The sequence below is a fragment of the Paenibacillus sp. Lou8.1 genome (assembly GCF_024213565.1).
Lineage (GTDB): Bacteria > Bacillota > Bacilli > Paenibacillales > Paenibacillaceae > Paenibacillus > Paenibacillus polymyxa_B.
Genome location: NZ_JANAVN010000017.1, coordinates 1 through 57,671, shown reverse-complemented (window position 1 = coordinate 57,671; position 57,671 = coordinate 1). Strand labels below are relative to the sequence as shown.

Annotated in this window: 41 protein-coding genes, 5 pseudogenes and 1 riboswitch (1 of these 47 running past the window's edge); of the genes and pseudogenes, 10 read left to right on the top strand and 36 right to left on the bottom strand. The window is 43.4% G+C overall.

Features of this window, described 5'->3' with window-relative positions; translation table 11 throughout:
- The 4 genes and pseudogenes from NLX78_RS22015 to NLX78_RS22000 all read right to left on the bottom strand — a co-directional run.
- A protein-coding gene (locus tag NLX78_RS22015; protein ID WP_069291968.1) for a hypothetical protein crosses the window boundary here: on the bottom strand, positions 1-157 show its 5' end (the start). Its footprint begins 485 nt before the window's first position; the window shows 157 of its 642 coding nt (coding positions 1-157); it begins with the start codon at positions 155-157; its stop codon lies off the left edge, out of view.
- Between the two features lie 373 nt (positions 158-530).
- Positions 531-1,448, bottom strand: coding sequence for a prenyltransferase/squalene oxidase repeat-containing protein (locus tag NLX78_RS22010; protein ID WP_254351503.1), 918 nt, complete (start codon positions 1,446-1,448; stop codon positions 531-533).
- Between the two features lie 555 nt (positions 1,449-2,003).
- Positions 2,004-2,825 carry a DUF2785 domain-containing protein gene (locus tag NLX78_RS22005; RefSeq protein WP_235309809.1) on the bottom strand — a complete coding sequence of 274 codons (822 nt, stop codon included), beginning with the start codon at positions 2,823-2,825 and terminating at the stop codon, positions 2,004-2,006.
- Between the two features lie 121 nt (positions 2,826-2,946).
- Positions 2,947-3,317: pseudogene (locus NLX78_RS22000) on the bottom strand (winged helix-turn-helix transcriptional regulator).
- Positions 3,318-3,558: 241 nt separating this feature from the next.
- Between NLX78_RS22000 and NLX78_RS21995 the strand changes: the two are divergent.
- Positions 3,559-3,860 (top strand): annotated as a pseudogene (locus NLX78_RS21995) (NAD(P)H-dependent oxidoreductase).
- Between the two features lie 190 nt (positions 3,861-4,050).
- On the opposite strand, the gene NLX78_RS21990 reads toward NLX78_RS21995, so the two are convergent.
- The 12 genes from NLX78_RS21990 to NLX78_RS21930 all read right to left on the bottom strand — a co-directional run bounded on the left by NLX78_RS21990 (position 4,051) and on the right by NLX78_RS21930 (position 18,079).
- Positions 4,051-4,479, bottom strand: coding sequence for a hypothetical protein (locus NLX78_RS21990; RefSeq protein WP_254351502.1), 429 nt, complete (start codon positions 4,477-4,479; stop codon positions 4,051-4,053).
- A 207-nt stretch (positions 4,480-4,686) separates the two neighbouring features.
- Positions 4,687-8,115, bottom strand: a complete 3,429-nt coding sequence (locus tag NLX78_RS21985) for a GH32 C-terminal domain-containing protein (RefSeq protein WP_254351501.1) — start codon at positions 8,113-8,115, stop codon at positions 4,687-4,689.
- Between the two features lie 131 nt (positions 8,116-8,246).
- Positions 8,247-8,426 carry a hypothetical protein gene (locus tag NLX78_RS21980; RefSeq protein WP_250262070.1) on the bottom strand — a complete coding sequence of 60 codons (180 nt, stop codon included), beginning with the start codon at positions 8,424-8,426 and terminating at the stop codon, positions 8,247-8,249.
- The gene (locus NLX78_RS21975) at positions 8,344-8,544 is read right to left on the bottom strand and encodes a hypothetical protein (RefSeq protein ID WP_237166418.1); all 201 of its coding nucleotides are present in this window, start codon (positions 8,542-8,544) and stop codon (positions 8,344-8,346) included. The genes NLX78_RS21980 and NLX78_RS21975 overlap by 83 nt, the downstream gene beginning before the upstream one ends.
- 126 nt (positions 8,545-8,670) lie before the next feature.
- Positions 8,671-8,781, bottom strand: a complete 111-nt coding sequence (locus NLX78_RS21970; RefSeq protein WP_254351536.1) for a hypothetical protein — start codon at positions 8,779-8,781, stop codon at positions 8,671-8,673.
- Positions 8,782-8,803: 22 nt separating this feature from the next.
- Entirely contained in the window at positions 8,804-8,872 is a 69-nt protein-coding gene (locus NLX78_RS21965; RefSeq protein WP_250262072.1) for a hypothetical protein, read from the bottom strand.
- Between the two features lie 915 nt (positions 8,873-9,787).
- The gene (locus tag NLX78_RS21960) at positions 9,788-11,269 is read right to left on the bottom strand and encodes a glycoside hydrolase family 32 protein (protein WP_254351500.1); all 1,482 of its coding nucleotides are present in this window, start codon (positions 11,267-11,269) and stop codon (positions 9,788-9,790) included.
- Between the two features lie 11 nt (positions 11,270-11,280).
- Positions 11,281-12,516, bottom strand: a complete 1,236-nt coding sequence (locus NLX78_RS21955) for an MFS transporter (protein WP_254351499.1) — start codon at positions 12,514-12,516, stop codon at positions 11,281-11,283.
- Between the two features lie 199 nt (positions 12,517-12,715).
- A complete protein-coding gene (locus NLX78_RS21950; RefSeq protein WP_061828412.1) occupies positions 12,716-13,699 on the bottom strand; it encodes a LacI family DNA-binding transcriptional regulator in 984 nt (327 codons plus the stop codon).
- Between the two features lie 967 nt (positions 13,700-14,666).
- A complete protein-coding gene (locus NLX78_RS21940; RefSeq protein WP_254351498.1) occupies positions 14,667-15,503 on the bottom strand; it encodes an aldo/keto reductase in 837 nt (278 codons plus the stop codon).
- Positions 15,504-15,594: 91 nt separating this feature from the next.
- Positions 15,595-16,824 (bottom strand): multidrug effflux MFS transporter, encoded by a 1,230-nt coding sequence (locus tag NLX78_RS21935; protein WP_254351497.1) that lies wholly within the window; start codon positions 16,822-16,824, stop codon positions 15,595-15,597.
- Positions 16,825-17,029: 205 nt separating this feature from the next.
- Entirely contained in the window at positions 17,030-18,079 is a 1,050-nt protein-coding gene (locus NLX78_RS21930) for an NAD(P)-dependent alcohol dehydrogenase (RefSeq protein ID WP_069291960.1), read from the bottom strand.
- A gap of 304 nt (positions 18,080-18,383) precedes the next feature.
- On the opposite strand from NLX78_RS21930, the gene NLX78_RS21925 reads away from it, so the two are divergent.
- A complete protein-coding gene (locus NLX78_RS21925; protein WP_165179876.1) occupies positions 18,384-18,929 on the top strand; it encodes a TetR/AcrR family transcriptional regulator in 546 nt (181 codons plus the stop codon).
- A gap of 283 nt (positions 18,930-19,212) precedes the next feature.
- Here the strand turns inward: NLX78_RS21925 and NLX78_RS21920 are convergent.
- The 9 genes and pseudogenes from NLX78_RS21920 to NLX78_RS21880 form a co-directional block, all read right to left on the bottom strand.
- Positions 19,213-19,641, bottom strand: a pseudogene (locus NLX78_RS21920) (alpha-amylase family glycosyl hydrolase); the annotation flags it as partial.
- A 65-nt stretch (positions 19,642-19,706) separates the two neighbouring features.
- Positions 19,707-20,600, bottom strand: coding sequence for a carbohydrate ABC transporter permease (locus NLX78_RS21915; protein ID WP_250268367.1), 894 nt, complete (start codon positions 20,598-20,600; stop codon positions 19,707-19,709).
- A 13-nt stretch (positions 20,601-20,613) separates the two neighbouring features.
- Entirely contained in the window at positions 20,614-21,528 is a 915-nt protein-coding gene (locus tag NLX78_RS21910; RefSeq protein WP_254351496.1) for an ABC transporter permease, read from the bottom strand.
- Between the two features lie 62 nt (positions 21,529-21,590).
- Positions 21,591-23,327: a type 2 periplasmic-binding domain-containing protein gene (locus tag NLX78_RS21905; RefSeq protein ID WP_367988603.1), complete on the bottom strand. Its 1,737-nt coding sequence runs from the start codon at positions 23,325-23,327 to the stop codon at positions 21,591-21,593.
- A gap of 324 nt (positions 23,328-23,651) precedes the next feature.
- Positions 23,652-25,310 carry an extracellular solute-binding protein gene (locus NLX78_RS21900; RefSeq protein ID WP_254351494.1) on the bottom strand — a complete coding sequence of 553 codons (1,659 nt, stop codon included), beginning with the start codon at positions 25,308-25,310 and terminating at the stop codon, positions 23,652-23,654.
- A gap of 48 nt (positions 25,311-25,358) precedes the next feature.
- Positions 25,359-26,765, bottom strand: coding sequence for a response regulator transcription factor (locus NLX78_RS21895; protein ID WP_250268361.1), 1,407 nt, complete (start codon positions 26,763-26,765; stop codon positions 25,359-25,361).
- A 2-nt stretch (positions 26,766-26,767) separates the two neighbouring features.
- Complete coding sequence (locus NLX78_RS21890; RefSeq protein WP_254351493.1) at positions 26,768-28,474, bottom strand: sensor histidine kinase; 1,707 nt, start codon at positions 28,472-28,474, stop codon at positions 26,768-26,770.
- Positions 28,475-29,085: 611 nt separating this feature from the next.
- Positions 29,086-29,292: a hypothetical protein gene (locus NLX78_RS21885; protein ID WP_254351492.1), complete on the bottom strand. Its 207-nt coding sequence runs from the start codon at positions 29,290-29,292 to the stop codon at positions 29,086-29,088.
- Positions 29,293-30,304: 1,012 nt separating this feature from the next.
- Positions 30,305-30,496, bottom strand: coding sequence for a hypothetical protein (locus NLX78_RS21880; RefSeq protein WP_254351491.1), 192 nt, complete (start codon positions 30,494-30,496; stop codon positions 30,305-30,307).
- 736 nt (positions 30,497-31,232) lie between these two features.
- Between NLX78_RS21880 and NLX78_RS21875 the strand changes: the two genes are divergently transcribed.
- The 3 genes from NLX78_RS21875 to NLX78_RS21865 all read left to right on the top strand — a co-directional run bounded on the left by NLX78_RS21875 (position 31,233) and on the right by NLX78_RS21865 (position 35,959).
- Entirely contained in the window at positions 31,233-34,082 is a 2,850-nt protein-coding gene (locus NLX78_RS21875) for an alpha-amylase family glycosyl hydrolase (RefSeq protein ID WP_254351490.1), read from the top strand.
- Between the two features lie 176 nt (positions 34,083-34,258).
- A complete protein-coding gene (locus NLX78_RS21870) occupies positions 34,259-34,633 on the top strand; it encodes a Ger(x)C family spore germination C-terminal domain-containing protein (protein ID WP_302057470.1) in 375 nt (124 codons plus the stop codon).
- A 324-nt stretch (positions 34,634-34,957) separates the two neighbouring features.
- Positions 34,958-35,959, top strand: a complete 1,002-nt coding sequence (locus NLX78_RS21865) for a GerAB/ArcD/ProY family transporter (RefSeq protein WP_254351488.1) — start codon at positions 34,958-34,960, stop codon at positions 35,957-35,959.
- A 95-nt stretch (positions 35,960-36,054) separates the two neighbouring features.
- On the opposite strand, the gene NLX78_RS26785 is transcribed toward NLX78_RS21865, so the two are convergent.
- From NLX78_RS26785 to NLX78_RS21835, 6 genes and pseudogenes are all read right to left on the bottom strand, one after another.
- A complete protein-coding gene (locus tag NLX78_RS26785) occupies positions 36,055-36,168 on the bottom strand; it encodes an IS3 family transposase (RefSeq protein ID WP_148504410.1) in 114 nt (37 codons plus the stop codon).
- Between the two features lie 188 nt (positions 36,169-36,356).
- Positions 36,357-36,515 carry a hypothetical protein gene (locus NLX78_RS21855; protein ID WP_254351487.1) on the bottom strand — a complete coding sequence of 53 codons (159 nt, stop codon included), beginning with the start codon at positions 36,513-36,515 and terminating at the stop codon, positions 36,357-36,359.
- Between the two features lie 127 nt (positions 36,516-36,642).
- Positions 36,643-37,608, bottom strand: a pseudogene (locus NLX78_RS21850) (glycosyl hydrolase); the annotation flags it as partial.
- A gap of 1,316 nt (positions 37,609-38,924) precedes the next feature.
- On the bottom strand, positions 38,925-39,392 hold the full coding sequence (locus NLX78_RS21845; protein ID WP_069291945.1) for a nitrogen regulation protein NR(II): 468 nt from the start codon (positions 39,390-39,392) through the stop codon (positions 38,925-38,927).
- A 1-nt stretch (position 39,393) separates the two neighbouring features.
- Positions 39,394-40,233, bottom strand: coding sequence for an alpha/beta fold hydrolase (locus NLX78_RS21840; RefSeq protein WP_250268353.1), 840 nt, complete (start codon positions 40,231-40,233; stop codon positions 39,394-39,396).
- Positions 40,234-40,809: 576 nt separating this feature from the next.
- Positions 40,810-41,904 carry an L-dopachrome tautomerase-related protein gene (locus tag NLX78_RS21835; RefSeq protein WP_254351535.1) on the bottom strand — a complete coding sequence of 365 codons (1,095 nt, stop codon included), beginning with the start codon at positions 41,902-41,904 and terminating at the stop codon, positions 40,810-40,812.
- A gap of 179 nt (positions 41,905-42,083) precedes the next feature.
- On the opposite strand from NLX78_RS21835, the pseudogene NLX78_RS26915 reads away from it, so the two are divergent.
- The 3 genes and pseudogenes from NLX78_RS26915 to NLX78_RS21810 all read left to right on the top strand — a co-directional run.
- Positions 42,084-42,991 (top strand): annotated as a pseudogene (locus tag NLX78_RS26915) (IS110 family RNA-guided transposase); the annotation flags it as partial.
- Between the two features lie 38 nt (positions 42,992-43,029).
- Positions 43,030-43,392 carry a hypothetical protein gene (locus NLX78_RS21815; RefSeq protein ID WP_254351484.1) on the top strand — a complete coding sequence of 121 codons (363 nt, stop codon included), beginning with the start codon at positions 43,030-43,032 and terminating at the stop codon, positions 43,390-43,392.
- 124 nt (positions 43,393-43,516) lie between these two features.
- On the top strand, positions 43,517-44,212 hold the full coding sequence (locus NLX78_RS21810; RefSeq protein WP_254351483.1) for a helix-turn-helix domain-containing protein: 696 nt from the start codon (positions 43,517-43,519) through the stop codon (positions 44,210-44,212).
- A gap of 101 nt (positions 44,213-44,313) precedes the next feature.
- Here NLX78_RS21810 and NLX78_RS21805 read toward each other — a convergent pair whose 3' ends face one another.
- From NLX78_RS21805 to NLX78_RS21790, 4 genes are all read right to left on the bottom strand, one after another.
- Positions 44,314-44,628, bottom strand: coding sequence for a DMT family transporter (locus NLX78_RS21805; protein ID WP_254351482.1), 315 nt, complete (start codon positions 44,626-44,628; stop codon positions 44,314-44,316).
- A gap of 3 nt (positions 44,629-44,631) precedes the next feature.
- Positions 44,632-44,973, bottom strand: a complete 342-nt coding sequence (locus tag NLX78_RS21800) for a DMT family transporter (protein WP_053325459.1) — start codon at positions 44,971-44,973, stop codon at positions 44,632-44,634.
- Positions 44,974-45,067: 94 nt separating this feature from the next.
- Positions 45,068-45,166: riboswitch (guanidine-I (ykkC/yxkD leader) on the bottom strand.
- A gap of 83 nt (positions 45,167-45,249) precedes the next feature.
- On the bottom strand, positions 45,250-45,768 hold the full coding sequence (gene paiA / locus NLX78_RS21795) for a spermidine/spermine N(1)-acetyltransferase (RefSeq protein WP_061828429.1): 519 nt from the start codon (positions 45,766-45,768) through the stop codon (positions 45,250-45,252).
- 25 nt (positions 45,769-45,793) lie between these two features.
- Entirely contained in the window at positions 45,794-46,246 is a 453-nt protein-coding gene (locus tag NLX78_RS21790; RefSeq protein WP_061828430.1) for a MarR family winged helix-turn-helix transcriptional regulator, read from the bottom strand.
- Positions 46,247-46,360: 114 nt separating this feature from the next.
- Here NLX78_RS21790 and NLX78_RS21785 point away from each other — a divergent pair, with 114 nt between their 5' ends.
- Together NLX78_RS21785 and NLX78_RS21780 are read left to right on the top strand one after the other, a co-directional pair.
- On the top strand, positions 46,361-47,005 hold the full coding sequence (locus tag NLX78_RS21785) for a YczE/YyaS/YitT family protein (protein ID WP_254351481.1): 645 nt from the start codon (positions 46,361-46,363) through the stop codon (positions 47,003-47,005).
- Between the two features lie 209 nt (positions 47,006-47,214).
- Complete coding sequence (locus tag NLX78_RS21780) at positions 47,215-48,129, top strand: dihydrodipicolinate synthase family protein (RefSeq protein ID WP_069291940.1); 915 nt, start codon at positions 47,215-47,217, stop codon at positions 48,127-48,129.
- 761 nt (positions 48,130-48,890) lie between these two features.
- Here the strand turns inward: NLX78_RS21780 and NLX78_RS21775 are convergent.
- On the bottom strand, positions 48,891-57,671 hold an 8,781-nt coding region (locus NLX78_RS21775; protein ID WP_483311689.1), incomplete at its 5' end, for an amino acid adenylation domain-containing protein.

Sequence of the window (57,671 nt, the reverse complement as noted above, 5' to 3'; positions counted from 1 at the left end):
TGAATGGTCTGTACTTCATCACGTTATCTTCCAGTGTTTGAAATCCTAACTCTTTAACAAATTTCTTTGTCATTGTGGACTTCCCTGCACAACAACCACCATTTAACCAATATACATGCTTTAATTGTTCCTTCAAATATTCATCATTTATTTTCATTGTAATCCTCCTCAATTTTTTAATATTGAGGGAGGTGACGGATTCTTATTGGTTTTCTGTAACTGTAAAACCACATAGTAAATCCCCCTTTCATAATCTTAATCAATCGTATTCGACATATTTTAGTTAATTCCTTCCTTCTCGTTATCCTGCCCGTTAGCGTAACAAGGCTGCCATTCAATCCACGGCAGCCTCATGGTTTAGTTTATTGAGTTGCCTCAACAAAGACCTCTTCTTTTGCTTCCCGTTTTGCGGTTTCAATCAGTGTTTAGACAATCTTTTACATATGTGAAATTTGCAACTTTCCCCTCTAAGCCTTTCCTCATCCTGGTCACTTCCTCTTCCATCATGAGCTCCCTTCTAAAGGAAGTCTTTATGCATAGGTATACTCCGGTCCCAATCGTTCGATAACTCGATCCAACTGTCTGGTTAGATAAGGCGAAACGTCACCAATGCCAGCCACTGCTTCTAACAAGGGAAAGGGTTGCCCACTCCACGGGCCTCGTGGATCAAAGACTTGTCTACCGATTCGCAATCCTCCTATTTCCTTGAAGATGTTCAATCGTTCCAATCCTTCAATAAGCAGCCCGACCGGCAGCGTTTTGTTCCTACGTCGGGACCATTCTGCCAAGAAGGACATGCCGCGTAATATATCATATTCAAAAAACCTCGGAAAGCAAGGCTTCAGCCATTCCATATCGATGACGCTTCTATTTTGTTTAGAACATACAAGACGATGCTCAATTAAATAACGTGCGCCTTCATCTAAGAAAACGACTTCCTGTTCAGTAAATTCACGGTCTGTATGCCATAAGATAGCTTCAAGCGGAGGAAGTGTTGAAACAATAGAGCTCTTTTTAGAATGAGTATAAGCTTCAGGGTCGCAGTTCAGCCCGCCATCAGGTAACTGATGCTTTAAGAGCCATTCGCGAATCCAAGGCAGTTCCTTGTCCAAATCACAGCCATACGCCATTAGAATCATATAGTATACGGCAAGTTCACAATGGCAGCAATCCATCTTCATCTTATCACTTTCACTTGTTGGATGGTCATCGGCGGATATGATGAAGGTCGGCCAGACCTGAGTTTCGAGTAAATATTTTGCTCCGACAATAGCAGACTCGGGAATTAGTTTCACCTCTCCCATTTCATAAAGAGCAGCCATATGCCACCAAGCTCCATCCCATTTTCGACGGCTGCACTCGCCGTGAGTCATCCCCAAATGGGGAGTAGATTCAAGGAACTGTATAGATTCTTCGATTGCTAAACGAATATTTCGATTTGTTTCCATCTGGGTATCTCCTTTTTGATTACCTCTACTTCATGCTTCAGTTAAGCAACGCTCACCTCGTATACCCTTCCACTCTTAAAAAATTCGATATGTTATTAACCCATCCTGTCCGTTAGCTCAACAGGCAGCCGATATTACGGCAACCTATTCTTATGATACCATCGTGTTGCGTTAATTATCTTAATCTCTAGATTTGTTACAAATCAAATTCATGAGATTAGTAAAATACTGTTTAATATGTTTTTTCGGAATTAAGATTACTTGTTGAACTAAACTGCCCGTTAGCTTAATGTAAAACGGAGCAGCTGCTGACAGCAAACTGCTCCGTTTAAATTTAAAATAATGCGTCCCAATCGTCTAATAATTGCCGCATATAAAAAATGAGTTCTTCGATGACAGAATAACTTCACGTCTTGAACAATGGAGATTTATCTGAACCACCAATCGAATCAACTGTGAAAAATATGGAGATGAAGTGTCCTCTGGGGGCTACTGTTTTTACTGAACTTGAAGTGAGACGAACAAGTGAGGGGGCGTTCCCCACTTTATTCTTAACTAGGAATAGTATACTTGTTCTACTTTATATAATGTATGCTCGATAGTTGGACAAAGTTCGGCATCTACTTTGTGAAATTTAACTCGAAAGTACAAACTTTTCAAGAAGTTCTTTATATTATTTTTTTGCTTAAAGGCATGAAGAAATTCTGGATTTTTCTCCACGTCACCAAAACTTTGGATCCATTTCTCTACATAGGTCTGACTAAGTATTTTTCTATTTAAAACACTAATTACGGATTTCACCATTCTTTCATCTTCCCCATCGGAGTAAACTCGATCTGATATGGTCATCTTTTCATAAACCAAATCGAGTATGGTTAAGAGGTCTTTTTTGTCCAGTTCGGAACATTGGGCCAGATCGTCCAAAGCATCTGCTGCATGAGCTATGGCATGAGCCCATCCTTTTTCTTCATCATACCCACGGTAATCTCGCTCCTTATGTATATTACAAAATACTTTCTCTTTGATCTGATGAATATGCTCACTTGAGAGAAATGGTGACTCCCTGTGCCTCATAAGGAGAAGCGGTATAACTAGCATAGAGAAAGATCTAGTGAAGACAGAGTCTGTATTTATTTCATCAAGCCTGAAAAGCAAATGGTTTTTATCCAAAACAACGGGTAGGAGTTGTTCCAATTCGTTTACAGTTAGAGCATTACCAGGAATCCAATTGGATAAGGTTGTATAAATTAGCTCATCACGTAATTGGGCATCTAAAGAACCGATGTTATTCATCATCTCTTGTATCAATTGGAATGTATCGGAAGGTGCTTGGTAGTCATTTGCTTTTATCAATATCAACTTTTCTTTTAGATTCATTTTACACACTCCTACTATATTGCTATTCATTTTAATCATCTCTATTTTAGTAACATTCCAAGCTAGTTCATGTATAACTGAACATCATACTTTTGAGCACCTTTGTTTACTTTGTACAGACCTAAAACTCTTCCAAAACCTTGGATTTGTCGCCATGAACCTTTTCCAGGTGATCCTCTCCCCAATAGCATAAATGGTCTAGCGCGGGCTTTAATCCCCAGCCGTAGGAAGTTAGCTCATACTGCACTTTGGGTGGGATCTCTTTATAAACCTTTCGTGCAACAATCTCATTCTTTTCCAGGCCTCTTAGTTGAGTGGTCAGCACTTTTTGCGTAATGCCGGGGATTAACCGGCGAAGCTCAGACGTCCGTTTCTGTCCTGTCATCAAATGATAGATGATTAAAGGCTTCCATTTCCCCCCATTACTTCTAATGCCGCCTCCACTCCAACTTTATACTTCTTTTGAACGCTATTTTCCCTCTTTTCAGTCATCTCTTATTCCTCCGTTAAAAGGCTGTGTTTTTCCTACATAACATTCATTCACTTCAGTCCATTATTCAGGTAAGTTTCTAGGGCATCTATCTAGGGCACTTCCATGTTCCTAAGGGACCTGTATCATCCTATAGAATTTGAAAGTACGTACTTCCAGATTATTTTAGTACTGTTATAATAGCATCAGCCATTGATCATGGCTACAAGTTAGCTGTTGAGAAAGGTAGTGAAGAATACAAGTATGAGAGTATTAAGCGTTGTTTCGCACCCGATAAAAATTCCCTGACCTCTAAGGTTGCCGATCGTTTCGTACAAGGTCTTGCCGAGGCTGGCCACGATTACGAGATATTGGATTTACATGGGATTGGCTTTGACCCTGTTTTAAAGGGAGTAGATGAACCTGACTGGTCAGCTGCGGAACAGTCCTTTACCCCTGAAAAGGTTGAATTTTTATACGAGACTTTAGACTCCAATCCCAAGCACTATGAGATGCTGCTTAACCAAGCTCATCATTTAGGGTTGAATTATGCCAAGGAACAGTAGCCTTAAGTTAAGTCTGAACTCTATGGAGTCTGTCCAAGGAAATGCGATAAAATAATAATACGAAATTGCACCTTATTTGAGCAGAGAATTTCAAATTTATTTTGAGCTTATTTTGTCAGAACGCCCGGAGCGCCCGCAACGTTTTGGGCGTCCTTCTTCCTTTTGTTCGAACGGAAATGTAGGTATTGCGCTAATCCTCATCCGGATGTTCGAGCAGCCTCAGCTTTGGCATGTGCATCTCTGGAATATACTTCAGGGATTCCTGACGAATGATATCCACATCACCGGAGTCTACCAAGCTCCCCGTCAGGGCAATAGTCTCCGGGTTCATTATTGCAATCAAGCTGGTTACGGCACGACCAGACAAAGAATGAAAAGTTGCCCGATCATGCAACTGGCGGTACAGCTCATCATGAGACATGCCAAATGGTAAAAAGGCAATCTCTCCCGTAAAGCAAGTAATACCTCTGTGGATATGTCCGCCCACCATCATGCCTGCTCCTGAGAAACAAACTTCAATAAATGTCGCAACCGCAACTGACTTTTCTTCATCATATCCCTGCTTCTGATAGAACCCATACACGGTCAGATTCATGTTGTTATCCACAATGACTTCCATCTCATGCTTTTCACGGCGGAATATTAGATTGTCTCTCCTGCCAGGATGGCAACCGTATAAGTCAGAGAATGACTCTTCACTTCAGCCTTGATGATGATGCAGGCAACATAAGAAAAGTTCTCATTGAAGCTGCACTTGCATCCTGCAGGACAACGGGCTCCCCATTGACAAGGTTCACTGTATAAATCGATTTCTGTGCTGCGGCATTTACAAGGCTGACATGATGATGTTTGCAGGTTCATCGTTGCTCACATTGACGTTTTGATAAGATGCGTAGCCGCCAAATACATGAAGTCCAAAGTGGCCTTCTGCAAAAGTACCATCCATTACATCTATGACTTTTTGTCTATCCACATAAACTACAATATGCGGTCCATTCGCTTCTATTTTCACCTTATAAGTTTGACATGGCTGAATGAAAGTCGGTACTTTCGCAAGAACCTGCCGTTCTTCAAATCCTCCATTAATTTTATAGAACAGACGGATCGCCTTCATGTTAGGGTCTAGATTCAGATAGTAACCACTGCGCCCATCCTCGCTAGCCCTGAACAAAATAGAACCTGCTCCTCCTGTTTCACCAAGCATCATGTCTGCTTCATACGTAAAATTCCCAGCCTTCTCTTTAGCGATATAATTCGCATCGCTGAAATAATTACCACGAATCCCATTCTCGCTAACTAACCATGAAGCAGCAGACAGATCTTTGGTCCATCCACTCAGGTTTGTCCGGAACTCACCACCTGTGACTTTAACGAGCACACTAGCGGATGCTTTACCATTCGGAGTAGATACGGTGATCGTGGACTCCCCTTCTTTTTTCGCCTCAATAACCGCCTGTGAATTGTCTACCACGTCTAAGGCTATTACTTCTTTATTGCTGGACTCCCACTTAAGCGGTTGAACGCCAAAACCTGGTCTGTACTCGACCATTGCCTGCAGTGTGTCCGATTCCCCTATACCCAGTTCCCGAACCCTCGTATCCATCTTTATCTGAGCTTTTGAATTAATGTCCTCATTCCAGACGGATTGAAGTTGATGCACTTTCAAGGAAACAACGTTCACATTCCCGCCTTTCACGTAAAAACTCATCGCTCTACTGGCTGGATTCGGAAATATAACATCTGAAAAGACGACTTTGCCGCCGTTACCAAAGGCTTCAACGGAAGACTCATCCACAAGAATACGCATCTTGACCCGATTATTCTCCATTTGCATCGGCGCTTCATGCTTTTTATTGAAAAGGCTGGAAAAGTCCGTTACTCCAGATGCAGTTCGGTCCACAAACATTTTACTCTCGCTTGCGGTATAACCCACAACCGTCTTCTGATTTGCACCCTCACGAAGGTTAAAGCCGAACTCGGTCACTGTGCTGGCTTCAGGGATTTCAATTTCAGCTTCAATTTCGTAAGCACCTGAAATAATGCCTTTTAGCAGGTTCCCGGAAGAAGGACTCACCCCTTTGTTAGAAGCAGAGTACAATGGTTTACGCAATGATTCCAATTCTTTAATTGGACTTTGTGCCATCCGAATTCCATCTTCGGTCGTTACCAATGATACTTCTCTCGGAATGGTTAGTTCACCTTTCCAATTCGTCGTTGGGAAAGCGAACGGATAGTCCCAATTCGTCATCCACGCCATCATCACTCTGCGATGATCAGGCATGTTAGCAAAAGACATCGAAGCGTAAAATTCTTTACCAAAATCTGTTCTTAGCACCTTACCCGCCGGATTATCATTCACGAATTTACCATCAGCTGTTAAATGACCAATAAAATACTCGGCATCTGATCCACCAGTTTTTGGATTCGCTCCCGTACTGATCATCATAACCCACTTCTTCTGTGACGTTCCGTCTACCGGAAGCTGGAACAAATCAGGGCATTCCCATACACCTCCGCGGACGTAATCCCCGTATCCCCAATTATCTGTCAATGTCCAGTCAAGTAAATTCGTTGACGTATAGAAACGAATATTATCTCCTCCGGACACAACCATAACCCATCGGTTATTCTCGTCATCATAGATCACTTTCGGATCGCGGAAATCCCAAACCCCAGGGTCTTCTCCGCTCTTACCTGGGTTCTCGATCACGATCGGGCGGTCCTTCGAATATTCCCAAGTGCGACCTTGGTCCTTGCTGTATGCCAGACCTATACGCTGGTTCCCATTCGGGCCATCCGGATTATAGGAAGTATAATATGCAATAAGGCCCTTGCCTCCTGAATCCCCGAATAAACCGGATGCATTCGTCATATCCGCAACAGCCGATCCAGACCAGACATGTCCGTGATCATTCCACGGAAGTGCAATCGGAAGCTGCTTCCAGTTCAGCAAATCTTTACTGACAGCATGCGCCCATGTGCCTCCATCCTGATGGAAGAGATGATATTCCCCTTCGAAGTAGACAAGTCCATTCGGATCACTTGCTGAACCACGTATTGGCGTGTAGTGATACTGAGGACGATATATTTCGTTATAATATTGGCTCGATTCCGTCACATAAGTATCCTGGAAGTAAGCCGTCCCCTGTTTGACGACGATTCCGATATTTCCATTCGTGTAGGTTGAATCTTTCACGTCAATCGCGGCCGTAGTGTATCCGTCCAGGAAGACCTGAATTCGATTTCCCTTTGCCTTGATCTCCACATGATGTTTGGCTCCCATCTGACTCGGATAAGTACGCAGTGAACTTGCAATTACTGTTCCTTTCGTATTCGTCAAACTTACACGGACCTGATCTCCTTCCTTCGTAAGAGTAGCTTCATATCCATCAGCTCCATCGGCGGAGGAACGAAATGCGAGAGCCGCAACAGAATCAGGAAGAAGGGTAATATTCCCTTCATACACAATATCAGCCGCCTGTTTGTTATAGATTTGCTGTGCCTTGCTCTCATGTGCTATCGTCCCTCTTTTGCCGCTGATATCAGGCTGCCATTTTCCCTTACTTGCAACCACTGTACCCAAATTACCTTTCAGATCGCTCACCACGATGTTCGAAAACAAGGCGGATCCATCCCATACATGAAGTCCCAGCTTTCCGCTTCGATACGTAATGTCCTGAACATCAATCAAAGGTTTATATTGATTGCCCCAATATACTTTTAGCGAGGAACCCACTGCCTTCACTTTGAGATGATAGATCTGCCCCGCTTCAACAGAAACTTTACGCTCCTCCTTTAATTTCCCATCTCCATTCCTTGCATCCCTTAACCGAATCAGACCTGTACCCGGAATGATTTGGAGTTTGTACGAGCTAAAGCCATCCTCATTAGAACGGAACAACAACGTTGCGACTGCCTTCGTATCCCTGATCATGACATCAGCTTCATAGATAAAATCATCGGACACCGTCTCGGAGATGGCCGTTACATTTTCTTTAGGCTGCGAAGTCAGCAAGATTCCTTCTGAAGTATACTCTAATAACCCTTTCCCTTTCACTTGCCAGCCTGTCAAATTGGTGTTTGATTTGGTTGCGTTTTCAAAAATAGAAAGCTCCTCCTTTGCCTGTTTACTTGCTTCCTGATCAGCGAACACAGCCCAACCCGTAGCCGGATTAGATGTAAAAACGCCCATTGAAGTCAGAGCTAACCCCGTTGCCATCAGAAGACATATTGCGAATTTAGATTTATCTTTCATTCCTTACCCTCTTTTCTAATGGAATTGAAAGTAGCGGTCAGCAACTCGAGCTTAACTGGACGAGTCCTGGCAGCACAATATAATCAACAATGTGATCCAGTATGACACTAGAGCTGACATAGCCGTTCAGGTTATGTAGCACAGCCTTTCGAATCAACGGGAACAGCTCTTAGCTGACTTAATTCACTTATGGGTGTTTGGATTAAGCAAATTCCCTCCGAATACGTCCTAAGCTGTATCTCTCGGGGGATTGACATGTGACCACGCCATTCTTCTGAAGGAAGAGTGGAAGCATAACGCCAATTGTTCATCCAGCCGACCCAAATCTTTCGTACGTCCTCGTTCGGAATGCCATCCCAGGTCACGGCCGCCTGCCGGTGGTTCTGAATCGTTTGGATTCACACCATTTCTATCCCCGACACTTAGCATCAGAATCCACTTAGTGATATTGGGATCTTCATCCACGTGGATTTTAAATACCTCAGGACATTCAAAAATATCTCTCGATGGATACCCGGAATATCAGAGATGAAATCGCTTGCAAAAAACCATGCCTTAAGATTGGAATACGTATAAAAATTTTACATGGTCTCTTACGGCAAGAACCATTACCCACATTGACGATTCGTCATACCAAAACACCTTCGGATCACGAAAGTCTAGCATTTTCGTTGGGAACAAAACAGGATTACCTTGCCTGTGTATCATAAGGGGTATGTTGGTAGAACAGGTGGTACTCTCCTTCATGGTAACCCATGCCGTTGGGATCATTCATCTAATTTTCCTTCGGCTAATAGTGTAATTGGGACTGTATTTATTTTTATAAAAAATATTCACTGGTTCCTTTTCTGCTACTCATCTCACCAGATAAATGTATTTCTTTAATGTTACTCACCCTCCTTTTAGGTTATTTAGGATCTTAATAGAAGTGATTCAACTAGCTTGGCAACTAAATTGGAATGCGTGCAAATAACTGCTTAGTGTACCTGAAAAATGTATTTCTTATGAACCAAAATAATCCAATAGTGTGCATTTGTCAATCTTTTTTTACTTCATTTCACATATTTTTAGATAAATGAGCTTGTTTATTTTACATTTGCACAAAAATATATTAAATCACTCGAAAACGGAAACTTTTATTTAATTTTATCTAATCGTCCTTCTTTATTTTGTAAACTAAATGTATCTACAAATGTTCACAAGTTCTTGTTCTTTCCGGCAAAGGAACCAAGCTTTTGGTCTGACCGCGGCAGCTGCAACACGTCCGATGCTCCTGCAGACGGTGAGATTTCTTTCCTATCTGGAACCCTCCCTTAAACCAAGCCTAGGTTGCAACCAGGAACGAAAAAAGGACGCTCATTAATCCATGAACGCCCTTGCTTCAGAACTCACAACTTTATTTGACACCTTAGTCACCCTATTTTGATAAATGGTGACTAAGATGCTCATGTTTATTTTATTATTCACCTCTGATTTTTACAATTTTATGCTTCTTCATTCAAGACTAAATATCCACTCATTTGCCTTGAAAAAATATTAATTCTATCGCCTTAAAAAAACGACACTACATATTTTCTGCAGTGTCGTCTTTAATCCGATTATCTTAAGTAATTTAGCGAGATAAAATCTTACTTTTCTTTTACATAATATGAACTGCAATCTTTTCATCGAGTTATTCAGCTTGCCATATATCTTTCAATTTCCAATAGGTCAATTCATTTACTAGTGCCTCTCCACCCTCCGTTATGATTTCTATGCCTAGCAATTTCTCACTCGGATAGATGCGACTTGTCATCGTAGCTTGTCCTTCATTCGCAAACATTTCAATGGATGAGCGATCCAGATATACATGCAATGTCAGCTGCCCCCCAGCATTGAAGGCTGTTTGACGTACTCCATCTGTCTTCTTACCTGATTTAGAACAATTAAGCATAAGTTTCTGCTCCGGAATAGAATATGTGATAACTGTTTCTTCTAGACCTGTTCCACGAAACTTCAAGCCTACCATGTCTGCACTTGACTTCGTGAGGTCGAACACTACCTTAAGTTCAAGCAGGTCGGCTTCAACTTCCTTAAAGTAACTTCCAGAAATGGCGCCATATTGACACAAAATATGTTCACTTTGACGAAGCAACTTCATTTCTTCTACTGGATTCATCAGTACTTTATTATTGTCACCCAACGTAACTAAACGCGGGATCGTCATTGCTCCACACCAGCTGTCTGCTTTCGTCGGCATATCCGATTCCCACATATCCATCCAACCAATCGCAATGCGGCGACCTTGATCATCTAGAAAAGTTTGAACCGCATAGAAGTCATGACCATTATCCAACTCGATGAACTCTCCATGCTTATATTCATTACTATCATAATTATAATCGCCAACATAATATCCCGTCTGGAACAAGTTATTGTACTTATCTCCCTGCGCATCAATACCTTGTGGGGAGAACATAAATATATGCTTACCGTTCAGTTCAAAGAAATCAGGGCACTCCCACATGAAGCCCATATTCTTATCTCCCTGCAGAAGCACACCATGATAGGTCCAAGTTCTAAGGTCAGGAGATGTATATAGAATAACACGCGGCAGATCTTCTTTCGTGCTGTTACCTAGGATCATGTACCATGTATCCTCATGCTTCCATACCTTCGGATCACGGAAATGCTGGGAGCTATCTATCGGAGGTTCAGCGATTACGGGATTCTGCCTTAGTTTTGTAAAATGAATACCATCTGTGCTTACTGCCACATTTTGATTTTGGAAAAAGATATTGTTTGGTTGATCAATATAGTGATGGCCAGTATAGATCAATGTCAGTTCGCCGTTATTATCTACTGCGCTTCCTGAGAAGCAGCCATCAAGATCACACGCATCTCCAGGTGCTAATGCAATCGGACAATGCTCCCAATGTACAAGGTCTTTACTCTTCACGTGACCCCAATGCATTGGACCCCAGTTCTCATCATAAGGATGATGCTGATAGAAGGCGTGATATTCACCTTTAAATTGAATTAATCCATTTGGGTCGTTAATCCAGTTTGCTGGTGCCATAATATGATAACCTAATCGGTACCGCTTGTTCATTTTCGCTTCTGCCTGTTTCAATGCTTCCTCAGCTTGCTTCGTATTGTTATTATATGTGTTCATCTGTCTTCCTCCTATGCTGTTTCAAAAAGCTTGTTAGGCTTGGGATTCAGCTTTTTCTGTTCTTTCTTTAAGGTAAAGATTGAGATTGTTGTAAAGGCAAATACGAAAACACCCATAATCACGTACGTATTTGCAAAGCCTCTAATGTCATAAGACATACCCGCGATTGGCGAGAAGATCGAAGCTCCTACCTGACTCATAAACTGGTATCCCACCAGATATAGGATCGAAGACAGACGCGTATCGAAATTAGCAGCCAAGTACTTAAATACGGAGATCAGCATGATTGGCAGTTCCAATGCGTGAATCAATTTCATAGCTGAGATACCATAAGGTCCAATAACTAAGCCTGAACCCATGATCCGGAACGCCATCAAGAACCCTGCCAATATCAGACCCTTTTTTGCTCCAATTTTGTTGACAATGAAAGGCGCTAAGAACATCATGCCTGCTTCCAAGAATACTTGTAGGGAATTTAAGTAACCGTAAACTTGATTGCCTAAAGCAACCGTTGAGAACGTCGATGAAAAGTAATTCGGGAACTGCTGGTCATACACATTGTAAACACAGGTAACACCAAGAACATATAAAATGAAGAACCATAAATGCTTATTTGCAAACAAACGGACGATTTGCTTAAAGTTAACAGATTCTGCTCGCTCCATCTCGGAATCTGTCATTTCAACTTTAATTGTCATCATAATGATAAACAGAATGACAGCAGATACGGATCCAATCCAGAAGTTAATGTTAGGGTTGATATTGAAGAGCTGACCAGCGAAAAATGTTGCTGCTGCCCAACCTAGCGAGCCCCACATACGAGATTTTCCGTATTCAAAGCCATATTTTCGGCTGACTTTCTCGACATAAGATTCGATGGCTCCGATTCCTGCCAAAAAAGAAATACCCAAGTATAATCCACCTACAATGGCGCCGAGAAATACATTGTATTGAAGTAACGGCCCATAGATATAGATATAGAAAGGACCAACAAATAAGAGTAAAGAACTGATTAGAAATAAAATATGCTTCTTCAATCCAATTTTATCTGATATATAGCCATAAAGCGGTTGCATACATAGCGCAAAGATAGCGTTTACAGTAAAGATAACACCTGTTTCAGCACCATTCAGACTGATTTCTTGCCCTAGCCAGATGGAGAACAATGAGTAACTTGCTGACCAAGTAAAGAAGAAAAAGAAGAAATAGGCACTTAGTTTCCAGTACAAGCTCTTTGACTTTCTCATATCGAACGCTCCTCTAAGTTAAACATTTAATGTAAATGAAAGCACTTCCGTATTTACAGATCGATTATATGTCAACCGCTTTCATATGTCAACCGCTTGACATATTTCTAAAAGGAAAAGAGCTCTCCTCTTTGATTTCAATTACTCTAATAAGGATAGCTCCACCTTATATCACAATGCTGAAACTATGGAAATTGTATTAAGCTGTACTAGCTTCAATAAGTTTCACTGGTAGATAGGTTTCTCGCGGGACATCACTGAATCCACCTTCAATTTCTTTAATAAGTAACTCTATGGAAGATCTCGCGATCTCCTGTATTGGTTGCTGAATTGTCGTTAATTCTGGGAGAAGATTGCGGGTTGTTTCTGTTCCGTCATATCCAATTACGCGAATATCTTCAGGAACACGTTTTCCTCTACTTCTTGCTTTAGCAATAAAAGACGCAGCCACCAAGTCATTACTCGCAAACAATCCATCTACTTCAGGATGTTCATCGAGCAAGCGTTTAATCGGTTCATCGTGATTCTGTTGGTGGAAGGGATCATGTACTTCATAGGTAATTGCCTTTCGACCATACTGCTCCATCACATCTTCATATGCTTTTCTTCTCAAGCTTGCCGGTGTTTCCAATTCAACAGGGCCATTGATGTGTAAGATATGCTTGCACCCCTTTTCAATAAGCAGTTCTGACGCCAGTTTTCCACCCAAATAATTATCCGATCCTACAACTGGGATTGAATCGGATAGAAAATGATCGATCGCAATGACGGCAATATTCTTCTGTTCGTAATTTACGATACCTCGGTTGTGTGTACCAACGATAATACCGTCAACTTGATTTCGCATAAGCATATCCACATAAGATTCTTCTTTATCCAGCTGATTCAAACTGTTACAAAGCAACAGCTTATAGCCTAATGACGCAGAAATATTCTCTATATGAAAAGTCAGCTCTCCGAAAAATGGGTTGCTTGTAGTTGGAATGATTAATCCAATTAGATTTGTTCGTTTACTAAATAATGACCGAGCCACATCATTTGGTAAATAATTCAGTTCCTGCATCGCTTTATGAACTTGATCCTTCGTTTCTTGACTGATATAGCCACGATTATTAAGTACGCGAGAAACCGTAGTCGGTGAAACTCCAGCTAATTGTGCAACATCGTTAAGTTTTGGTTTCATTGATTCAACCTGCCTTCTCTCCATGCCAAGTCTCCAATTATTCTATTATTTTAACATGGTTAAACGTGAAAAAACATCTGACCCTACGAGCCCTTTTCATTCAAATCTGTAATATCATCCATATACAGTGGTATTTGTTTTGTAGGTTGCTACTGCCTCCTTGAACCATGGATATTCGCGGCTTGAATGATTGATAACAAGGTCCATGACATCTTACTCCCTTTCGGTCCGCTTCTTCCATCAAGGTGCGAAAATCATTTAGACTCCCACACAGCGGGTATACCTGATAGTAATCAGTTACATCATATTTATGGTAACTTGGAGACGGATTAGGGGCATAAGCCAGAGGCAGTTGACCTCCAAATCCACCCCGAATGGAGTTTGCCATCGTTTAATTAATCAAGTTTTTGTGTAATTCCTTTTAAATCACTGTGTCCGTCTTGTGAACATACTTGGTTGAATTATTATTCTTGTGGAATATGGATAAATGTATCCATTTAAGTGTATACATCCCGAGATTTTTGTCATTTTATATGGACTAATATATGAACGTACCATAATGGAATGAATCTCATGTGTGATTTCGTAGAAGAAGATGGGGCTGTGTTACCGCTTTTGGACGGCATGCTTTACATGTAGAAACTGGTAGTATACAACAAAGAAGGCGCCAATCTAGCGACGCCTCTGCAGAATCTATAAGCTATTTAAATCAGTAGGTCTTAAGGTTTTTTTGAAAGTAAAACGCACAATTTAATTGATAATATGTGCTTGAGAATAGATTTAATATGTCCTAGTAATTAACTTATCGTGTTAAATACAGTTCTTCCATTTAATTTTTCACATACTTCTCTGCCATTATAACCGTTAATCAGTTCTATATGCATATGATTATACGTGGAATTGAATCGATATGTGGGAAGAATTTGGGTTAATTGTTACGTAAACATAGTATTGTTGTCATGAAATTTCATGTTGCTGAGGGTTCCACGTTTTCAGGATCGTGAAGAGATAAGATTAAGCTCTCTTTGGAATCCAACGTAGCAATCCTCTCCATATCTTCCCTACTCAATTCAAAGTTAAAGATATTGAAGCTTTCGATAATTCTTTCTTTATGAACAGACTTCGGAATCGCAAAAATTCCTCTTTGTATCAACCAACGTAAATCAACTTGAGCCACGGATTTATGATGTTTCTCAGCCATTGATGCCAATACTTCAATTTTGAAAATGTTATTTTTTCCTTCAGCAAATGGTCCCCAGGACTCAATCTGTACATGGTGATCCTTCATAAATTGAGCATTTTCTACTTGTTGTGTAAATACATGCGTTCCAACTTGGTTTACAGTAGGAACGATTTCAAGATCAACGATTAGGTCCATCAGGCGATCATTTAGGAAGTTACTTACGCCGATTGCCCTGATCTTACCCTCATGATATAATTCCTCCATCGCACGCCATGAACCATGGATATCGCCAAACGGCATATGAATGAAATACAGATCCAAATAATCCAGTTGCAGTTTTTTCAGTGATGTTTCGAATGCTTTCCTCGCACTCTTGTAACCTGTATCCTGAATCCAAAGCTTTGTTGTAACGAGTATTTCCTCTCTGGACACGCCACTCTGCTTGATGGCACGACCGACTGCTTTTTCATTGCTATACACAGCAGCGGTATCAATCAATCGGTAACCTTCCATTAGGGCATTATAAACCGATTCTTCGCAAACATTTTTATCATCAATTTGATAAACCCCAAATCCGAGTATCGGCATCTCGACACCATTGTTTAGTGTAACATTTTGCATGTTAGATCCTCCTACTTTTTAACCTCAATACCCAAGATAAAAAGAAGCTCCGATAATGTCGGGGCCTCCTCTTAAAGTTGCTAGCGACTGCTTAATTATTGGATTCAAAGCAATTTTTGCCGCCGGATAATTTTTTTATCCCTTTAACCAGAATGATATAGGTAATTATAGATAATAAACTGGTAGAAAAAATAATAATTCCAAAAGGTATGTCAGAATTTTCGCCTGCAATTCCCACAAGCGGAGACGTAACGGCACCTAACGCGAATTGTAAGGTGCCGAGCACGGCAGAAGCGCTCCCTGCAATATGCCCTTGCGACTCCATTGCTAATGTAAAAGAGATGGGTCCAATGATCCCAATGGATAAGGCGAATAAGAAGATCGAAATAAACATAGCTGATAATGCTCCATGTACTAGTACTATAAATAAGACCGCAGCGGAAGATATAAAAGACAGTATTAATCCGATCAAAAATAGTCGACTTTCCGTTACCCGGCCTGCAAGCAGCTTGACGAATTGAGATCCCAAGATAATAGCAAGGCCATTCAACGCAAACAGGATCGAAAACAGTTGCGGCGACACGCCGTATATGTTTTGATAAATAAATGGGGTACCTGCAACATAGGCAAAAACACCTGCGAACAATATGCCATTGACGAGAGCATATCCCATAAAATACCTCTTTTGGAACAAGCTGTTATAATTTTTCATCAACGAACGGAGACTGCTTGGAGCACGTTGCTGTACTGGTAAGCTTTCCTTTAACCCCCATATGGTTATCCCAGTTAATCCTATACCTAGCACCCCTAAAAATATAAATACACCTAACCAAGAGCTGTATGACATGACCGTACTTCCGGCCGTAGGGGAAATTAACGGAGCGACATTGCTTATCATCGTTAGCAACGATATAAACTTAGTCATTTCAATCCCACTAAACCGATCTCGAACAATAGCGCGCGAAATAACGAGTCCGGCGGACGCAGCAACCCCTTGAATAAATCTTAAAAACATAAACCATTCTATGCTTGGTGCAAAAGCGCATCCAATCGAGGAAAGGATAAATAATATCATGGAAATCAACAAAGGCCGGCGTCTTCCATAAATGTCGCTTAACGGCCCCATTATCAACTGTCCTAACCCTAATCCTAACAGGCTAGTGGTTAAACTCGCTTGAACGGCAGTTGCACTTGTTCCAAAAAAAACAGCGATTTGCGGAAGTGATGCAAGATACATATCGACAGTAAACGGCCCCAGCGCCGAGAATGTGGCCAATATTAGAGCAAAACCGAGAGAATTTTTTTGGGTCTTATATTTCATTCCTTTAACTCCTATGATTGATTAAATGCACATTCTTTAAGCCAACGCATTTGCTTTAGGTTTTGTCGTTTTATTACCCTGTGACAGTATACCCCTCCGATATACAAAGGGTCTTAGATAAATTTCGGAGATATGTCTTTTCCTTATCCAACTCAAGGGCACACCACCCGGCGTGCCCTTGATATTTTTTTGCTGCAATGAATCCCTATTCGTTCTCCATCGTGCTGATGTCGATGACAAATCGATACCGGACATCCGAAGCAAGTACGCGTTCCCATGCCTCATCAATCTGATTAGCGGAGATAACCTCGATCTCAGGCGTAATGTGGTGTTCAGCGCAGAAATCAAGCATTTCCTGTGTTTCCCGAATACCGCCGATTGCTGATCCAGCAAACGAACGACGATGCGGGATAAGAGAGAATACTTGAACAGGCAATGCCTCCGGCGGCGCACCGACATTAACCAAGGTACCGTCCACTGCCAGCAGTGATAGGTAGGCATTCAAATCAATTTTCGCGCTCACCGTATTCACGATGAGATCAAACGTGCCGGCCAGCTTCTTAAATGTCTCCGCATCGCTGGTGGCATAATAATGGTCCGCTCCTAGTTTCAAACCATCTTCTTTTTTCTTCAAGGTTTGAGATAAAACCGTTACTTCTGCTTCCATAGCATGAGCGAGCTTCACAGCCATGTGTCCGAGTCCGCCAAGTCCAACAACTGCTACCTTCTTGCCGGAAGCAGCACCCCAATGGCGCAGCGGAGAGTACGTTGTGATCCCAGCACATAAAAGCGGAGCGGCGACATCAAGATCAATGCCGTCAGGAATTCGAACCACGAAATCTTCCGTTACGACGATGTGGGTGGAATAACCCCCTTGTGTATATTGTCCATATCTGTCGATAGCTGCGTAGGTACCCGTATGTCCATTAAGACAATATTGCTCCTCTCCTCTACGGCAACTCTCGCACTCTCGACAGGAATCAACCATGCAGCCAACTCCTACTCGGTCACCAACAGTATACTTTGTGACTTCCGAGCCAACCTGGGCGACAACACCGGCGATCTCATGTCCTGGAACGATAGGATATTGGACTGGCCCCCAATCCCCACGAGCGGTATGGATGTCAGAGTGGCAAATACCCGCATACTTGATCTCAATGAGAACATCATGCTGCTTAAGATCTCTGCGCTCAATTGTAGTTAGTATGAACGGACCTTCCGGACCGAACACAGCACGTGCATTAGCATTAATCATATATAACCTCCAGTGAATACAATTTTATCTGTTAGTCCTTTTTTAGAAATTAGTAATGATTATTCACATTTTTTTATTAACTACCAAGTGAACATGCCTCCTTTCTAAATTTAAGTTCTCCTTTTAGGTAATATTAGTGAACCACAAAGAGCGGATAAACAAAACTTGTTGTTTTATCAACTAACGTCTATTATTATTAAAAAGAAGCCTAAGTTCAATGGTTAAAAAAGCGCAATTTGTTGAAATAACAACAACATCACGAAAAGTGTTCATTATTTTGAGTTGGTCAGGGGGAAAAGACTAAATGATAAAAGTAGATCGGAGAATTCTAAAAACGCAAGAATCCTTGAAAAAAGCCGTTATTGAACTGATGGCTGTAAAAAACTTCGATGACATTACCATTCAAGACATTGCAGACCAGGCAAACGTAAACCGTGGTACGATTTATCTTCATTATCAGGACAAATATGATTTGTTGGATAAACTGATCGAATCACACATGAATGAATTAGGCGAAATGGATGAATGGGCATGTAAGCTGGATTGGAGCAATGGACTTGTACCTTTTTTTGAGTATTTTGAGAAAAATTATTTATTTTTTTCGACTATGTTAGCCAGTAAAGGAGCCCCCTCTTTTAGAACTCGTCTTCTTGATTATGTTATGGGAGGATTCAGAGGTGAGATTGATAGAGAAAGTGGAAGAAATGTGGATTTAAATGAAGACGTTATGTTGCAATATGCTGGTACCGCTTATGTAGGGGTAATAGAATGGTGGATTAGAAATGAAATGCCGTATCCGCCACAAATCATGGCTGAACAAGTTGGAGCCTTATTGGAGAGAAGTCTATAGAGGGTTAAATAATAGGTTTAAATAGAGTCTATACTGATTGAAGATAACTGCCCGTTAGTTTATCAAAAATGGAGCAGCTACCAACCGGCAAACTGCTCCATGCTATTTTCAACTAACGTTTCTCGTTTGTTCAATGATATATCAGTAATCACTTCGCCAACTCCCTTAAATTATCCATTTATACCATAATGAACAAGATTTTCGTAGCTCAAGCCTTGTTAATCTAATATGTTCAAATTGAAATACCATTGAAAACTCACTGCCGTCCGGGTTGCTATACAATTTGGTTTACAGAAAAAAGATGTAAATAATATTGTCCTATCTCGGGTACCCATTCCCAAGCTGAACCACCCATATGGAACCCAAGTCGTTTGGTGGCATTTCTCCAATGCCATCTCTCCAGACATAATAGTCATGGTACGGATTTTCTTTACTTTTTTTGCTTCTTGAAACCAGGGATGCTCATCATATCATCCAAAGATCCGAACATCGGATCGATATCCCGATAGTCCGAAATATCATAACCAAAATCATCCTGAGGGGATTTACAAACTGGTGATAGCCAAATTGCTCCGACACCGAGTTGCTGCAAATAGTCTAGACGGGAAACAATTCCTTTCAAATCGCCGATTCCATCACCATTACTATCTTGAAAACTACGTGGATATATCTGGTATACAACGATTTCTTTCCACCAATTTTTATTTTTCATTGTTCATTACAACCCTTCCAATACACGAATAGGTGTTTTTATCTCAATCAAGTCACAGCATACAATTACTCTTTTACCGATCCTACAACAATTCCAGTCACAAAATATTTTTGAAGCAGCGGATAAATCAGCAGCAGCGGGATGACAGCGACTACGATTTTGGCCGCATTTAGATTTTTGTTTGAAATTTCAGTCAGGTTGCTGAGTTGTGCTGAGTTGGTGCCGGATTGAAGAAGTTCCGCAATATCCACGTTAAGAGACTGAATATAAGTCATTAGCGGATAATTGCTGACTTGGGTCATATAGATCAAACCGCTGAAGAAATCATTCCACGTTCCCACGATACTGAATAGTGCTACCGTCGCCAGCGCAGGGATGGACACGGGAACATACACTTTGAACAGGACCTGGAGCGGATTCGCCCCATCGATGAATGCTGCTTCTTCTAGCGCCTTAGGTACAGCAGAGAAGAAGTTCATGACAAGGATGACACTAAATATAGGGACAGCTCCCGGTAGAACAAGCGACCAAATTGTATTAAGCATATCGAGGTTTTTAATCAGTAGATAACTCGGGATCATCCCGCCGCTGAACAGCATGGCAAAAATCATGACATTCATATAAATGTTTCTGCCCCTAAATTCCCTTTTCGACTTGGAGAGCGGGTATGCCATTAAAATAATAAGAATCATGTTGAGAAGAAGTGTGAGCACAACACGTAGAACAGAAATGCCAAAGGAACGCCAGAACTGAGCATCATCAATAATTTTCGTATACGCTGCTGTTGTAAAATTGACCGGTACGAGACCTACAGCATTAGCTGACACGGCCTCGCTGCTGCTAAATGAAATCGCAACGATATTCCATAACGGAAGAAGGCAGATCAATGCCAGCAATATGACGATGGCATTGATGACAAACCGGCTAATTCGATCTTTTAGGCTTACAGAATATGACATGGGCTGTGCCTCCTTAGAATATTTTTCGGTCGGTGTATTTTTTGGCCAAATGGTTGGCGAACAATAGCAAAACAATACCGATCACTGACTTGAACAGGCCAACAGCCGTACCGAAGCTATACTGTCGCCCAACGAGCCCAATCCGATATACATAAGTATCTAGAATATCTCCCGACTCATAGACAACCGGATTATACAGATTATAAATTTGATCGAAGCCGGCACTCAAAATATTGGTCAGACTCATCACTCCCATGAGCAGGATAATAGGCAGCATACCTGGCAACGTAATATGCCATACTTTTCTCCACCAGCTGGCTCCATCCATTCCTGCCGCTTCGTACAGACCCGGATCAATCGAAGTAATTGCAGCCAAATAGACGATGGAACTGTAACCGAACTCCTTCCACACGTCTGTCCCAATAATCAGCGGCTGGAACCAGGTGTTGCTGCCGAGAAAATTAATATTCTCCAGACCGAAGAAAGCCAAAATTTGATTCACAATTCCATCCAAACTGAACATGTTAACAACCACGGACGCTAGAACTACCCAGGATAGAAAGTGTGGCAGATAAACAATTGTCTGAACGGATTTTTTAACGAATTTGATGCGAATCTCATTTAACAAAATGGAAAAAATGATAGCCATCATGGTTCCCAATAGAATCTTGGCAATGGCAATCACCAACGTATTACTAAAAACCTGTGCGATGTCCGGCAGCTTAAACATATAAATAAAATGCTTCAGCCCTACAAATTCGGAGCCAAACATCCCCTTGGCTGGTATATAATCCTGAAACGCCGTAATGACACCGACCATCGGAACATAGCTGAATACCAGCAAAAATAAAATTCCCGGAAGCATCATCAGATGATACATGGCACCCGTGCCCAACCGACCTTTTGCTTTATCATTTCCCTGTTTCATGGATGGACCCCTTTCCTGAAGAAAGGCTGCGTATCGCAGCCCTTCTAGCAGTTCATGATTATTTATTTATTGGATGCGGCCTCGTCTTCAATTTCCTGAATTACCTGGTCACCGCCTTGTTTCTTCCAATTGCTAACGAAAGTATCGAAGTAATCCAGAGATTCTGCACCAGTCACGATTTTGATGAAAGATTCCTGCTCCATCTTGGTCAGATTAGCCCATGTCTGTTTCATGCTTGGTGTAGTTCCAGAGAAAGCGGGTGTCATCCAAACGAATTTGTTTTCCTGTGTCAGTTTGTCGATGAGTCCCACTCCGTTGATACGCGAGTGATATTTCGACCAGGCTGTTACGTTATCCGTATCCATATCGCTCAAGTAGGTTTGGATACTTTCAATATTGTTCTTTGATTCGGTTGTCCGGACCTGATCCAGACTAATCTCCCCTTTAATCCCGCGAACAACGTCAGAGTAATCATCCAGCAGCGAGGTAGCCGAGTTGACTTCAATATTAAAAGGTCTGGTAGAACCGTCTACGCCGTTCTCTTGATACTTGGCGGCTTCTGGCATAGATGTTTTCACATTTTTATCATTTGCCAGTTTATCGTAGAAAAGGTTTACTATTTTAACGGCGAGTTCCGGGTGTTCATATCCTTTTCTCACAACGATAAACTGATTGGCTGGATTGGCGTGTGCCACGTGTACCTTTCCGTCTGCATCCTCCAAAGTGTAAGCCGTGAATTTCGCATTCTTATCCATCTGCTTCACGCTGCTCAGACCCCAGTCGGGAATATGCCATGGTCCAAAAGCAATACCGCTTTGGCCGTTGGTGTACAGTGCCGTAATATCATCAAATGTGCGTGTTCCAAATTGCGGGTCGATGATGCCTCTCTTGAACCAATCTGCCATGACGCCTAACATCTGCTTGGTTTCCTTTGTTGTCGAGCCATAAACAATGCTGCCATCCTTTCCCTTCATCCAGTATTGAGGGAATGCACCCTTGGTGGAGGCAACTCCCAGCATGGTATAGGCGGAACCATTATAGTCACTTGTATTCAGGGTGTTCACAAAGGGAATACCTACCGGTTTCCCGGATTGGCCAGGATCTCTTTTCAGGAATTCCTCGGCCGTTTTCTCCACATCATCCAGCTTGATGGCCCCGTCTCCGTCTGCGTCAAGTTGGATTCCCAGTAAATCCAGCCAATCCTGACGAACCCAGACCATGGTTGGCGCGGAATCTAGGGAAGTAGCCGGAAGTCCCATTAAACGTCCATCTATCGTCGCATTATCTAATGCACGGCCCTCATAAGATTCGTAAATGTTCTTGATGTTATCTGTGGCATACTGTTTGTAAATTTCCGTCATATCTTCAATCAGATCATTATCAACCAGTTCTTTGAGTTCATCCTTGGAATCGACACGCATCATGTCAGGCAGTTCCCCAGAGGCGATGGCGAGAGAAACCTGACGGCTGTAATCTTCTCCGTTGGCTTCAAATTGGTCTTTAATCTGAGCGTTAAACGTTTCTTTGACCAGCCGAGTATACGCGTTGTTCTCATACGTATCTCCAGCCGGCAGTTTCGGGTTGGCTGTAGTCACACGACCCATCGTTACGGTTATTTCGTCTTTATAGGCACTGAATGGGTCTCCCGGTGTTGCCTCATACTTGCCCGCTTCCTCCGCAGTAGGAGGGTTGAAGGAACCCCCACAGGCTACAAGGGTTGAAATCATCAGGGCAGACATCGACAGCACGGCCAGACGTCTCGTCAACATGTTTCTTTTTATGAACCATTTAGTTCTCATCACATTCGATTCCCCTTCGTTCTGAATATTTCTCTATCGTTGTTGTTTACGCTTTCATTATAAGACTCGGAGAAGACAAATCGAGATAGGGATTGAACGTCTGTTTGGATAGAGAAATGTATACGGTTTCATTCGGGATCATGAAGCCATAGTCGCCTTGTAAGCATTTATCCTACCTACCGACATACATTTGTCTATCCTTACTTACTAATCAAAGTGAAGAACAAAAAAACCGGCAGCTCCTGAAACAGGAATCTGTCGGCTTGATTAATGGATTTATAAAAGTGTCGTGTAGAATTTATCGTATCACATTCATGATGGTCTTCAGCGATGATTATGGGCTACGGTCACCTCCACAGTCACTTGATCGCCCCCTTGTTCCTTCCATTCCTCGACAAATTGATCAAATGAATCGATTGGTTCAGCGCCTAAAATAATTTTCAAAAATGTATCATGTTCCAGTTTCGATAGTTCACCCCAAGCCTTCTCCATCGTTGGAGTTCGTATATAGGTAAGGCTTCGAACTTTATGGATGTTTGGATCGAAGAAATTTCTTCCGCCTACAAGAAGCGAATAACTCCGCATAAAGCTGTCGCTGTGTTTATTCCAATAGGAAATACCATGTTGATCATAAGGCTTCAATTTGGTTTGTTTTATCGTCGAAACCAAGTTTTCCAGTAATTTGTATTCAGACTTGCCCTTGAAATCGGCGGGTGTTTTGGTTCCCATCAGAATATCCTGCACGGCCTTCGATTCATATCGTGCCTCATCTGCCGGAGCAAAGAAATTGCGGCTCAGCATAAAACGCGTACCGTACTTGAACTCATCACGAAGGTACAGATTGTTAATTTTAATGATCGCTTCGGGATGAGCATATCCTTTTCGTACCACCAAGAATGAACTTGACGGATTATCCACCTTCACATGGTATGCTCCGTTTGCATCCAGCGGGAGTGCGTATGCTTGCCAGTTCGCCTTCGGCTCGTTCTGCCAAGCGCTCGGAAGGGGCCAGTACCCAGCATAGAAACCTTGAAAGAACATCCCCGCCTGACCGTTAATGACTGTTTCCTCCGCTTCTTTGCGGATGCCCATTTCTGGATCGAGAAGGCCTTTGGCGTACATTTCACGCAGCTTGACCAAGGCGTCCTTCGTTTCCGGTAGAACCGAACCGTATACAGGTTTTCCATCTTTGCTCAGCCAATATCCCGGGAAAGATCCATATGCTGCGAAGATCGGCGTTAGATCAAAAGCAAAAGCACTGTTGTTGAAATCGTTATACAGTCCAGTGCTTGAAGCAAGGCCAATCGTATCCCGCTTACTGTTTCCATCCGGGTCATTCTCCACAAAGGCCTTGGCGATAGCTTCCAGGTCATCGGCCGTTTTCGGCGGCTTCAGTCCAAGACGATCCAGCCAATCCTGTCGAATCCAGAGCATGCTGAAGTCTTCCGCTGTCACAGAAGGAACAGCCATCATCTTGCCATCGAAGGTCACTTGTTCCATAGCCAATCCGTTTGTGCTATCGATGATTTTTTTTATTTCCGGTGATACGCTGCTATTGTATGCCTCGGTTAGATCTTCAATTTCTCCAGCCTTGATCATCTCGTTCAGCTGCACCTGATTTACAATCATGGTATCCGGCAGATCATTGCTGGCGATAGCCAGATCGATTTTCTGACCCAGATTTTCCTTCGACACCTGCCATAATACCTGGACATCAATGTTGAGGTTTTGTTTAATCATCGTTTTCCACATATTCTTCTCAAGTGTTTCTCCTCCGGATAGATCCGCGCCTGTTGGGTCTACCACATATCCCAGCCGGATGGAAACGGGATGTTCATATTTCCCCAATGGATCGGCAGTAGCAGTGTCCGAGATTGTTTTCGTTGATCCCATTGGTGATTCCCGGAAGTATGGGCTGCTGAAATATACTGTCCCTGTAATTAAGCTGACGACAAGAACACACGCAGCCATCTTCTTAATCATCGCTTTCCCTTCTTTCGCCCGGATTATTGACTCATCTGGGAGAATACGCTATTTATCCCCTCTGCCGAGCTGTCGATATTCGCTTGGCAGCAGACCTGTCAATTCGCGAAAAATTCGGCTGAAATATTTTTCATCCGTATAACCCACTCGCTCCGCAATCCAGAAAATCGTGTTGGTTGTATTCAATAAATACTCTTTAGACTTCTCTATTCGTATAAATCGGGAGTACTCATTAAAGGTTTTCCCCATCAAATCCTTGAAGCATTGACTGAAATAGCTTCGGCTGATGTTCAGTTGTTGGGACAGACCTGAAGCTGTAAAAGCTTGGTCCAAATCATTTTGCATGATCATAATCGCTTTTTTCACGGCGTCTACAATTTCTTGTGAATACGAAGTCTGTTCATCTGCCTTACGAATGCCCACAGAGGTCTGCTTGATCCAATCTTCTACCTCGTACCAGGATTGAAAAGAATGGATCATTGAGATTCTACCCAGCGTGGTCTGAGCAAAAAGGTGATTCCATTCCATAACTATAGAGTATAGCAAACCCATCAGCTGGCCTTTATGCAGTCTTAGTGATTTGAACTGTTCAATCAGTTGGTTGTAGTAACTGTCGTTGTGGGTCCATGGTGATAGGAACCAACTTTGTTTAATACGATCCATGTCTTCATCCTGCGGTTCTATTGGAAATGAGTCCTCCACATTCATCGAAACGGAAATGACAGGATCACAAGGATTGTATGCATAGAATAAGGACGTTTCTGTATAGTTCATAATCCAGTTTTGGATTTGCGACCATGTTCGCTCTTGTACATCGGACAGAACCAGCAAGGCGCCTTGGGGAACTTGATCCAGGTATTCCTTCAGTTTACGGAACAGCTGATCCTCTACGTCCATGGGTGCCGTCCACATCCAACTGTTCCGTTCAACCTCCCAACGGATCTCATCTACATTGGATGTCAGTTCAATCGGCCAGTTCTGTCCTGACTTGCGATCCAGTGAAACAAGTGCATACACATGGCGATAAAGGACATTGGTCTCACTTAGCAGCGGCAGCTTTCGTCTTGTATTCGCCAGCTCGTCAATCCGGGTATGTATTCGATGCAGCACGTGTTCGAATTGCTCTTTCTCGAGCTGAACTTTGGCTATATAATCGATGGCTCCCAGCCTAAGCGCTTCCTGGATATAATCGAAATCTTGATGCAGTGTTAATACGACAATATGTAGTTCTGGATAGAGCTGCCTGGCAGCTCGCATCAGTTCAATACCTGACATTACCGGCATCGCGAGATCCGTCAACATCAGATCGACCGGTTGGGATTTCAGAAAATCCAGTGCTTTCAACCCGTTACTTGCTTCTCCTACAACCTCCATATTGAACTCGTTCCACGGCATCGCGGAGCTTATTCCTTTTCGTACCAATTTATCGTCATCCACAATCAACACCTTAATCATCCTCAGACATCTTCTCCTTTGATAGGAAGTATGAGCAGTATACTTGTCCCTGTACCCAATTCACTTTCGATCACCAGTTGTGCTTGATCTCCGTACTGTGCCCTCAACATGCGGTGGACATAATTGAGTCCGATGCCCATCCCTACTTTTTTATGTTCAGCTATACGATTGTTCAGAAGTCTTTGAATCGCTTCCTCGGTCATACCTGCACCATTATCCTGTATTAAAATATTCAGCGTTTTGGCGAGTGTAACTTCAATTTGTATAAAACCTTCGTCACTCAGTCCATGATAAAGTGAATTTTCAACCAACGGTTGCAGAATAAAACGAGGCACAGGTATTTGTAGCACTTGATCATCCGCTGAAATACGCACGTCAAATTCAAAGTCATATCGAATTTGTTGCAGGATTAGGTACTGTCTTAGCGCATCAATTTCCTCTTCCATCGTGGATACTTGCCCTAATTTACCCAAATTGTAATACAACAGCTTGTTCAAGGATTGCACCAACTTGTCAATCTCCCCTTGTCCGTTCATAACGGCCAGCCAGTGCACAGTATCCAGCGTATTCATCAGAAAGTGAGGATTGATCTGATATAACAATTTTTCCACTTCCAAATCTGCACGGATCTTCTCTTTCTGCTGCACTTCCTTGAACAGGTCGCCGATTTGATGCTGCATATTTGAGAATTCCCCCAGCAGAAAGTCAAATTCGGGAATTTGAGTGCGGATCTGGCTGCCTGCCTTTTGTGGATTCTGAGACATTCCGTTAATTTCCGAATGGAACAGACCGAGTGGTTTGTAGACGGTCTTCCACAGAAGCCAAGCAAGAAATACGGTAAAGCCGAAAAAAAATAAAGCGACCAGTAATATTTGAAGCAGCCACTGGTTTTTCTCCTGTTGATACTTAGCCTGCGAAATTACCGATATGACGCTCCAATTCTGAGAGGAGTCCTCCTTAAACCAATGGTAATCACGGGATATTCCATCTTTTGCAGTACCTTTCGATAAGCTGGAGAAATTCTCCCCGACCTTCATCGTTTCTGGAATTTCACTGTAAACAATGTTGCCCTCACCATTCAGGATCAAATGCGATAAAGCTCCTTTGTATTGATTGTAATCCAGTATATCCTGTGTAAGTCGAAAGCCGGATTCGACGTAAATATATACATCGTCCCTTTGAGGCAGTTGTACCTTTCGCATAGCAGATAAAACGAGCTGATCATCAAATCGGTTCATACTGATATGGGGACCATAGTACGCAATGCCATATGATTTGAATAGCACAGGCAAAGACTCGGGGGAAAAACGATCTTTGATGGGAAAGTTAGCGAACTGTGTAGTGCCTTCTTTCTGGAAATAGTATAAGGTCAGACCTATATTCGGATTAGTAAACGTTACGACATTTAACTCATTCTTTAATTCATCTCTAGCCTCAATCAATTCAAATATATTAGAGGAAGGCTTCAAGACTTCATCCAGTTTCTTACCTAATGTACCTCTATATGACAATTGCTGAGTAACATGATTCAGGTTGTTAATTGAATTCTCCAGTGATAAAGTTACCTGCTGTAGATTGCTCCGAATTCCATCATTGATTTTATTCGCAAAAATGGAATCAATGGTATAGTAAGAAATTACAAATATACTAATAAAGGGGATGAACGCGCTGAGAAAAAACAATAAAAAGATTCTTTTTTTAAGTGTCATTCCGACCCATTCTCCTTAGGTAAATGAAACAGCAAGCCCCTGGTTATGGAGCTTGCTGTTTATGAACAACAGCTCTATCAATTATCGTATTCCTCATAGGCAGCGACCTATTTGAAAATTGGTGACAGCTCAATCCGTTTCATATTGAAAAAATCAGAATACTTCCATCTCTGTGAGGTCCAATTCTGTTCATAATTATAGATTGATATTCAAATATGTCAAACGCTTTCATGGAATTCATAGAGCTTATTCTCTCTTCCTCTTTGCAGACATCGATTTGTCGTGTTTAATTGCTTATTGTAGTCCTTCCGTTCATCACGAACCAAAAAAAGAAGCGACATCATTCCAAGGTTTTTCTTGTCTTTATGTGTTTTCTTCTGTTTTCGGCTCTACCTGTCCTTGTTTTTCCAGTGTCTGTCATTCTACTTAGATTTTCTGCATACAAAAAAAGGCTCCCTCCGTTGTTCTTCAAATATATATACTTGCTGAACTCCTTTGTCGGCAATTGTTTTTCCTTAATATCGATTTCAATAAAATTGTTCTCCGGCTAGATTGGGAGCAGACACCAGTAACGCGGCCTGACGATTCATATTTTTCCTTCTTTCTGAGGTTTAGCTGTAAACCTCTTGTCCCAGCACCCGATTTACAGCCTTGATAAAGGCAAGATATCTACCATCGGTATCGTTCCGATGAGGAAGTGCCAAAAGCATTGTCTCTTCAACCTGGTTTTCGTCTAACTCATAGCTGTTTGTCAGGATTTCTCTGATCTCATCGACGGGTGTACCGAGAGCAAACTTCTGAGCTGCTTTAGACATCATAATTCTCATGGATATCCTTCCGTGTCACCTTCTGCAAATCGGTAAAATCATATATTTTTTTACGGAATGCAGCACCGGCAGCACAATTGAGATCAGACCCGCAATTGTTAAAATTTCATTCATCCCCACACCTCTTTCCCTATCACTCAGTTGACAGCTTAGCCGATGAAACAGACGAACAAGGTAGTGCCCATCTCACATGCTAAACCTCCTTATCCTCCTTACTTCTGAGTTCAGCGTAACATTTTCACCATTAGTTTAGGATTAGGGTTTTCATATAGGTATAAAGATCATCTTAAGATATAGATGGCAGATGAAAAATAAAGAGATCATGCTCCATAAGAGCATGATCTCAGGCTGTCGAGAAACCCCCTGTTTTTTTGCAGGGGGTTTAAAACTGTCTTAGTGGTCTAAAAACTAGGGTCCTCAGATCGTTTTAAATCGATTTTTGTTTTAAAAGATGCGTCTCCCCATATAAAAATAGAATTGTCGAAAAGTCCTCTGGACTTTCTCGACACTCTGAGATCATGCTCCATAAGAGCATGATCTCTAATTACATAATGGTATTGTTACCTAGCCATCATCTCCAACCTGAAGCCAAACGGTAACCAACTCCGATATGTGTTTGAATAAACTTTGTTTGAGATGATGTTTTTTCTATTTTTATCTCAGCGTTGCCATAATGCCATCCTGTGCCCACCCTCTATTATATCTCTCTCAATCCTTAGTATATCATGAGCAAAATCAGTACCGTATTACGAATTTGCCTACAGCATTAAGATTGTATTAAGATCCGCTTTTATGTAATAACATCCTTAAAGAAGCCTCAAAATCCTGATTCTGTCATAGCTTTCTCAGTGGAAGGATAGCAGCACAAAATAATATAAAAAACTTTCTCAGGCTGGTTAAGTACGAATTTCAAATGATTTTCGTTTTTTTTGAAAATACAGTCAATTTTTCCTGTTTGTAAAAAAATCAAGATTGCACGTTGCTGCAATCTAGCTACAGCGTATTAAAGGTTCCACTCATGAAAAATAATACCATCCTTCGTCCTTTCCGGGAGTCCGTAGTTTGCGACAGCCGATAGCTTCGCATCCGAACCGTCTAACTGCCGAACATTGGCATTCGCCTGTGCTTCGGGATTAAAGCCAATCGTTTGCAACAACAATGCGACAAAGAGAACGATACTCCAGGTTCGTCTCAAGATGGGGCTTGCCCTCCTCCTCATACTAAACTCTCCTTTTTGATTTTATTTTACGACCAACCTCTCTTGGGAGATTAGGAGTAAATAAAAGAGGCTAAAAAAGCAAAATGTATAAGCTTTTAAAGGGGCAATCGTTTGCACATAATTGTAATTAGAGACATGATTTCACTTATTCAAAAATTTGTCAATGCTTATATTAAAGATAAATTCCTAACGGCTTCCCCACCTGCTCCTTGATCCGTTCACTCCACTTTCTTCGTTTAAACATACGCTTTTTTCTGAAATCCATCTTTTCACTGTTTTTAGCCAAAGCCATCAAAGACCTTAAAAACAGAAGTAAAAGTAAGCCGAAACAATATCATGAAGAAATGAAAGAAAAACGTAAATCCAGCAAAAGAAAGTCAGACATAAGTATTACGTTGAAAAAATCATCCCCTTTTCAGTACTAAAATATAAACTCTTAAACCCTAAAAATATGTCCCTAGCAATGCATTGACCAGTAAAAGTATGGATGATATAATCATAAAAGGAAAAAATCATTGATATAGAGCCCTGTGTTAATGGGCTTTTCTCATAGTTTATTTTGTAAGCGCGTACAATGATTATTTTCCATATATACCGTGGAGGAGGCGATAAATGAATCCATTTTATCAAAATAAATGTCTTTCTTTTTTTAACTTTTAATGCAACCGATTGCATTATCTCCCCCACTAAATATTATCAGGAGGTTGTTAACTTGCTAAGGAAAAAAACTAGGAGTTTTATTTCTTGGTTGATTATTTTATCACTTTGCTTCAACTTCTTCGGTTTACCCGGCGTAGCTTCGGCCAGTAACACCGATTATACATCCACCTACACGAATTCCACAGCAACTGCCCTTCCATCGACAACCGCTTCTATCACGTCTACCGTAACCGCAACGTATGCACCTACCACAACCCCTCAATCAACTCAAAGTGGGTTAACGGTTCACTTTAAGAAACCTTCAAGCTGGAATTCAGCGATTCGAATCCATTACTGGAATCTGAATCCGACAACCGTTCCGATAAGCGGGGCGTGGCCGGGAATCCTGATGAAGCCGGATGGAAACGACTGGTACAGCTACACCATTGCCGAGGCGACAGGCTCAAGTCTCATCTTCAATGACAGTAGCGGCAAACAGACGGCCGACTTGTCCCGCAGTGTGAAAGAGGGCTGGTATTACACAGATAACACATGGTATGATGCCAGCCCGGAAATGCCTAAAATGCCGGCGATTTCCGCCTCTCCTGTACCCAAAACTTATGATTCGTCCCAAACGGTGACGCTTTCCAGCACCAACAGTGACGATAAGATTTACTATACGATAGACGGTTCGACACCTACGACATCCTCGACCTTGTATACCTCTCCAATCCAAGTTGCTTCCTCTTTGACCATTAAGGCCTTCGGTGTCAACTCAATCGGTCAAACTGGAAATGCATCCTCTTTCGCTTATGTGATTGACCTAAATGCAGATCTGCAAGCTCCGACAATCACAGCGAATTTGCCTGCAGGGCATTCCGATTCCTCAGTGACTGTATCCTTTAACCTGAAAGATAACAAGGCGGCAACGACCAAGGCATACTATACGGAGGATGGTACAGAACCAACCACAAGCTCAAAAGTCTATATCCTCGGCAACGCGCTGGCCGGATTGACTGGACCGTCTATTCTTATCTCCAAGACCACGACATTAAAATTTCTCGTTATAGACGGTGCTGGTAATCAAACCAAACAGAGCTTTGTTTATAATATTGGAACTAAGGGGGATTTTCGGGAAGATACTATTTACTTCGTGATTACTTCCCGGTTCTATGACGGTGATTCGAGCAATAACGTGCACGCATGGGATGATGGAAAGGCGCGCAATCCAGATTCGGACCCAGCTTGGAGAGGGGACTTTAAGGGGTTGATTCAAAAGCTCGATTATATCAAAGCCCTCGGATTCAGCGCCATCTGGATTACACCTGTTGTGCAAAATGCCAGCGGTTATGATTACCATGGTTACCATGCTTTAAATTTTGCCAAAGTAGACCCACGGTATGAATCGGCGGGAGCTTCTTATCAGGATTTGATCAATGCGGCCCATGCCAAAGGGCTGAAGGTTATTCAGGACATCGTCGTCAATCATACGGGTAATTTCGGTGAAGAGAATCTGTATCCCATGTTCAAGAAAGATCCAGCTAAACCCGATACCGCTAACAACTTGGTGAAGACTACGGATAAGTTGCCGCCAAACTATGATTCCATGACACCCGATCAGCAGTATCAGGCAAGGCTCGCCTTAATGAAGTCAGAGGGGACGAACAATAACATTTACCATACAGAGAAAAGTCTCTCCTGGGAATCCTATACTGTTCAAACCGGTCAGATAGCGGGCGATTGCGTGGATTTGAACACGGAAAACCCTGCAGTTAACAAATATTTAATTGATACCTACAATCACTATATAGACATGGGTGTTGACGCTTTCCGTGTCGATACGGTGAAGCATGTGAGCCGGTATATTTTCAATAAATACTATATTCCTGCCTGGAAGACAAGAGGCGGCTCGGATTTCTATATTTTTGGAGAAGTAGCCACTCGTTACAGAGATGTCTGGAACAGTGGAATTCCAGCGATCTCGACGCCATTCTATACTTGGAAAAGCTCAAAATCGTATCCGGGCGATGGAAAGAATGACTACGCCTCCAATAAAGCGTCAGTTGAACAAGAGTGGGCGGACAACTCTACTACAGCAGGACAGCCAACCTCGAACAATGCTTTCTTAAACGGAAATACCTATCATACGCCTGACTATTCGATGAAATCGGGCATGGATGTGATTGATTTTCCAATGCATTGGGCATTCAAGACTGCACAGGAAGCATTCAGTATGAAAGGTGGCGATCAATACTATAATGATGCTACCTGGAATGTAACCTATGTCGACTCGCATGACTATGCGCCCGACCAGGCTCCGGAAAATCAAAGATTTGCGGGCACACAGGACACTTGGGCCGAGAATCTCGATCTGATGTTCACCTTCCGCGGAATACCCGCTATCTTCTATGGCTCCGAAATCGAGTTTCAAAAAGGGGCAACCATTGATACAGGTCCAAACGCACCGCTAAGCAAAACAGGACGGGCATATTTCGGCGATCACATGGAAGGTAGTGTTACGGTACAAGATTACGGCAAATACACAAATGCTACTGGCACGCTTGCGGAATCGCTCAATCATCCTCTGGCGAAACATATCAGACAGCTTAATTTAATCAGAAGAGCTGTACCGGCCTTGCAAAAAGGCCAGTATTCCACAGAGAATGTATCGGGCAATCTGGCGTTTAAGAGAAGATATACCGACAGTGCCAAAGGCATTGACAGCTTTGCATTGGTCACGATTTCAGAAAACGCCACGTTTACCGGAATTCCGAACGGAACCTATGTGGATGCGGTGACCGGTGATTCCAAAACCGTTACTAATGGCAAGATTACCCTGACATGCTCCGGCAAAGGAAATGCAAGGGTATATGTATTGAATGGCAGAGGTGGAATTGGAGAAACGGGAACCTATCTGAAGTAAAAAGCAGTATGTCTTAGTTAACTGAAGCAACCTCAGTTCGGTATTGCACCGTGCTAAGGTTGCTTCATTAAAAAGTAGATCCAAGAGAGAGTCGGATATTGCTCTGGACTAAATTTCTGGTTTTATGATTTGGAAGATGCACATCAGCAAATCGCTTCTAAAGCCAGAAGCTATCGTTGAAATGGACGAGACATACTTTCTGTAATCGGAAAAGGGCAAGAGGAACATCATCGAACGCAAGCCAAGCTATAGATGTGACTGAACCGGCTGAGCTTCGAAAGCTTGAACTGCTGCTAAATGAGAAAATCAAAGACCGCATCCGCCGAGCTGTGGTCGTATCTAAGACATTGAAATCAGATGTTTTTCAGTTCGCAGATTATATTAAATGGAGATATCCCGGGAGATGGAAGGACCTTAGGCCTGGGTGGGGAAAGCGTTACGCTGACCAGGTGAGAGTAGATCCTAGGGTTAATATTTCTGTTAAATGGTTCGGTACGTTGCAAAGACCTCAGTGGAACAGAATCCTGTCGGATACGGAGGAAGACAAATGATTATGATCGCCATTGTTATGGTGCAGTAGGTATTTTAGAATGGAGATACCTACGGAAAAATAAACGTTCTATGCGTAGTGTCATGATTCTGGCGTGTTTATGGCTAGTCATATTCACCGGGATGGAAGTTACTTATGCCCTAAAGGATCGGTGGTCCCTTGGTCTGGTTACCTCGTTTATTTTTGAGCCCATACAGAGGTTCTTATTCATCGGAGATTGAAGGAGGCCCCATGGGAAAAATAACATCGCTTCAGGTGTACATGTTCTTTGCTCAATTCCTTTTCTCATGTACGATCGGGTTCTTCATCAGCCCCTTGGTTAAAAATGCCGGATATATGTCTTGGGTGTCCGGTATTACTCGGAAGTCTAATCGGGCTTCTCATAGCTTATCTAACTTATAGGTTATGTCTTCGCAGGCCTACACATTTTCTTGGACAGTACGGAAAGGACATCTTGGGCAGAAGGATCCATTATCCGCTGTTTCTGATCGTCATCTTTGTCAATCTGTTCTCAGCCGCATTTATCATGCGCCAGTTTATTGACTTTGTCGTACAAATATACTTACCTGGGACACCGGACTGGCCTATAGCAATTTGTGTAGCCCGAGGGGTTCGTTCAGGCCCAGTTGCGTTATTTCAAAGCGCTCAAGGCGTCTTAAGTTTAATCTCAGTTCTGGCATTCCCCCTATTCGCCTCGAAAGAGATGAATATAGACATGGCCATTGCATTGGTTACAGCTGGGCAACCAGCTGGAATATGGAATGGTACAATGATCGTCGTGGCCCTGTTCAGCGAAATGGCTTTTATCGTGTATCTATTTCCGTATTTTGTAGGGACTGATAAGTTAATGAAATCCCTAATGGGGGCTACGGCTACAGCTGTTGTGGTTATACTTGCTGTCCTGCTACGATGCTTATTGTTATTTAGTTCAGAACTAACAGCAAATCTAACCTATCCGACATTAGAATTGATTCGTTATATTCATGCGGGGGTTTTCTTGGAAAATTTGGATCCGCTGCTGATTATCTTTTGGCTGTTTAGTATATTTCTAAAGATATCTCTCTTCCTGCTTATATCCGTAAAGGGATTTGCTCACTTAGTTGGAATGAATGATCATAAACCGTTTTCTTACATTATGTCTGTTGCCATGGTGGTCATGTCGATTAATATGTTCAAATCTACGGCTCACTTGGAGGATGTTACGAATCGGAGTGAGGTGGCATTTCTTCTTTTTACAGGAGTGACTCCAGTCTTATATTATCTGGTGGACCGGATTCGTTTCGGTAAGCTGAAGAAGAACACTAATCAACCAGAGACCGACAGTTAAAGAATACCTATTAAGAAGTACTTCGATATTGTAATGACAAAAAGCCTGAAAATTGGTCATCCCCCTGTCAAGTAGACAGGACTAAAAAGACATGTTTAAGCAGCAACCGCTTCTCGGTATTCAGCCGGGGAACGGTTGTTTAATTTTTTCTGAAATCTACTTTGGTTATAAAATGAAATATACTCGCGTACCTGTTGTTCTGCCTCCATCTTTAACTCCAAGGAGACTGCCGAAAGGGTTGTCCCTTTTTGGCCATGAAAAAATCCCCTCCGTTCAACAAGATTAAATCCATCTTACCAGATGTCTTTTTTCTCTTGTCTACTAAAAGGGGATAATACCAGTGCATCACTTCAGCATAGCGTTTTTTTAAATTTCATTCAATCATTGCAATTCACAATTACCCTTTTAATAACTTATCTTCTTTAATAGAAGCTGTAATCTCTTTGATCTCCACTTCATCATTCAATCTTTGCAGGTTCATTGGCATAGAGTCTAAATACTTGTACTCCCCAATCCTAACGGAGTCTTCTGTCCAATTCCCCTCTTTATCTTTCACAAAGACTTCTCTTATTTGTTACCGTCAAGGTAAAACTGCCCTGCGTCGGTATGATCTTGTCGGAGATCAGGTAACCCGTATCCGCAAAAGAGGCCTTGGTTGTTCATTGTGCACTTACGACACACCGTTAATTGTTTTGGCCGTAATGATCTACATCCGGTAACTCATCGAGCGTGATCACGTTTGGATGGTTAAACACTTTGTTCAAATGCTCCCGGCTGTTGTTTACGCCATCGGTCAGGAACTCTCCCGTCCAGGTAGTGAACCAGCTCCAGTTCGTTCCGTCACTGGAGAGTAAATCCGGATCCGGGATCGCGCCGTTCTCGGTTAATGCGACCAGCTTCTGGTTGTTCACAAGCGAGACGAGTGCATCATACTTGTCAGTGACCGGACTATAGTCGCCCGCAGACGGATAATGATCCGTACTCACGATGTCTACAACATCGTTTCCCGGGTACCACTCCGGTGCGCTAGAGTTCCAGACCCAAATCAAATTGTTCAGATCATGCACGTTCGTTAAGCGGTCGTACACCAGGTGGTAAAGTTTCTTTGACGGCTCCGGACCTTTCGCGCCCCACCAGAACCATCCTCCTTCCGCTTCATGCAACGGCCGGAAGAGCACGGGGATTTTCGCATCTTTTAGCTTTTGAAGCTGTGCTGCAATGGCATCGATATCCCGCAAAATAAGTTTATAATCCTCGGATTCCGGGTGATCCAAGGCGTAATCAACGTCGAAAGTGGTGGAATCCCCGAAGAATCCCTTGTACCACTCTTTACCGGGCTGGTCAATTAAACCCTTCGGCGCGTTCCAATGCCATACGACGGTGACAATACCGCCTTGGCTGTGCCAATCGATCGCATTCTCGATCTCGGAGGAGGAAGCGCCGTACTCGACTCGAGACGGTGAATAATCCATCAGGTCGAATCCGACAATGGCTGGCTTTTTACCAATCGCGTCCTGCATCCAACTAATGTTAGAACTGTTCTGCTGACCGGATAGTATACTCTTGCCGTATTGATCGACCAGATAGCTCATCAACGATTTGGCTTCAGGCGAAGCGTTGGGATTAACGAGTGTCTTCCTAACCTGATGCTCCTCAGTGACCGTCGATTTTTGAAATTCGGCCACCCCCCCGTTCAGAACGCCTGATCCTGCTTCATACACAGCTTCAGACACGCTAACCGGTTCTTCGGATGCATGGGCAAAATAGTTGATATTACTCTCTGCTCCTGCCGTCATTGGTAGCGAGAATAATAACGCTGCCCCGGTCAGGGAGCTGATCAAGCTCTTCGTTTTTTTGAATGAATTCATATTGGTTATCCTCCTAATGTTTATATCTTGCTGTCTGTTATCGCAAGATAAGGTCTGTTATGTGAGAAACAAGATTTTATCAAAGGACCTAATCCCACGATCTCAAGTATTTATATTCTGTTTTAGCCCCCTTTTTTTGTGCATAATATAATCCATTTTTCTAGTACACTACCTCCTTCCCTAAGGATCGGCTGGTTGACTGATACCATCAATCGCAACGTACATTATTTTTTTGTTTAGCGAGTTGATCCCATCTTCCTATATGAAAAGGCTTTTTGGCGAATCCTCAATTATATCGACATTAAGGAAAAAAATTGAAATAGTTCTATTGGAGTGAAAAATATTTCGTATAACAACAAACTATCAATTTCTGCAAAGAGTGGTAGAGACTAAGTATGTGATAAAGAAAATATTGCCGTTTCATTTTTATGAATCTTTAATTCACCCTTATGAATTTTGATTTAAATTATTGTTATTCTTGTACTATATAGTGGATTCATACTCACACACATAAGTGGTGAAAACGAATCAGTTTACTTCTTCCACGCAGCTCGAGGACGAACAGATCAAAATGAAGATAACGGATGCTGTAAAGAGGTAAGAGGAATCTACGATTATCGACGGGTCAAAGTATGGATCGAGAATACGCTTGATGAACGAGATGAGGAGTTAAGCTGTTATACGTAAGAAAAATCCTTATTACGCTATTTAATATTTAATGGACATAAAACCTATCTGCCATCAAAGACCTTTATAACAACGAGATTATCGCCTATTAGATCATGTAGAAATGACTTGAAATTTCTTTAACCATTTTCAAATCAGAGTGTTTTAAACGCTACACTTTTCGACAGGTGAAAAAGTGGAACATGTTATCTAATTAACGTCTATCCATAAAAACTAATATTCTCTGCATAAAATTAAACAACCTAAGACCGTATAAATATCGGACTCAGGTTGCTTAAATATTGCTTTTTTTATTACTGTTTACTTGATAGGGGTCATTTCAAACAGATGTCTTTTTTCTCTTGTCTACTAAAAGGGGATAATACCACGATTCGGGCTTTTAGAGTATAACTACTCAAAGAAGCATTGAACTATATCTTGGGATTAGGTAAAGATGAAAGTTCTTCCTTTTTTTTATCAAGCTGCTTCTCAATCCTTAGTAGCTCCTCTTCCGCCTTCCGATAGGCTTTCTCAGCTTTTTCAATCTGTTGCTCGTATTCCTTCCTACGCAGCATGGGAATTAAGACACAATCGTACACCAATTCGTCTCCCTGCTCTCGAATCACAGCATTTAAAAGAACGGGAAGTGTTCCGCCGCTACCCGTTTTCATCATTAAATATATCTCATCTACGTGATGATTAAGCCGAATCAACGGTAAAAAATAAACCTGAAAGAAAATTTGGCTGGACCGATTTAGCAGGGATTCAAAACTGATACCGTTTACCCCTTGTTTTTCATATTCTAACAAGCGACACAGCGTTGCATTGACGATGCGTATTGTCAGATTTTGATCCATCGACAAATAACCGCAGGGGGCATGATCCAACCGTTCGTCCATATTATGTGTGCAACTCGCTTTCCTGTATTGAATCGATTGAGGCAAGATATTCGCTGATGAGTCTAATGGTTTCATCCGGATGGCTTACGTGTGGACAATGACCGGTTGCATCCATCAGTCGGAACTCGCTCTCCTTCATCTGCTGGTGGATATAGGCTCCAGCTTCCATCGGAACGATTACATCATCGGAGCATTGCAAAATCAACGAAGGCACCACTACCTTGCCGAGTTCCTTACGGTAATCAGAGAGAAACGTTGCTTCCGCAAAACGACGGGCTACCTTAGGATCGGTCGCGCAAAAACTTAACTCAAGATCTTGAGATAATTCCGGTCGGTCTGTATTCCCCATAATGACAGGAGCCAGATAGCTCGCCCAACCTTGAAAGTTTTGATCCATCAAGTCCAATAAATCCATCAGATCTTCCCGTTCAAACCCGCCGATGTAATCAGGTAAATCGTTCAAATATCGTGCAGAAGGACCAATCAGAACAAGCCGATCAAAGTATTCCGATCTTTGAATAGAGGCCAGCATACCGATAGTAGCACCGACGGAATGACCCACTAGAATGGCATTCTTCAATTCGAGCGCTGAACAAATGTCTAAGATATCCTGGGCATACCCGTTCAGATCATGATAAATATAAGGATTATAGGCCTGCATATCGGACTTTCCCGAACCTACAAAGTCAAACAATACCAGCTTGTACTTCTCTTCGAAAGCTGGTGCGACAAAGCGCCACATGTTCTGGTCACAGCCAAAGCCATGGACGAATATAAGAGTCTTGGAACCAAAGCCCCTTACTTTGACGTTGTTTCGGATGAGAATTTGTTGGCTATCCATCGACTTTTCCTCCTGGTAACGATAAATTCTGTTCAATAAATCATTATACCACTATATCAAGATTTTTAAATTTTTCCTGACGTGCCTAATCATCTGCTTGACTCTTATCTGCGGTTCCACAAGAAGCTACGCATATCATTGGCTTAAAGGCTATCCACCGATTCACCGGTTTGATTTATATAATCGAAGAACCTAAGCTGGATTAAAGAGACTAACACCAGTTGAGTTACCGTCGCCAGTTTGCAGCTCCATTATCCATTATGTTTTTTTCGGAATTAGGATTACTCGTTGGACTAAACTGCCTGTTAGCTCTTAACAGAGTACCGATAGTCTACAATGTAGTGTAGTGCTTAAGATCAAAAATAACAGCAGCTAGCATACCGATTAAAACTATTTGATTTCCAATTTCTCAAAAAACGTAAACGTTCTAATTTAAGTATACATAAGAATATGTAGAGCTTCCCTGGAATTGCTCAAATTAATAATACATGCCGCTACTAATTGTGTGGCAGCATGCATTGGTTATGAAATGCATTTTCTATTCAAATAAAGTCAACTTTGTAAAGTGAATATTTATTAAAAGGTGGGAGCAGGTAATTCATCAATTTTTATACGAAGTAAACTATAAGGTTTTTGTCGCAGGTCTTTTCCATAATGAAATCTTGCCTGCCGATGTAATTGGTTCACAATAACATATAAGTATTGATCTGGACCAATAGAAAAAGTATCCGGCCATAAAATTCTCGGATCATGTGCGATGGTTTCCATTATTCCATTCGGAAATATCTTTCGAATACTATCGTTTTCATAGTCACCAGCGTAAACGTTTCCTTTTGCATCGGTTATCAATCCATCAGACGCACCTTTTTCTCCCCAATACTGCACATGATAACGTAAGTTGAAATCCGGTATCGTTCTGTCTCTTAGGGCTTCTGTTGAGATCGAGTATAGATGACGACTGGTTAATGGACAAAAAAATATAATTTTTCCATCAGGGGAAATCGCTATACCATCAGAGGCCAATCGAAAGGGAGATGTCGAACCATCTGTGTTTCGATTCATCAAAATTTTACCTTCCACTTTCGGTAAAAAATACGGATCGGGTGAAGTTGAATTTGCTCCATTTAACCGTCTAAACGCATTTTCATTTTCTAAATCTACGACTATAATAGCGCCTGGACCTTTGAAAGAAGAATCCGTTATATATGCGTAACCTGATTTACCAACACGAAAATCAAATCGGACATCATTCAGATACGTTGTCGGCAAGATTGCATCTTCTGCAAACGTGTATACTTTTCTTATTGTATTTGTTTTTAAATCTACAGCGACTAATTTTGCCCCTCCTTTAATAGGCTCAGAAAAATTTGGTGCAGCTGTATCCAGTACCCACAGGGTTCCCCTTCCATCAGCAATTACACTTTGGACACTGATGAAGGACATAGTGATATTCAAAGGATTTACCAAATTCGTTTCTAAATTAGGATAAGGCTGCAACCGACCCTCAACAATTTCCGCTACCGTAAATCTAACGTCATCTCCCCATTTCGGAAAGCAAATGAAGATACGCCCGGTTTCTGATACACTAACGCCTGTAGGCATAGCCCCATAAAATGAATAAACGAGTTCTAACTTACCGAAATATTCTTCCATAGGTAACATAGGTTTTATGATATCCTCCCCAACATATTTGAACGGATATTACCTATAATATGTTTAAAAACTTTTTCTAATGCCTGCCTCTTAATGATTCTTTTCTAACCGAAACATAGAAGCACGCTGGGTAGAGTAACCCTTTGCTGGTTGTTGCGCCAGTTCTCAATTTTAATTGCCGTAGCCAGGTGAATGTTATGGATGTCCTGATCGGGCGAGCTTGCGGTTTGGATGTTCACAAGAAGTCCATTACCGCATGTGTCGTAACTCCCGAAGGAAAGCGATTAAGACGTTTCATACCTACACGGTTTTCCTGCTTGATTTGATCGACTGGATCAAGCAACATTGAGCACTCATGTAGCCATGGAAAGTACTGGCGTGTTCCGGAAACCGATCGTGAATTTGCTTGAAGCTGAAGAAATTCAGTTCCTCGTCGTTAACGCCCAGCACATCAAAGGGTTCCCGGCAGGAAAACGGACGTAAAAGATGCAGAATAGATTTGTAATCTGCTCCGCCACGGTCTGCTGAAACCCAGTTACATCCCAGACCGGAACCTAAGAGAACTGCGCGAATTAGTTCGTTACCATTGCAGCCTGATTCAGAGACGGTCCCGCGAACACAACCGGACCAAAAAGTGCCGGAAGGAGCCAGCTACCGTTGTCTCCGACATCATGGGGTGAGCAGCCGTGACATGATGAATGCCCTGATCGAGGGTGAAGAAGATACGGAAAAGCTGGCTGCATTCGCCCGAAGAACGCTGAAGAAGGCTAGATACGATCACGGGGATCGCAACACGCACCGTGGAACAAATTCTGCACGAAGTCGGGACCGACATTGGTGCGCGTTTCCCCTCCGACACTCATCTCTGTTTATGGATAGGTTTAGTTCCAAGGCAGAACGAAAGTGGTAAACGAATATCCTCCAAGACTCTCGCAAAGGCAACAAATACCTTTGTTCGGCACTCATTGAAGTTGCCCATTCCGTATGCAGATCCGACAATTACCCGGGTGTTCAGTACCGAGGCTGAAAAGGCAGAAACCGAGTGGCCGTGGCGGTCGCCCACTCCATCATGACTATTGTTTACCATCTCCTCACGCGCAGCGATACAAGGAACCATTCCTGCAGCCATAAGGGTGGCCGAACTTGACAAACGAGGCCTCCCGCATCTTTGGTAATCCGGTAATCATTGTCGACGCAGGCTATAAGTTACTCGCTATGTGTCAAGCCCCTATCCCCAGCCGACCTGATATCGAACAGCAGCGAAATTTGGGCTATATTCTTGACAGTAATATTGAGAGCATGAAGAAATCCAATCTGTACGAACTGACCCGTATGGCTCTTATTCCTTATTATTCACGTGATCCCGAGACCAACGACTGTTGGATAACAGCTTTTGTGTACGTACATGGTATAGAATTCGCGCAGGTCAGTGTTATGGAGCTGGATCGCAATTTACAGATATTGATTTTGAACTCGTACAATTTCTTTGTGAGCTGGTTTCGGTAGAATTGCAAAAGAACAACTTTTATAATTGCAATCCAGGAATGATGCATAGTTTTTTGCTTTCCGAACTGCTTACAGGCGAGTTCAATGATGCTAATATTATCGCAATGCGACTGACTCATCTGGAATGGACGCTTACACCTTACCTGAGAGTGATGACCTTGACAGACTTGAAGAACGGTTTTTTGACGGGAAAGTTCAGCTGGTTGCACAGCATATGATCCAATTACTGCCGAATAGTCGTTGGATCGTGTATCAGGGACGTATTGTATTTCTCATTTCCCTTGTTGATTCATCCTGTAAAATCATTGCTGAAGACAAACGAATTCTGGAATTTCTCCAAGTAAACGGACTAACTGCTTCGCTGAGTGACTGCTTTAGTCATTTAACTTTTTTGCGAAAATATTATAAGCAATGCCTAACTGCCATCGAGATTGGTTTCCAACTTAATTCTAACAAGCCAGTGTATATGTATGAGGACTATCTCTGCGAGCATATTGGAAAGATCATATCGGAACAGAACGATCTCGCTGACTTCTGCCATCCGTTTTTCCAAAAGTTAATTGTTTATGACAATGCCCACAAAACAAGTTTGCTGCCTACCCTTGAAGCCTATCTTCAATATGTGGACACTCCAAATATTGCTGCTAAAACACTTTTTATTCATAGAAATACTTTGTTCTATCGAATCAACAGGATACATGAGCTTTTTGAGATTGATCTAAGCGATGGTGATATTCGCCTGAAACTTCAATTGACTCTTCATTTTCTAAAACTGAAAACACAACGCGACGATCCTAAAGATCAGAGTATAGAAAGGTAAGCAAATGCAAAAAACATACAGACAAAATTTCTTATCGCTACTTTGTCTGCATGCTGGTCTTTTCTATCTGTTTTCTTTAATTTTTCCAATTCCATCATTATTCAGCTTACCAGCTTTAGGCCAACTGCTGAACCGAGTACCATCGCGATGAACAGAATTCTCGCGGTATTACGCGGTTCACTGTAAAAGATCATGCCCAATATGGCTCCGCCAGAAGCTCCAATACCGGTCCAGACAGCGTAGGCCGTTCCCATTGGTAGTGTTTCCATGGCCAGGGATAGAAATAAGAAGCTCAATCCAAAGCCTGCAAGCAGGTAAAAAGCAGACAGGAAATTCCGATCTTTATGGAGCTTATTAATCATGAGAACTCCCGTCATCTCAAATACGCCTGCCAAAATTAGAAATACCCAGTTCATACGTCAGTCCACCTCTTTTCCTTGTTTCTTCTCTTTGCTCTGTATTTTGAGCCCTACAACTCCGAGCAGAAGCACCCCAATTAGCAACAATTTAGATCCCTGTACCTCAGCACCAAACAACAAAATTTCTGCTAATACAGTGCCGGCCGTTCCCAACCCGACAAATACTGCATACACCGTACCTACCGGAAGCGTACGGGAAGCCATAATCATGAGTATGAAACTTACTAAAATGGCAACTAAAGTGCCCCCCCACTCTAACCAGCCGCTGGCATGTTTCAGGCCGATGACCCATCCAACTTCGAATAATGCCGCAACTACAACAGATAACCATGTCTTGTTCATTTTGTGCTTCCTCCTTTTTGATAATGCTGCAAATGTAGTATGGATTTATAGCAGCAATAAAAAAAGCCTGAGAGAATACTGCATACAGCAGTTTTTCTCCCAGGCTTTTATCCCTCCGTGGCACAGTACGAAGACTGTGAGTTTTCTCTCGGACCAGCCGATATTACATCGCGGAACCCTAGAAAACATTTATGAATTCAATTATAGTTAACATTATACACATTAGTGAATAAATTACAATATAAAAATAATAAGAATTCTTATATCATCCTAAACTTATATCATTATTTTGGTCATTATGAAATCAATTTGTTCTTCATCACCCATATAAAAAGAGTGTGCGCCAGTTTGAACAAACCCCATTTTCTTATAAAAAGCAATGGCGTTTTCATTTTTTTCCCATACGCCGAGCCAGATTTTCTTTTTATTATGCTCCATCGCAATTTCCATAGCTTTATTTAGCAGATTTTTACCAAGCCCATGTTTTTGAGTTTTGTTTTTTATATAAATCCTCTCAATTTCGAGCGACTCATCACCCATTTTTTCAGATTGGGCGTCATTCATATTTACCTTTAAATATCCAGCAAGTTCTTCATTGAAATAGATGAAAAAGATTTCTGAAGAGACGTTGGACAATTCATCCTCCAACTGTTGAAAATTAAATGCTCTTTCCAGATAGGCTTTCATATTTTCAGGTGAATTCTGATCTTTAAAAGTATCGTTGAATGTTTCAATACTTATTTCTTGGAGTATTTGTAAATCATCACGGTTGCACTTTATTATTTTTACAGTCACTTAATGTATCGCTCCTTCATGTAAATCAATAATTTCTCTTGTTCCCCTTTTTTACAAATTCCCAGTCTTCCCCTATATTTTCTCTCACTCTTTGAAGAAGATTGAAAATGGTTTCTACTTCTCTTTCCGAAAATCCCTCTAATGCAACGTTATTGGAATAATCATTTTCTCTTTTTATAAAAGGATAAACATTGTTCCCTTTATCTGTTGGAAAGAGTTTTTTAATTTTTTGGTTATGGTTATCTTCTTTCTTTTCAATAAAGCCATTAATTACAAGTTTTTTTATAGCACGAGATGCAGTTGTTCGATCTACTTTTATCATCTCAGCTAACTTTTCTTGAATGATTCCTGGGTTTTCACATATTCGCACAAGGTACAAATACTGCCCTTTTGTAAGGTCATATTCTTTGAATTCTATATTACTTATAGAGTCTAATGCCCTTGCGATCATTCCAATTTCACGAAGTACTTCCTTCATAGTTAACTCCTTCGCACCTATTTTATTGCAAATGCAATAAAAATGATATATATTGAATTTACCTTATTTTTATTGCATTTGCAACATAAAATTATGTTAAAGAGGTCGAGTAAAGTGAGATATGTTTTTTTCGTATTAGGAATTTTTATATTATCCCTTGGAATTTCGTTCACTATACAATCAGACCTTGGGACTTCACCTTTTGATGCACTTTTGGTAGGACTGTCCATAAATGTGGGGCTTACTGTGGGAAGTTGGGAAATCATAATAGCTATAATATTGATATGTTGTAATTCGCTTTTAAAAAGACAAAGACCAGAAGTTTTGGGGTTGTTAACGGCATTTATAACGGGTATTGGAATTGATATGTGGCTTTTATTATTACACAATTTGATAACACCTGAACTATGGTACAGCAAAGTTGTTTGTTTTGGAATTGGTTTAGTTGTTGTAGGATTAGGAACTGCAACATATTTACAGACAAATTTTGCACCAATTCCAGTTGACCGATTAACATTGATCATACAAGAATTTACTAGAACAAATCTATTTTTTTCGAGAACATTCATCTACCTTATATTCTTGATCATAGCAGTCATTTTAAATGGACCCATTGGCATTGGAACTTTGTTAACCGTTTGTTTAGGGGGGCTAATACTCAATTACTTTATGCCACTTACTGAAAAAGTACTCGACCGCATATTAACACACTCTAATACATCACCAAATCATGAGAAAGATAAAAAGCATTCTATATAGAATGCTTTTTATCTTTCTCGACTAACCTGATCTGTTAAAAGATGTAATATCATAACGTTGATTTCGATACAGAAATGTACTTTGTACTTAAGTTTGTTTAGAAGAATTGGTACTGTTATTTGTCACTCAATTGGTACTTTAATTGTGTCTAATTCATTTTTATAATGTGTTTGTATTTTGAAGGTCAATTAATAAAGGAGTGTAGCTTTATGTTCTGTGGATTATCTGCTTTTCCACTCACCCCCGTTAACGAGACAGGTATTGACGAAAAAGCATTTGTGACACTGATTCAACGATTAGTTGCAGCTGGTGTCGACTCAATTGGTGCATTGGGTTCAACTGGAAATTATGCATATTTTAATCGAGAAGAACGTTTACGTGTGCTTCGACTTGCTGTCCGTTCAGCTGAGGGGATTCCCGTGATGACAAGTATAAGTGCGATTCGTACTTCTGAAGTACTTCGATTAGCGGAAGATGCACAAAGAGCAGGAGCAAGCGCAGTGTTGCTAGCCCCTGTCTCCTATCAAACACTAACGAATGAAGAAGTATTTTTACTCTATGAACAGGTAACCAGTTCACTCTCCATTCCACTTTGTGTATATGATAATCCGAGTACCTCGCATTTCCATTTTAGTGATGAGTTGCACGGTCGGATTGCTGAGCTACCTAACGTTCGTTCTATCAAGATTCCTGGAGTACCTTCTGATCCTGAAGCAGCCAAGGCACGCATTAGAAAACTACGCACGACCATTCCTCCCCATGTAACTATAGGAGTAAGTGGAGATTCATTTGCAGTCACTGGCTTGAATGCAGGCTGTGAAGCATGGTACTCGGTTCTCGGTGGTTTGTTTCCAAAGGCGTGCCTAAAAATGACCCGTTTGGCCCAGGACGGTTTTGCTGATGAAGCGGAACGACTCTCGGCGCTACTTGAACCTATTTGGACGTTATTTCATCAATATGGTAGCCTTCGTGTTGTTTCAGCAGCAGCAGAAATAAGTGGCTTGATCTCAAGTCCCAGTCTTCCTTTGCCCTTACAACCATTGAATCAATCAGCTAGAGAACACTTGGAATTCATACTAAAGGATCTTCAGTCTACAGAAACATTCTGTTGCCCATTCGGCTAATAGCTTTTCGAAGAGAAGACTACTAAGCACGTTTGCTGTAAAATTTTTCGTTATGAGTGTTGGAGAAACAACAGATGTGAGCTTCAATCATAGCATTTTTTTCGGGACTAACGCCTGTGCTTGTTGTCCTGGTAGCTACTTTGCTTTGGGAAGAGACACTTACTTTTAGTGCAGCTAGTCGAATTCTGCATCATTATCCTTCTCGCTTATCGTCGTTAGATACAAGCGAGATCTGCAAGTAGGACATTACCGAGGCTAGCAATGGAGCGTGCTGGCTATCTTGTTTCATAGCTTCACAGACCTTTCCTCGAAACAAGCTTTACTTTACGGAGTATCTATTTTGCCTATGTCGTCAAGAGATATTCCGTTTAACTCTAGCATTGATTGGAGTTATCGTAATTAAAATGATGTTTTAAACAAATTGATGTTTAAACTGCATATGAATTCAACCAGCAATTGCTAATAAAGAAGACCCGCGTTTATTGAAACACGGGTCTTCTTTTGTTAAGTTCATTGAGCTTATTCAAAGTGGTATCTTTTAAATAATCAAAACAATTCGTAACATAAAATGGAGCTAATCCATCTTATACTCTTCCCTTAATATATAATGTGCATAATCAACCTAAACTTGACGAATTTTATAATACTTAAATTTTCAAATGGAATTATTTTTGCTGTTTTTTCAATGCAGGCAAGGGCAGGCGGACAAGCCGTAACCCTCTGCACACGCAAAGTGAATTCATTGCATTTAGAAAACAGATTTAGAAAACAAAGTCGATGGAATCCGGCGAGAAGCCTTCCGGTTGCTCGTCCGAGTTCACCTGAATATCGCTTAACAGCAAATCTGGATTGATCCCAACCTGGGACAGGATCGCTCTCAAATCTCTGGTTAATCTCTCAATAGCGTCAGCTCCAAACAGCTTCGTGCAATATTCAAACGAACCCTTGATCTCCCCATCTTCATCACTCATGGACAAGGTCAAATCGAATTTGGAAATACGATGCTCCTGAACATACGGACTGAAGGACAGCATTTCAAGCTTCGCTTCCTGTGACTCCATATTTTCTAGTACAAACATAGTGTCAAACAACGGGTTACGGCTTGCATCCCGTGCTACATCCAGCTTTTCCACCAACTCTTCCAGTGGATAATCCTGATGCTCGAAGGCTTGCAGCGTACGATCTCTGGCTTCCTGCAAGTAGCTGTGGAACGTTTGGTTGTCCCTCGGCTGATGCCGGATGGCTAGCGTATTGACGAACATTCCGATCAGTGGCTCCAGTTCAGGCAACAAGCGGCCTGCTACCGGCGTACCGATGATCAAATCGTCCTGACCGCTGTATTTGGACAGCAGAACGGTGTAGGCGCTTAATAGCACCATGTACAGCGTGCTTCCGGTCTGTGCCGCAATTCGGTGCAGTTGCTCGGATACATTTGCGTCCACTGTAAATTCATACATCGCACCCTCGAAGCTGCGAACAGCAGGTCTAGGATAAGCAATTGGCAAATCCAGTACCGGCAATTCTCCGGCTAAATGCTCCAGCCAGAAGTGTTCCCGGCGTTGGTATGATTCACGCTGCATCTCCTGCTGCTGCCACACGGCGTAGTCTTTGTACTGAATTTGCAACGGCTCCAATTCCTGTCCCTCGTACAGTTGTACCAGCTCCTGCACGATATTGTTAGACGATACACCGTCTGAAATAATATGGTGCATGTCGTACATCAGGAGATGGCGCTCTGGTTCAGTTTGAATGAGACGGACACGCAGCAGTGGTGCCTGGCGAAGATCAAAGCTGCGTACAAAGGACTCGATATAGGCTTCGGCTTCGGACTCCCTAGCCTGCAGGTGTTCTACTGCAAACTCCACTTGATCGTAAACCCGCTGAACGACCTCGCCTTCCACCATTTCAAAGGAAGTCCGCAGCGTTTCATGGCGGGCTATTAACTGACGGAACGCATCTTCCAGCCGATCGGCCTGAAGCGGCCCCTCCACGGTTAATACACCCGGCATATTGTAGCTGAGATCCCCACCTTCCAGATGGCTCAAAATGTACAGTCGTTTTTGAACCGAGGAAACCGGGTAGTACGCCTGTTGCGCCGCCGCAGGGATCACCGTATAGGTGTCTGTACCGTGCGTAGCTATGAGCTGAGCTTGCTGCTCAATCGTGAAGTGTTGGAACACCTCACGCAGCGTAATCCGGCTGTCCAGTTCCTGATGGATTTTGGCCACCAGCGTCGTTGCCCGCAGGGAGTGCCCACCCACGTCAAAGAATGAGTCGGTGACTCCTACGGTGGACAGCTTCAAGACATCCTGCCAGATTTGGGCTAGTTTGGCTTCCAGCGGCGTCCGCGGTGCAACGTACTCCAGGCCTCCTTCGAGACGTGCTTCCGGTGCCGGCAACGCCTTGCGGTCGATTTTCCCGTTCGGTGTCAGCGGGAAACGATCCAGTTGTACCACATACGTCGGGATCATGTAATCCGGCAGCTTCGGCTGCAGCACATTGCGCAGCTCCGGCAAACTCAGGGACTCTGAAGCTATGATGTAGGCACACAGGTCCTTGTGTCCGTCTTCGTTTTCCCATGCTGTGACCACGGCTTTCTGAATGCCATCCACGGTCAGCAGCTGTGCTTCCACCTCGCCCAGCTCGATCCGGTAACCCCGGATTTTCACCTGGTGGTCGATCCGGCCCAAATACTCAATGCTGCCGTCTGGCAACCACCGGGCCAGGTCGCCCGTCCGGTACATCCGGTTTGTATGAGTGCTGTCCGCTTGATCGGCTGCTGCCGCATCTGCGAACGGATTCGGGACGAACTTCTCTGCCGTCAGCTCCGGCAGGTGCAGGTATCCTCGTCCGACACCTGCACCTCCGATATAAAGCTCACCTGCAATCCCGATCGGCACCAGCTGTTGCTGGCTGTTCAAGATGTACACGGACTGGTTCGCTATCGGCGTTCCGATGGATACCGTATGCTCCCCTTTTTCCAGCAGTGCGTTCAGGGACTCTACATCTTCAATCGTATAAGCAGTCGCATCTACTGTGGTTTCGGTCGGACCGTACACGTTGGTAATGACCGGACGATACCCGGGCCACTTGTGCAGGAACACATTTACCAGCTGCACGGATAATGCTTCGCCACCGATCAGGTAATGCTTCACTTCCGGCGCTTCCGTCACATTGACGCTTTCGTTCAAAATATGCAGATGCGCAGGTGTGCCGTCCGACAGATCAATCCGGTGCGTGCGGTAGTAGGCGATCAAATGCTCTCCGCTCAGACTGACGTCACGGGACACCACGTGCAGGGTGTGGCCTAACAGCAAGCTGGCAAAGATTTGCTTCACTGAAGCGTCAAATACAAATGCCGACAGCCATGCGACATGAAGCGGCTGTTCATAACGGCTGTATACTCGCTCCAATAAAGCATCTACCAGATTGCTAACACTGCCCTGCTCGATCATGACCCCTTTCGGCTGGCCGGTGGTACCTGACGTGTAAATCATATAGGCCAGGTTATGCGGGCGGGCGACAGGAATTAGATTACTCGCATCCTGTGCTCCCAGTTGAGCTTGAACGTCCTCGTCATCCAAGACTACAGCTCGAACAGTGGATGGCAAGCTGAGCGACAGGTTGGCAACTCTGCTTGTAATCACGACCTTGGCCCCACTGTCTTGGAGCATGTAGTCGATGCGCTCCTGTGGATACATCGTATCCATTGGTACATATGCGCCTCCGGCCTTAAGTACCCCCAGAATGCTCACCAGAATATCCGCAGAACGTTCCAGCAATACGCCAACCGGTTGATCTGCTTCGATCCCTTCCGCTTGTAACACACGAGCCAATTGGTTCGCACGCTCATTCAGCTCAGTGTAGGTCAGCGCGGTGGTTCCAGACACAACTGCTATCCGCTCAGGGTTGCGCTTCGCTTGCTCTTCAAAGCGTTCGCTGAGCGAACGGCCTTGCACCTGTCTGTGTTCAGCACAACGCACACTATGTGCGTTCGGGTCATTAAATACCTCCAGAATCTGCACGGTTTCTTCCGCCGTAATCAGTTCCAACTCACCCAGCTTCGCATCCGGGTTCGCCGCTACCGCTTCGGCCAAACGAATAAAGTGGCGTGTCATCCGTTCCACGGTTTCCCGTTGATACAACGCGGTTGCATACTGCAATCCGAACTGGATGCCTGCCTCTTCCTCACTGGCCTCCATCATCAAATCAAACTTGACTGGCGTTTGTTCTAAGCCGTATGGACGGAAGCTCAGGTCCGCCAGCTGCAGCTCGCCTTCCTCAGTCGTTTGCAGGGTAAACATCGTATCAAACAGTGGATGGCGGCTCATATCCCGTTTCACGTTCAGCTTTTCCACCAGCTCCTCAAACGGATAGTCCTGGTGCTCGTAAGCTTGCAGGGCACGCGTCTTCACATCCTCCACGTAGCTTCGGAAGCTTTGCTCTGCCGTCGGATAGTTCCGCAATGCCAACGTTCCGACGAACATCCCAATCATCGGCTCCAGATCCGTATGCGGTCGTCCAGCAATCGGTGTGCCGACTACGATGTCCTCTTGCCCGCTGTATTGGTGTAAGAGCGCGGTGTACGCTGCCAGCAGCACCATATACAGCGTGGAGCCTGTGTTTGCCGCCAGTTCTTTCAGCCGTTCGCTGACTTCACGTTCCAGTCCGAACACCACCGTATCGCCTGCCGTACTTCGTACCGACGGACGGGCAAAGTCCGTCGGTAGATCCAGCACAGGCAGTTCACCCCGGAAGGTGTCGAGCCAGTACGCTTCCTGACGTTGCATCCACTCTTGATGGGCTTTGCTTTGCTGCCATACCGCATAATCCTTGTACTGTATTCGCAATGGCGAAAGCTCTTCACCGTCGTATAAGCGGACAAATTCATCGGTCAGTACCCCCATGGACACACCATCCGAGACGATATGGTGCATATCGAGCATGAGCAAATGCTGCGGTTCCTGCTCGGTTCCTTGTACACCCAAATCTACCAAGCCTACCCGCAGCAGCGGAGCGGCTTTCAGATCGAACGGACGTACAAAATGCCGCACCTGTTCTTGTACTTCCTGGCTGACCATCGTGTCCGTATCCGCAGGCGCACCCTCTACCTGTACCTTCGTATATTCCACCTTGAACGGCACGGTGTCCTCAATCCATTGCATTGGCTCACTGTCCACCAGTGCAAAGCGGGTACGCAAGGTGGCATGACGGGCGATTAATTGACGGAACGCGTCTTCTACCCGTTTCACATCCAGCGGTCCGCTCACTTGCAGCACCGACGGCATGTTGTAGTTCACATCATTCGGGTCGAACTGATGCAGCACATACAGTCGTTTTTGCGCCGAAGATAAGGGGTAGAAGTTGCGTTCTTCCGTTACCGGAATGGACGCATAGGTTACTTGATCGAGATGTTCTAGTACGACTGCCAGTTGTTCAATCGTTGGCGCTTCAAAAATACTGCGCAGTGGAAGCGGCTTGTTCAGCTCCTTGTGAATTTTCGAGGCCAGCGTCGTCGCCCGCAGCGAGTGTCCGCCAATCTCAAAGAAGTTTTCCTTCACACCGACCTGCGCCAGACCCAACACATCCTGCCAAATTTGCGCCAGCTTCACTTCCACCCATGTCCGCGGTGCAACATAATCAGCTCCGCTTTGCAGGCTGCCTTCCGGTGCTGGCAGTGCCTTGCGGTCGATTTTGCCATTCGGAGTTAACGGCATCTGCTCCAGCTGTACCAGATAGGAAGGGACCATGTAACCCGGTAGCTTCTGGCTCAAAGCGCTGCGCAGTTCACTTGCCACAACTTCCCCATCGGCGACCACATATGCGCAGAGCTGCTTCTGCCCTTGCTCATCTTCACGCGCGATGACCACAGCTTCTTGCACCGCTTCCAGCTTCAACAGCTGCGTTTCTACCTCGCCCAGTTCGATCCGGTAGCCCCGAATTTTCACCTGTGCGTCGATCCGTCCCTTATATTCCAGCGTCCCGTCCACATTCAAGCGTACCAGGTCGCCTGTGCGATAGCAGCGTTCTCCGCTGCGGAACGGGCTGTCGATGAACTTTTCGGACGTCAGGTCCGGACGGTTGCGGTATCCACGTGCCACCCCGTCACCGCCGACGATCAGCTCACCCCATACCCCGACGGGCTGAAGCCGCATCGAACGGTCCACGACATACGCTGTCGAATTATGGATCGGTCTGCCAATTGGCACCGATTCCGATTGCATACCAGTGATCGCATGCACTGTGGAAAAGGTCGTATTTTCGGTCGGGCCATAGATGTTACTGATCCGCAAGGATGGATGAGCCTCCAGCACCCGGTTCATATGTGGTACGGACATCACATCACCGCCGACCAGCAGCTCCCGTACCCCCTCGAACAGCGCCAGATCCTGCTGGGACAGCTGGTTAAAGAGCGGTGTAGTCAGAAACATCGTGGTAATGCCGTGGCTACGCAAGGCCTCCTTAAGCTTGGGGGCGTCCAAAATGACATCCTGGCTCACTAGCACCAGCTGTCCACCATTCAATAGCGCCCCCCAAATTTCGAAGGTGGATGCGTCGAAAACAACAGCCCCTGTCTGTAAAATGCGCGTGTCGGCATCTAATTGCGCGTAGTTTGTATTTTTCACCAAACGTACGACATTACGATGCTCCACCATAACGCCCTTCGGCTGCCCCGTCGTACCCGACGTATAAATGACATACGCCAGATCGTTTGGACCAGACAACGATTCCAGATTGGAACTATCCTCGTGATACACGCCCTGTGCCCCATTCAGCACCAGCACGTTACCGTCGAAAGCCACTTTATCCACCAGATGGCTTTGCGTTAACAATAGCTCTGCCCCCGAGTCGTCCAGCATGTAGCGAATACGATCCTCTGGATACGTCGGATCGATGGGTACATATGCACCCCCGGCTTTCAAAATGCCTAAGATCCCCACGATCAAGTCTACCGAACGTTCGGTCATCAGACCCACCAGTCGATCCTTCGTCACGCCTTGACTGCGTAAGGTACGAGCCAGACGATTCGCACGTTCATTCAGCTCGCGATAGGTCAGCTGCTCTCCTTCGAAGAACAACGCTGGCTGTTCCGGTGTCTGCGCCGTTTGTGTCTCGAACAAGCCATGGATCGTTTGCCCGCTTGGATACTCGGCAGCTGTATCTCCCCATACGCGGAGAATTTGCTCACGCTCCTGCTCACTTACCATATCCAGCTCATGCACTCGAATGTCCGGCTTCGCCACCACCTGCTCCAACAGCTGTACCAGATGGCCCTGAGTCCGTTCAACAGCTTCCCGATCATATAACTTCGCATTGTATTCAAATCGGATTTTCATCGCTTCCTGCGGCATAACGACCAGATTGAAATCATAGTTGGTTTGTTCAATCATGCCTGCATTGCGAATTTCAAAATCCGACTCTGCACCTTCGCCAAGTTGCTCGACCTGCTCCTCCACCGGATAGTTTTCAAACACGATAATGTGGTTGATCAGATCTTGCTTTTGCTCGCTCAAGGCTTGAATTTCATATAGCGGATACGTTTCATAATCTTGAGAAGTCAGCGCCTGCTGCTGATTCGTTCTGATCATGTCAGCAAAGGTGTCCTCAGCCCCACTGCGGATACGTATTGGAATGGTGTTAATGAACAAGCCCACCATATTTTCGATCCCCGTAATATCCGCTGGACGACCAGACACTACACCGCCAAAAACAGCGTCGTCACTACCGTTGTACTTTTGGAGCAGCAAGCCCCATGCTGTTTGCAGCAATGTATTCGGGGTCACGTGGTGCTGCTTGGCCACCATTTCCATACGTCCAGTCAAATCCTTGCCCAGATCGCACAGGATATGCTCAAATTGTGCACCGTCCGCTTTCACGCCTACTTTTCCGGTCGGAATCGAAGTTTGCTGATCATAGCCGAGCAAATAATCCTTCCAGTAGGAAGCTGCTGCTTCTACATCCTGTGCTTCAAGCCACTCAATATACTGACTGTATGGAGTCACGGGGGCAAGCTTCGGCTGTCTATGCTCCACGGCTGCAAAATAAGCCTCAAACACCTCATCCGTGACTAACGCCACACACCAGCCATCCATCAAGATGTGATGAGAGCTCCACACAAAATAATAATCCTCGTCGCCTGTTCGTAAAATCGCCACGCGCATCAACGCATCCCGGGACAAATCGAACCCGGCTGCCTTGTCCTTGCGAATAAATTCCTTCACATACGCGTCACGCTCCTGCTCATTCAGATGACGCAAATCTTCACATCTGAAACCAACATCCTTACGGCGGAAAATGACCTGCACAGGCTCATCCTGCCAACCGCTGATGAAATTAGCTCTAAATATTTCATGCCGCTGCGCCAAATGATTCAAGCTATCTTGGAAAATATCCGCTTGGAAGCGTCCGTGCAAATCAAAGGTCGTTTGTTCAAAATAAGCACCTGACGCTGCATCCATCAGACTATGGAACAACATGCCTTTTTGCATCGGCGTCAACGCATAAACATTTTCCAGTTCCCCCATGTCACGAGTCCGTTCTACCAATTGATCCAGCTCGGCCATGGTTACATTTTTCAGCATGACATCGCTTGGCGTCAGCTCCTGCTGTTTGCGACCTACGCAATGCGTAATGATTTCCTGCAAACTGATTCTGAACTGTTCGGCTAACTGCTCCATCGTTTCACGACGATATTCCTGCTTGCTGTAGCTGATCGTCAATTGCAGTTCGCCTTCCGAAATCAGTCCGTTCATATCCAGCGTGTGCGTTCTAGCTGCATGGGCGCTAAGCTCTGCACCGCTAGCGTAAGGAGATACACCAATGGATTGATTTTGCATATCTTGGTCAAATTGTCCCAAATAGTTAAAGCTGATTTCAGGTTCGGTTACAAAACGCTCTTGCTCACGTGCTGCGGACAGGTATCTCAACATACCGTAGCCGATGCCCTTTTGCGGAATGCGGCGTAGTCCTTCTTTCACATGTTTGATGCGCTGTGAAAGGTCTTGCCCCACGCTCATATCCAGCACAACCGGGAATTGGGTCGTAAACCAGCCCACGGTGCGCGTAATATCCAGTTCTGGCAGAATGGACTCCCGTCCATGACCTTCCAGGCTCACGAGCACTCGTTCCAGGCCTGCCCAGCGATGAATCGTCAGTCCCAATGCGGTAAGCAGCAAATCATTCATCTCCGTGTTGTAAGCACGATGCGCCTGTTTTAACAGCTGCTCCGTTTCCTGAGCTGTCCACGTAACTGTAATGTTCTCGCTGTCCCTATTTAAGGAATGAGAAGGGGACTCGTCTTTTGGAAGCGGCTGATATACGCCTTGTTCCATTTCCTGCCAGAATGCGAGTTCTGCTGCCATGGCCGGACTGTTCGCATATTGAGACTGCCCATCCGCCCAGATGCGGAACGAATCTGTTTTGTGCGGAAAATGAGCGGCTTGTCCGTTCAATGCCTGCTCATAGGCGGTCGTAATATCCTCGAACAAAATACGCCAAGATACGGTATCCACCACTAAGTGATGAATCGCCATCAGCAAATG

Coding starts and splice junctions, on each gene's coding strand:
- NLX78_RS21975 (WP_237166418.1), bottom strand. CDS start 8,544: ATGCTAAGTGTCGGGGATAGAAATGGTGTGAATCCAAACGATTCAGAA.
- NLX78_RS26785 (WP_148504410.1), bottom strand. CDS start 36,168: ATGGAGGCAGAACAACAGGTACGCGAGTATATTTCATTTTATAACCAA.
- NLX78_RS21790 (WP_061828430.1), bottom strand. CDS start 46,246: ATGAAGGAAGTACTTCGTGAAATTGGAATGATCGCAAGGGCATTAGAC.
- NLX78_RS21905 (WP_367988603.1), bottom strand. CDS start 23,327: ATGAGAACTAAATGGTTCATAAAAAGAAACATGTTGACGAGACGTCTG.
- NLX78_RS22010 (WP_254351503.1), bottom strand. CDS start 1,448: ATGGAAACAAATCGAAATATTCGTTTAGCAATCGAAGAATCTATACAG.
- NLX78_RS21890 (WP_254351493.1), bottom strand. CDS start 28,474: ATGACACTTAAAAAAAGAATCTTTTTATTGTTTTTTCTCAGCGCGTTC.
- NLX78_RS21910 (WP_254351496.1), bottom strand. CDS start 21,528: ATGAAACAGGGAAATGATAAAGCAAAAGGTCGGTTGGGCACGGGTGCC.
- NLX78_RS21900 (WP_254351494.1), bottom strand. CDS start 25,310: ATGATTAAGAAGATGGCTGCGTGTGTTCTTGTCGTCAGCTTAATTACA.
- NLX78_RS21885 (WP_254351492.1), bottom strand. CDS start 29,292: ATGATGTCTAAAGCAGCTCAGAAGTTTGCTCTCGGTACACCCGTCGAT.
- NLX78_RS21970 (WP_254351536.1), bottom strand. CDS start 8,781: ATGCTAGACTTTCGTGATCCGAAGGTGTTTTGGTATGACGAATCGTCA.
- NLX78_RS21840 (WP_250268353.1), bottom strand. CDS start 40,233: ATGGATAGCCAACAAATTCTCATCCGAAACAACGTCAAAGTAAGGGGC.
- NLX78_RS21865 (WP_254351488.1), top strand. CDS start 34,958: ATGCCGGATATATGTCTTGGGTGTCCGGTATTACTCGGAAGTCTAATC.
- NLX78_RS21980 (WP_250262070.1), bottom strand. CDS start 8,426: ATGAACAATTGGCGTTATGCTTCCACTCTTCCTTCAGAAGAATGGCGT.
- NLX78_RS21935 (WP_254351497.1), bottom strand. CDS start 16,824: ATGAAATATAAGACCCAAAAAAATTCTCTCGGTTTTGCTCTAATATTG.
- NLX78_RS21780 (WP_069291940.1), top strand. CDS start 47,215: ATGTTCTGTGGATTATCTGCTTTTCCACTCACCCCCGTTAACGAGACA.
- NLX78_RS21960 (WP_254351500.1), bottom strand. CDS start 11,269: ATGAACACATATAATAACAATACGAAGCAAGCTGAGGAAGCATTGAAA.
- NLX78_RS21990 (WP_254351502.1), bottom strand. CDS start 4,479: ATGGAAGTCATTGTGGATAACAACATGAATCTGACCGTGTATGGGTTC.
- NLX78_RS21915 (WP_250268367.1), bottom strand. CDS start 20,600: ATGTCATATTCTGTAAGCCTAAAAGATCGAATTAGCCGGTTTGTCATC.
- NLX78_RS21845 (WP_069291945.1), bottom strand. CDS start 39,392: ATGGACGAACGGTTGGATCATGCCCCCTGCGGTTATTTGTCGATGGAT.
- NLX78_RS21955 (WP_254351499.1), bottom strand. CDS start 12,516: ATGAGAAAGTCAAAGAGCTTGTACTGGAAACTAAGTGCCTATTTCTTC.
- NLX78_RS21805 (WP_254351482.1), bottom strand. CDS start 44,628: ATGAACTGGGTATTTCTAATTTTGGCAGGCGTATTTGAGATGACGGGA.
- NLX78_RS21940 (WP_254351498.1), bottom strand. CDS start 15,503: ATGCAAAATGTTACACTAAACAATGGTGTCGAGATGCCGATACTCGGA.
- NLX78_RS22005 (WP_235309809.1), bottom strand. CDS start 2,825: ATGAATCTAAAAGAAAAGTTGATATTGATAAAAGCAAATGACTACCAA.
- NLX78_RS21895 (WP_250268361.1), bottom strand. CDS start 26,765: ATGATTAAGGTGTTGATTGTGGATGACGATAAATTGGTACGAAAAGGA.
- NLX78_RS21950 (WP_061828412.1), bottom strand. CDS start 13,699: ATGAAACCAAAACTTAACGATGTTGCACAATTAGCTGGAGTTTCACCG.
- NLX78_RS21985 (WP_254351501.1), bottom strand. CDS start 8,115: ATGAAAGATAAATCTAAATTCGCAATATGTCTTCTGATGGCAACGGGG.
- NLX78_RS21810 (WP_254351483.1), top strand. CDS start 43,517: ATGGACGCTTACACCTTACCTGAGAGTGATGACCTTGACAGACTTGAA.
- NLX78_RS21925 (WP_165179876.1), top strand. CDS start 18,384: ATGATAAAAGTAGATCGGAGAATTCTAAAAACGCAAGAATCCTTGAAA.
- NLX78_RS21800 (WP_053325459.1), bottom strand. CDS start 44,973: ATGAACAAGACATGGTTATCTGTTGTAGTTGCGGCATTATTCGAAGTT.
- NLX78_RS21930 (WP_069291960.1), bottom strand. CDS start 18,079: ATGATTAATGCTAATGCACGTGCTGTGTTCGGTCCGGAAGGTCCGTTC.